This is a genomic window from Geodermatophilus africanus (assembly GCF_900107105.1).
Lineage (GTDB): Bacteria > Actinomycetota > Actinomycetes > Mycobacteriales > Geodermatophilaceae > Geodermatophilus > Geodermatophilus africanus.
This window is the reverse complement of record NZ_FNOT01000003.1, coordinates 342,967-400,166: the sequence shown is the minus strand read 5'-3', so window position 1 is coordinate 400,166 and position 57,200 is coordinate 342,967. Positions and strand designations below refer to the sequence as shown.

Sequence of the window (57,200 nt, the reverse complement as noted above, 5' to 3'; positions counted from 1 at the left end):
TGGACGACCGGGTCGACGTGCACGCCCTGGTCATGGCCACCAACATGGCCGTCGCGATGGCCGCCTGGATGCGCTTCCGCGGCCACTCCTGGCCGGCGATCACCGAGATGTCCGCGGCGATGTACTTGCCCTTCGCCGCGCTGCTGGTCCCCTACTGGGCCGGCGCCGTGTCGGGCTCGTTCGTCTTCACGGCCGGGCACGTGCTCATGCTCCCGGCCATGGCGCTGGCGATGTGGTGGCGCCTCGACGAGTACCGGCACTGACACACCGTCGACCTACCGGCCGACACCGCGGCACAGGTGCCGTCCCCGCGGCGCTGAGCCCCATTCCGAGTCCCGGTCGGGAGGCCTCCGGCCCCCGCGACCGGGACTCGGTTCAGCGGTGGCGGACGGCGTAGGTGAGGGCGTCGACCAGGGCGTGCCAGGAGGCCTCGACGATGTTCGAGTGCACCCCGACGGTGGTCCACTCCCCCACTCCGTCGGTCGTGTCGATCAGCACGCGCGTGGTCGCGCTGGTGCCGCCCTTCCAGCCGAGGATGCGGACCTTGTAGTCGGCCAGCGACACGTCGGCCAGCTGCGGGTGCCGGCTGACGAGCGCCTGCCGCAGCGCATTGTCCAGCGCGTTGACGGGGCCGTTGCCCTCGCCGGTGCTGATGACCCGCTGCCCGTCGACGTGCACCTTGACCGTGGCCTCGCTCATGACCTGGCCGTCGCCCGAGTGCTCGACGGTGGTCCGGTAGCTCTCCAGCTCGAACAGCGGCGGCGGTGCGTCGGGCAGCTCGGCGCGCAGCAGCAGCTCGAAGGAGGCGTCGGCGGCCTCGAACGACCAGCCGTCGGCCTCGAGCACCTTGACCCGGTCGACGACCCGGCCGATCACCTCGCCGTGTCCGTCGAGGTCGACGCCGAGCTCGCGGCCCTTGAGCTCCACCGACGCCCGGCCCGCCATCTCGGTGACCAGGATGCGCATGTCGTTGCCGACGACCTCGGGTTCCAGGTGGTTGTACAGCTCGGGGCTGACCTTGATGGCACTGGCGTGCAGGCCGGCCTTGTGCGCGAACGCCGAGGCGCCGACGTAGGGCTGGTGCTCGTCCGGGGCGATGTTGGCCAGCTCGGCGATGGCGTGGCTGACCCGCTGCAGCTCGGTCAGGCAGCCCGGAGGCACGACCGGCAGGCCCATCTTGGTGACCAGGTTGGCGACCAGCGCGAAGGTGTCGGCGTTGCCGGCGCGCTCGCCGTAGCCGTTCGCCGTCCCCTGCACGTGGGTGACCCCGGCCTCGACCGCGGCCAGGGTGTTGGCCACGGCGCAGCCGGTGTCGTCCTGGCAGTGGATGCCGAGCCTGCCCTCGACCCGCGTCCGGACGTCGGCGACGACCCGCCCGACGCCCATCGGCAGCATCCCGCCGTTGGTGTCGCACATGACCCCGACCTCGGCCCCGGCCGCGAACGCCGTCCGCAGCACCTCGACGCCGTAGTCCCGGTCGGCCGCGTAGCCGTCGAAGAAGTGCTCGCAGTCGAGGAACACCCGCCGGCCGTGCCGGACGAGGAACGCGACGGTGTCGTGCACCATCGCGAGGTTCTCCTCGAGCGTCGTCCGCAGTGCCTCGCGCACGTGCCGGACGTCGGACTTCGCGACCAGGCAGACCACCGGCGTCTCGGCGTCGAGCAGCGCGCGCACCTGCGGGTCGTCCTCGACGCGGACGCCGGCCCTGCGGGTGGAGCCGAACGCCACCAGCTGGGCGTGCCGCAGCTTGAGCTCGGTGCGGGCGCGGGCGAAGAACTCGGTGTCCTTGGGCAGCGCCCCCGGCCAGCCGCCCTCGATGAAGCCGACGCCGATCTCGTCGAGCAGCCGGGCGACGGCCAGCTTGTCGGCGACGGAGTAGCTCACGCCCTCGCGCTGGGCGCCGTCGCGCAGCGTGGTGTCGAAGACGTGGAAGTCGGTGTCGGTGGCCATGACGAGCTCCTGGTCGGCGGGCGGGGCCCCGGCAAACAAAAAGACCCCCCGGGAACGGGAGGTCTGCGCGCAGTCGGGGAGGTGACTGCGCGCTAGGCGATGATGATCGAGCCGGTGCGGGACATCGGGTCGAGTAAACCACGCCGGCCGGGCAGGTCCTACGGTCCGCGGGCCGGACGACGATCGGCGGGCCCGGCCCCGAGGCGCACGCCAGGCCCGCCGCCACCGCGGCCGAGCCGGCCCGGGTCAGCCGGGGCCGGGAGCCAGCCCCTCCACCACCGCGGCCATGTCGACGGCGGCCGGGTCCGGCACCCGCCCGGCGGCCGCCGTCAGCGCCTCGCGGACGGCGCCGGTGACGACGTCGGACACCCCGGCCGAGCGCAGCGCGGCCAGGATCAGCCCGCTGTCCTTGAGCGCCCCGGTCAGCGAGAAGCCGACCGGGTGGTCCCCGGCGATCATCGCCGCACCCTTGACCCGGGCGAACGGGACGTCGAGGTGGCCGCCGTCGATCACCCGGAAGAAGTCCTCCGGGTCCAGCCCCAGCCCGCGGGCCAGCGCCACCGACTGGGCGGTGCCGGCGACCAGCGCGAGCACCCAGGCGTTGCAGACCAGCTTCAGCCGGGTCCCGGCCCCCGCAGCACCGAGCCAGAGGGTCCGGCGGCCCAGCGCCTCGAACACCGGCGCCAGCCGCGGCCGGGCGTCGTCCGGACCGGAGGCTAGCAGCACCAGCTGCCCCTCCTCCGCCGGCTTGCGGGTGCCCTGCACCGGGCAGTCCACCAGCACCAGGCCGAGCTCGCGGGCGACGCCGGCCAGCCGGTCGACGTCCTCGAGGCCGACCGTCGAGGACTGCAGCCAGAGCGTGCCCGGGGCCGGCGCGGCCCGGCGGACCACCTCCTCGACCGCACCGGCGTCGAAGAGCACCGTGAGGACGACGTCGGCACCGGCGGCGGCCTCGGCCGGCGAGCCGCACACGACGGCTCCCGGGCCGCCGAGCGCCCGCGCCTTGGCCGGATCCCGGTTCCACAGCCGCACGGGCAGCCCCGCCCGGACCAGCGACCGGGCCATGCCCGAGCCCATCCCCCCGGTCCCGAGCACGGCGACGACCGGGCCGGACGCCCCGCGATGCCGCCGCGCGGCGTCCGGCTCCGGCTGCGCCGCGGGACGCCCGGGGGTCCCGGGCGCCGGGGAGGACGGCTCCGCCACCCCTGGGCCGGTCACTCGACGAGCGCCACCGCGCGGGTGGGCCCGCCGTGGGCGCCACGGACCTTGAGCGGGAAGCCGACGAAGGTGAACCGGCGGTCGACCACCTGGTCGAGGTTGGCCAGGTTCTCGTAGTGGGTGATGTGCTCCCGGCGGCACATCATGTGCACCGGGTAGGTCCTGCTCGCCGGGTTGTCCGGCGTCGGGCTGTCCACCCCGAAGGTCTTCACCCCGCGCTGCACGATCCACTCCGCCGCCGACTCCCCGAGGCCGGGGAAGTCGGTGAGGTAGCGCTTGTCCCCGACGTACCGGTTCCAGGTCGCGGTGTGGAACAGCACGATGTCCCCGCGCTGCACCTGCACCGGCGACTCGGCCTCGATCCGGTCGAGGTCCTCGGCGGTGATGTCGGTGTTCGGCTGGAAGCCCGTGACGTCGAGGCACACGGCGGGGCCGTAGAACAGGTCCAGCGACATTTGGTCGATGGTCTCCGCGCCCGGCGTCGGGTCGAGGTGGGAGAACGAGTCGACGTGGGTGGGGCCGTTGTCGTTGAGTATGAAGCCGGTCGTCTGGAACGAGAACCCGCCCTCGAAGCGAGGAGCGGTCTCCTCGTGGGTGGCGTGCTCGAACTGCACGGTCTTGAGGTGACCGGGGTAGACCTTCATCCCCTCGTAGATGTCCTGGGACAGGTCGATGATCTGCATGCGCTCTCCTCGGCACGGGGGACGGGCGGTGACGGGTCCTGCAGGGGTGACGACGGTGTGGCCCTCGTCGGGGCGGCCCCCTGCAGGGTCCCGCCGCGAGCGTGCGAGTGGCGGGGGGCAGGGGGTCCTTCACGGGGGGGCGAGGGGGTCCTTTGTTCAGGTCACGCGTTCCACCCTCCCGCTGAGCGCGGACCGCGTGATCGCCTCGAACGCTCTCACGGTGGCGCGCACGTCGGCCGGGGTGACGGGGTACTCGGCCCGGCCCTCCACGGCGTCGGCGAAGCGCTCGAGGTTGTCCCGGACGGCGGGGGCGGGCGGGACGAACCGCGTGCTGGGCTGGCCGTCCCGGTGGCGGGTCGTGACGTCCCAGCCGGCCGGCGCCTCGGGGTGCGCGCGGTCCCGGATCTCCATCCAGCCCTCGGACCCGAGCACGCACATCCGGCCGATGAACGGCGTGGTGAGGATGGCGGTGATGCTCGCCGTCCCGCCGCCGGCGAAGCCGAGGGTCACCGACAGGGTGTCGCCGTTGCCGAACGACGTGGCGCGGGTGGCCAGCCGGGCCCACACCTCGACCGGCTCTCCGAGCACGCTCACGGCGAGGTCCACGAGGTGGATGCCGGTCGCCGACAGCGGGCCGACGGGGGCCTCCACGCTCGACAGCCGCCAGTTGTCCGGGGGCAGCGCCAGGAACTTGTCCTGGCTGAAGTTCCCCTCGAACACCAGGGGCGTGCCCAGGTCGCCCGAGCGGCACCGGTCCTGCAGCTCCACCACCGGCGGCTCGAAGCGCCGTTCGTGCCCGACGCCCAGCTGGACGCCGGCCGCCGCCACGGCCGCGAGGGCCACGTCGGCGTCGGCGACGGTGGTGCTGAAGGGCTTCTCGCAGAAGACGTGCTTGCCGGCCTCGGCGGCCGCGACGATCTGCGCGGAGTGGAACCGGTGCGGGGAGCAGAGGACGACGGCCTCGACCGCGGGGTCGGCCAGCGCCTCCTGCAGGTCGGCCGTCGTCGGCAGCCCCCGGGCCTCGGCGCGCGCCCGCCCGGCCGGCTCGGGGTCCACGGCGAGCACCGGCCGCACCCGCGCGCTGTCGGTCAGCTCGTCGAGGACCTTCTGCCCCCACCAGCCCAGCCCGACCACGGCTACATCCACGGCGTCCACCCCCGCCCGGCGCGGGCCGTCCCGGCGGACACTCAGCCCTCCAGCTTGAGCAGCTTGGCGGCGGTCGCGCTGCGGATCAGGTCCTTGTCGTCCTCGCTCAGGCCGCGGACGCCGTCGATCTGGCCCAGCGGGTCGTAGTGACCCATGTCGAACGGGTAGTCGGTGCCGATGACGACGTGGTCGGGCCCCATCTGCTGCACCAGGAACTCGAGGTGGACCGAGTCGAACACCAGGCAGTCGACGAAGACCTGCTTGAGGTACGTGCTCGGCGGCCGGGTGATGTGGTGGCGGCCCTCGGGGCGCAGCTCGTAGGAGTGGTCGATGCGGGAGGAGTAGAAGGGCAGGAACCCGCCGCCGTGGACCAGGCACAGCTTGAGCGCCGGGTGCTCCTCGAGGACGCCGCCGTGGATGATGCGGTTGATCGCGACCGTGGTGTCCAGCGGGTTTCCGATCACGTTGGTCATGTAGTACTTCTGCAGCCGCTCGCCGTGCGTGAAGCCGTTCGGGTGCAGCATGACGACGACGTCGAGCTCCTCGGCCTTGGCGAAGAACGGCCGGAACCGCGGGTCGTCGAGGTCGAGCCCGAAGACGTTGGTGTTGATCTCGACGCCGCGGAAGTCCAGCTCGCGGACGCAGTGCTCCAGCTCCCGGACCGCCGACGAGACGTCCTGCAGCGGCACGGTGGCGAGGCCGACGAAGCGGTCCGGGTGGTCGTGCACGATCGAGGCCAGGTTCTCGTTCTGCATCCGCGCGAGCGTCCGGCCGAGCTCGACGTCGGTCCAGTAGTAGTACTGCGGCGGGGCCACCGAGATCGCCTGCACGTCGATGCCCATGGCGTCCATGTCGGCCAGGCGCACCTCGACGTCGGTGAGCTTGGGCATGATCTCGGCGGTGTGCCCGGGCTGGTACTCGTTGGTCTCCCGGCCCGCCCAGTAGCTGAACGGCTCGTACTGCGGCTCCATGAGCCCCTGCACGAGCTCCAGGCAGGCGGGGGTGAAGACGTGGGCGTGGATGTCGACGGTGCGGCCGGGCATGGGGTCCTCTCGGGGGTGTGGTCGAGCGGTCGGTCAGACGGTGGGGGCGTACACCTCGGGCGCCCACGGCAGGTCGGCCCCGGCGTACTTGGCGGCCCGGACGTCGCCGGAGCGGGCGTGCCCCTCGAACAGCTCCACCCGCGACGCGCGACCGCACAGCTCGCCGAGGGCGGCGCTGGCCGCCCGGTCGGTGACCTCCTGGTACGTCACCGTCCGGAGGTACTTCCCGACCCACAGCCCGCCGGTGTACCGGGCGGCCCCCCGCGTGGGGAGGACGTGGTTGGTGCCGATCACCTTGTCGCCGTAGGACACGCAGGTGCCCTCACCCAGGAAGAGCGCGCCGTAGTTGCGCATCTGCTCCAGCGCCCGGCGGGGCTCCTCGGTGAGGATCTGCACGTGCTCGCTGGCGAACTCGTCGGCCAGCCGGTAGGCCTCGTCCAGGTCGTCGACGACGAGCACCTGGCCGTGGTCGCGCCAGGCGGGCCCGGCCATGTCGTTGGTCGGCATCCCGGGGAGCAGCCGCTCGACGTGCGCCATGGCGGCGTGCGCGACGTCCTCGGACGTGGTGATCAGCACCGCCGGTGAGTCCGGGCCGTGCTCGGCCTGGCTGAGCAGGTCGACGGCGACGACGAACGGGTCGGCGCTGTCGTCGGCGACCACGAGGATCTCCGTGGGGCCGGCGAACAGGTCGATGCCGACCTCGCCGAACAGCTGCCGCTTGGCCTCGGCGACGTAGGCGTTCCCGGGGCCGGCCAGCAGGTCCACCTTGCCGATGGTCTCGGTGCCGACGGCCATCGCGGCCACGGCCTGCACCCCGCCCAGCAGGAGGACATCGTCGGCCCCGGCCAGGTGCATGGCGGCGACCGTGGCGGCGGGGACCTGGCCGCGGATGGGCGGGGTGCACGCCGTCACCCGCTGCACCCCGGCCACCTTCGCGGTCACCACGGTCATGTGCGCCGACGCCGTCAGCGGGTACCGGCCACCCGGCACGTAGGCGCCCGTCGCCGCGATCGGCAGGTGCTTCTGCCCGAGGAACACCCCCGGCTGGGTCTCCACCTCGAACGCGGCCATCGACTCGAGCTGGCGCTCGGCGAACGAGCGGACGTTGGCCTGCACCGTCCGGATGTCTTCGACCACCTGGGCGGGGACCGCGGCGACGATGCGCTCGACCTCCTCCGGGCCCAGGCGGAAGCTCTCCGGGGACCACCGGTCGAACCGCTCCGAGTACTCCCGCACCGCCTCGTCGCCCCGGGCGCGCACGTCGGCGATGACGCCGGCCACCACCTCGGCCACCTCGGGGGATCCCTGCCGCGGGGCGCCGGGGGCCGCCGCCTTCTTCAACTGCCTGATCATCGGTGTGCTCCAGGTCACGTCGGGGTCTGCATCGTGTTGTGCATACCTAGTCATGTCAAGACACAGCCCGGCGGTAGCGCTTCTGAGACGCGGTCGGCTCATCGCAGACGTGGAGAAGCGCCAGCTCAGGCAGCTAGGAAGCAGACGCGCTCCGCCCCGGGAAGCGACACCGGGCCGAGGCCCGGACGGGCGTCACCCGAGGGGATGACGGCAGGACTGCTTGACGTATGCACACCGGGAGTGCACAGTTCCGGCCCGTATACGTGGTCTCGGTCACAACTCCGGCCCGATCCCCCGGCCCGGTCGTCGTGGCCGGCCGCTGAGTTCGACCGGCCGGCGCAGCCCAGCCGGCAGGCACCAGAAGGCGTCACCCATGCGGACGCACAGGGGCGTCCCCGAGAGAAGGCAGGAACCCATGGGGCACACAGCAGGCGGTACCTGGGCCGGCAGGGCCCGGCTGGTGGCCGGCGTGGCGGCACTGGCGGTCACCGCCACGGCCTGCGCCTCCGGCGGCGGGTCGGGTCAGGCCGCCGGCGAGGCCCAGGACGCCAACGGCGTCGTCAACATGGTCATGGCGCCCGACGCCGTCTGGAAGTGGCTGGAGGACCAGGGCATCAAGCAGGAGATGGAGGAGGAGGCCGGCATCCAGGTCCTCACCTCCTCGTCCTGGGACGAGTTCGGCGTGTTCGCCGGCGGTCACGCCGACGTGGTGTCGGCCGCGACCTACGAGACCCCGGACCTCGCCGACGCCGTCGGGGAGCCCGTCTCCGTGTTCGGCAAGTACAACGCCGACCGCAGCGTCCTGGGGGTCGCCCCGGGATCTCCCTACACCGACATCTGCAGCCTCGAGGGCAAGCGGATCGCCACCTTCACCGCGGTGAGCATCACGCTGATGTGGGGCATGTACGCCAAGGAGCAGTGCGACCTCGACCTGCGGGCCGGCGGCGGTGACTACGAGCTCGTGGTCACCGACATCCAGAACCTGGGTGACCTGGTGGCCCGCGGCGACGCGGACGCCTGCCTCTGCCTGCCGGACTTCGCCCTGCCGCAGCTCGTCGCGGGGACGGTGCAGGCGCTCTACGACGGCAAGTCGGCGGCCCAGATCTGGGCGGAGAGCTACGGCAGCAACCCCTCGGAGGTGACCCACCCCGAGACCAACGTCTTCGTCGCCCGCGAGGCCTGGGTGGAGAAGAACCCCGAGGAGGCTGCCTTCCTGCTGGCCCTGTGGGAGCGCGGCCTGCAGGAGTACCAGCAGCACCGTGACGAGATCATCGCGACCTACCCGGAGGACTTCGGCGTGACCTCGCCTGAGGAGCAGGCCTTCCTCATCGACTGGCTGGACAACCGTTACGACTGGTACGTCGACAGCGTCTACCTCACCGACCAGTGGGTCTCCGAGGAGCAGGAGGTCTTCGAGCTCATGCGCGAGACCGGCTTCATGGAGGAGGACGCCGCGGACCCGGTCTTCACCGTCGTCGAGCCGACCAGCTGAGCCGTACGCGACACGAGGACAGCAGAACGATGTCGAATCCCGTGGTTGAGGCGTCCCCCGCGGCGCCTGCGGTCACCTGGCAGGAGGGCGAGGCGCTGGCCCGCAAGGCGTCGGCGCGCACGCGGCGCAAGCGCCTCGCCCTGCTGACGGCGGGCTGGGCGGCCATGTTCCTCATCTGGCAACTGGCCGCCTACTACCTCCCGTTTGGAGTGCTGCCCGCCCCCCTCGAGGTCGGGGAGGTGATGTGGGACATCGTCGTGAGCGGCGCCTTCGCCGAGAACTTCTTCGCCAGCGTGGGCAAGACGTTCCTCGGCTTCGTCGTGGCCACGGCCGTCGGTGCACCCATCGGCTACCTCATGGGGCGGTACGACTACTGGAAGGCGTTCTTCCACGACGGCGTCACGGTCGCCGGGACGATCCCCGCACTCACCTACGCCGTTCTCTCGCTGATCATCTTCGGTATCTCCGACCTGGGCCCGATCCTCTCGGTCGCCCTGGTGTCCGTGCCGTTCGTGGCGATCAACGTCGCGGAGGGCGTCCGAGGTGTGGACCAGTCGCTGGTCAGGATGAGCCAGGCGTTCGGACGCTCCTCGCGGCAGATCCGCCGCGAGGTATTCGTCCCGACCCTGGTGCCCTACGTCTTCGCCGCGATCCGCATGTCCTTCGCGGTCGCTTGGAAGGTGGAAGCGCTCACCGAGGTCTTCGGTGGCAAGAACGGCGTCGGCTTCCAGATCCGCTCGGAGTACCAGCTGTTCAACATCGACGGCGTCCTGGCGTGGATGTGCCTGTTCATCATCTTCATGCTGATCGTCGAGCGACTGGTCCTCCGCAAGCTGGAGAACCGGGTCCTCGCCTGGCGGCCGGAAGAGAGGGTCGGCAAGTGACCGCAACCATCCCCACCCGCCGGTCGACGGAGGAACAGGCGAGCGCGATCCCGTCGTGGCGTCGCGTCCTCGGCTCCGAGGTCGCCGCTCGGGTCACCTTCTACGTGACGGCGTTCCTCCTCTGGGTCGCCCTCGCCGCGGCCTTCGAGCGGGTGCCGGGCCCACTGTCGGTGGTCGACTCGCTGGTCACGGAGTTCAGCCGGGGTGAGGTGTTCAGCAACTTCGCTGACACCTTCTACCGGTTCACCATCGGTGTGGCCCTTTCGGTAATCGTCGGCGTCGTCGTCGGCATCGTGATGGGTCTGTCCGGCCTGGCCCGCGCGTTCTTCGAGAGCCCCGTCCTCGTCGGCCTGTCCATCCCGGCGATCATCTGGGCCTTCCTGACGGTGATGTGGTTCGGCTTCGGTGACGCCTCACCGATCGTCACGACGTTCCTGACCGCGGTGCCCTTCGTGATCGTCAACGTGGCGCAGGGGGTCCAGGGGGTCTCCCGCGACCTGCGGGACATGTCCTCGTCCTACGGGGTCCCGCTGGGCCGCCGCGTACGGGACCTGGTCCTGCCGGCCGTCAGCGGCTACGTCCTCGCGGGCGTCCGGTTCGCTGTGATCATCGGCTGGAACGGCGTACTGCTCGCCGAGTGGTTCGGTGGCTCTGGCGGTGCCGGCTTCCGCGCCCGCTACTGGTACGACGCGAACCAGTTCGCCGGGTTCGCGGCGTGGGTCATCCTGTTCGTGGTCGTGATCGTCGTCCTCGACCAACTCGTCTTCGAGCGGATGGCGAGGCGGGCCTTCCGGTGGCGGGACGCCGCGCACAGCTAGTCCGACGACACCTGGGACAGGGCGGCGCCGCGCGGCGTGGCGCCCCCTGTCCAGACCATCCCACCTCCGCCCGGCGTCCCGGGCTCCGCACCTCGAGAGGCAGTGACATGGCCGTCCTGACGGTGAACGACCTGTGCAAGACCTTCGGCGCCGGCACCGCGCGCAGCAACCGCGTCCTCGACCACATCTCCTTCGACGTCCGCGGCCAGACCTTCGTGTCGATCGTCGGCCCGTCCGGCTGCGGCAAGAGCACGCTGCTCAACATCATCTCCGGGGTCGAGACGCACACGTCCGGCGCGATCTCCGTCACGAGCGACGACGGCAGACCGGCCCGGCTCGGGTACGTGTTCCAGGACCCGCGGCTGCTCCCCTGGCGCACGGTGCGGAAGAACATGATGTACGTGCAGGACAAGGACGACGAGGTCACCCGCGGGCGGGTCGACAGGTACCTCGACATGGTGGGTCTGGGCAAGCACGGCGACTTCTGGCCGGGACAGCTCTCGGGCGGCATGCAGCAGCGCGTCGGCATCGCGCGGGCGTTCGCGGTGGAACCCGACCTGCTGATCATGGACGAGCCGTTCAGCCACCTCGACGCGATCACCGCGCGCGGCCTGCGCGCCCAGCTGCAGGACATCTGGGCCCAGTCCAAGAAGACCGTGGTGTTCGTGACCCACGACGTGGTCGAGGCGGTGGAGCTCTCCGACCGCATCATCGTGCTGCAGCCCGGCGGGCGGATCTACGAGGACATCACCATCGACCTGCCGCGCCCGCGCCGGCAGTCCGACCCCGCCGTGGCCACCCTCCAGGCCGAGGTCCTCGCGCGGCTGGAGAAGATGAAGGCGATGACCCCGCAGGTCGCCGCGAGCGTCTGAGGCGGCGTCCATCCGGTCCCGGCGGGGAGCCGGCTCCTCCCGCTCCGGCGGGTCCGGCCGGCTCCCGCGCCCGGTAGGCCACCGTGCCGCACAGGAGGGGGAAGACCATGACCAGCTCCGCCCGGGGCACGCGCCGCGGAGCGGCCCGGTGACCGCGGAGCAATCGGCGCTGGAGCCACAGGAGGACCCCGCTGCGGTCGAGCCGGTGCCACTGGCGCCTCCCACGCAGGCCCGGACCGGCGCCCGTGGCCGCGGAGCCCCCGACCAGCCCCCGACGAGCTGGACCGTCGCCCGGGCGGCGGGGGTCTCGCAGTCGACCGTCTCCCGGGCGCTGCGCGGGGACCCGCGGGTCCGGGAGGAGACCCGCCACCGGGTGGACCAGGCGGCCCGGCGGCTGGGGTACGTGCCGAACTCGCTCGCCGCCGGCCTGGTCTCCCGGTCGACCCGCACCGTCGCGGTGATCGTCTCCGACCTGACCAACCCGTTCTTCCCGGCGCTGCTCACCCCGGTCTACGACGAGCTCCAGCTGATGGGCTACCGCGTCGTCCTGCTCACCGAGCGGACCGACATCCCCACCGGGCAGGAGACGCTGCAGCGGCTGCTGGACCGCTCGATCGACGGGGTCCTCGTCACCACCGCTACCCTCGGGTCCCGGTTCGCCGTGGAGCTGCAGCGGCGGGGGCTGCCGATGGTGCTGCTCAACCGGTACATCGACGGCCTCGACGTCGACCGGGTGGTCAGCGACAACCACGGCGGCGCGGTCATCGGCGGCCGGCACCTCATCGAGCTGGGCCACCGCCGGATCGCGGCGATCTTCGGACCGGCGAACACCTCGACCAGCCGGGACCGCCGCGCCGGACTGGCCGAGGCGCTCGCCGGCGCGGGGCTGGGGCTCGACCCGGCCCTCGTGCGCGAGGGCACGTTCTCCCACCAGAGCGGCTACCAGCACACCCGTGACCTGCTGCGGCTGCCCGACCCGCCGACGGCGATCGTCTGCGGCAACGACGTGGTGGCCTTCGGCGCCCTCGACGCGGCGCTCTCGCTCGGCGTCCGGGTGCCCCAGGACGTCTCGATCCTCGGCTTCGACGACATCCCCATGGCCGCGTGGGAGGTCTTCCAGCTGAGCACGCTGCGGCAGCCGATCGGCGACATGGCCCGCGCGGCGGCGCGGATGCTGGCCGAGCGCATCGAGCACCCCGGCGACATCGGCGCCGGCCGCGAGCAGGTCTTCGCGACCAGCCTCGTCCGGCGCGGGACCGTGGAACGGCCGCCGGCCCGCGGCTGAGCCGCCCGGCCGCTGAACCGCCCGGCCGCGACCGCGGCGCCGCACGGCGGCCTCAGCGTTCTGCGGTCAGTGCCGCCAGCACGTCCTCCGGGCGGATCGGCTGGCGCCAGACCCGCGCGCCCTCCCGGGCGAGGGCGTCGTTGACCGCGCAGTGGATCGCCGCGGGGGCCCCCGCCGTGCCCGCCTCCCCCACGCCCTTCGTGCCCAGGGTCGTCGTCGGCGCGGGGGTCTCGATGTGCTCGATGCGGATGTCGGGCACGTCGACCGCCGTCGGGAGGAGGTAGTCCAGCAGCGTGGAGGTCTGCGGCTGGCCGATCGGGTCGAGGACGACGTGCTCCAGGAGCGCGCCGCCCAAACCCTGGGCCACGCCGCCGCGGATCTGGCCGTCGACGATGTCGGGGTTGACCAGCACGCCGCAGTCCTCGACGACGGCGTAGTCGACGACGCGGACCAGACCCGTCGCCCGCTCCACCTCCACGACGGCCACGTGCGTGCCGTTGTTGAACGTGTACGGCGGGCCGGAGTACGAGCCGACCGCCCCGAGACCGACCTCGACGTCGGCCGGCAGCCGGTGGGTGCCCCAGTAGGCGACCGCGGCGACCTCCGCGACGCCGGTGCGGCTGGCGGGCACGCCGCGGACGCCGACGACCCCGTCGACGAGTTCCACGTCGTCGGGGTCGGCCTCGAACAGGTGCGCGGCGAGCACGAGCAGCCGCCGGCGCACCTCGGTCGCCGCCGCGTGCGCCGCCCCGACCGACACCACCGCCGACCGGCTGGCCCACACGCCGCTGCCGTGCGGCACCACCCGGGTGTCGCCCGAGACCACCCGGACGTCGTCCAGCCGGACCCCCAGCGCGTCGGCAACCACCTGCGCGGCCGTGGTGTGCAGCCCCTGCCCCTGACCCGGCGTCCCCAGCAGGACGGTGACCGAGCCGTCGGGCTGGACGGTCACCTCGACCTGGTCGTGCGCGGTGATCGGCGCGCCCTTGGCGCCGTAGAACATCGCCCCCGGGGCCGACAGCTCCACGAACGAGGAGAACCCCACCCCGAGCAAGCGGCCGCGGCGCTCGGCGTCGCGCCGCCGGTCGCCGACGTCGTCCCCCAGCAGGGCGAGGGCCCGCTCCAGCGACTCCAGGTGCGAGCCGGAGTCGTACACGTTGCCGGTGGGTGAGGTGTACGGCAGGTCCGCCGGTGCCAGCAGGTTGCGCCGCCGGATCTCGTCGGCCGTCAGCCCGAGTGCCCGGGCCGCCTCGTCCATCAGCAGCTCCATCACCAGGATGGCGGGTGGGTGGCCGACGGCCCGGTACACCGCGAGCGGGGTCTTGTTGGTGAAGACCACGCGCAGCGAGGAGGCGTAGGCGGGCACCCGGTAGGGCCCCGGCATGATCGTCGCGACCTGCACCCCCTCGGTGACGCAGCCGCGCGGGTACATCGAGTAGGCGCCGGCGTCGGAGACCACCTCCGAGCGCAACCCGAGGACCCGCCCGCCGGCGTCGACGGCCAGCGCGGCGGTGACTCGCTCGTCGCGGGCCTGGGTGTCCGACTGCAGCGACTCGTAGCGGTCCTGGGTCCACTTCAGCGGGCGGCCGACCAGCAGCGATGCGGTCACCACCGCCACCTCGTCGGGGTAGACGAACGCCTTCATCCCGAAGGCGCCGCCGACGTGCTCGGTCACCACCCGGACGGCGTTCTCCGGCAGGCCCAGCAGCCGGGCGTAGAGGGTCTGCAGCATCTGCGGTGCCTGCGTCGACACCCGCACCGTCAGGGTGTGCTCGTCCCGGTCGTAGGACGCCAGCACGCCGCGCATCTCGAGGGCCACGGCGGTGTGCCGGCCGGTCTGTACCGCCACCTCGACGACCGTGTCGGCGCGGGCGAAGGCGTCGTCGACGTCCCCGCTGCCGAAGGGCGAGGTGAAGCAGAGGTTGGTGCCCAGGTCCTCGTGCACCAGCGGGCTGTCCGGGTCGAGCGCGGCGACCGGGTCGAGCACCGCCGGCAGCTCCTCGTAATCCACGACGACCAGCTCGGCGGCGTCCTCGGCCTCGGCGCGGCTGCCGGCCACCACCAGCACCACCGGCTCCCCCACGTGCCGGACGACGCCGGTGGCCAGCGCGGTCTGCTCACCGGCGACCATGCCCGGCCAGTTCAGCAGACCGCGCCAGCCGGGGCAGTACGGAGCCAGGTCGGCGGCCGTGAACGCCGCCAGCACCCCGGGCAGCGCCGCGGCGGCCGACGTGTCGATGCGCAGGATCCGTCCGGAGGCGATCGGCGACCGGACGAACGCCACCTCGGCCTGCCGGGGCTCGGTGACGTCGTCCACGAATCGGCCCCGTCCGGCCAGCAGCGCGGGGTCCTCGCTGCGGCGGACCCGCTGTCCCACGTACCGGGCCGCGGTCACCGGCGTCCCCCCTCCCCCTCCAGCGCCCGGACCTCCGGCGCGGCCGCGAGGACGGCGTCGACGACGGTCTGGTAGCCGGTGCAGCGGCACAGGTTGCCCCCGAGTCGCTCCCGCAGCGCCGCGCGGTCCCAGTCGTCGCGCTCCCGCAGGGCGACCAGCGCCGTCATCAGGAACCCGGGGGTGCAGAACCCGCACTGCACGGCCGAGGCCTCGCGGAACGCCGTCTGCAGCGGGTGCACCGCCTCCCGCCCCGGTGCCCCCTCCCCGGCGAGGCCCTCCACCGTCTCCACCGCGCACCCGTCGGCCTGCACGGCGAAGACCAGGCAGCTGCGGACCGCGGCGCCGTCGAGGACGACCGTGCACGCCCCGCACACGCCCTGCTCGCAGCCGACGTGGGTCCCGGTCAGCCCGAGCTCCTGGCGGAGGAAGTCGGCCAGCGTGGTCCGCGGCTCGGCCCAGCCGGTCTCGGGCCGGCCGTTGACCCGGAGCGTCACGCGGACGGGGTCCCGCGTCACGACCGGTCCTCCGCCACGGCGGCCAGCGCCCGCCGCACCAGCGCCCGCCCGGCCCGGCGCCGGTAGTCCGCCGACGCGTGCACCTCGTCGCCGACCACCTCGACGCCGTCGAAGGCGGCCGCCGCCGCGGCGTCCAGGACCGCTCCGGTGACCCGCTCACCCAGGAGCAGCTGCTCCGCACCGGCCGCCCGCACCGGTGTCCCCGCCACCCCGAACAGCACCACCCGGGCCGACGAGCACCGCCCCGCCCCGTCGAGCTCGAGCCCGCAGACGACGCCGGCGAGGGCGAAGTCCCCAGGGCGGCGGGAGACCTCGTCCACGGCCCAGCGCGCGGCCGGGGCCGGCAGGGGCAGCCGGGCGGACACCACCAGCTCGCCCTCGCCGAGGGCGGTGCCGAACGGACCGGTGAAGAGATCCGCGGCCGCCACCCGGCGCGGGCCATCCGGCCCGGCGACCTCGACCTCGCCGTCCGTGGCGAGGAGCAGCGCCGGGAGCTCCGCGGCCGGGTCGGCGTGCGCCAGCGAGCCGCACAGCGTGCCCCGGGCCCGGATCTCCGGGTGCGCGACGAGGCGCAGCGTCCGGACCAGCAGCGGGTGGGCGCCGCCGACCGCCGGGTCGAGCTCCAGGGTCCGGACGGGGACCGCGGCGCCCACTGTGAGGACGCCGTCCTCGCGGCGGTACGTGCGCAGCTCCGGGCACCGGGAGATGTCGACCAGCAGCTCGGGGGTGGCCAGGCGCAGGGCCATGACCGGCAGCAGGCTCTGCCCGCCGGCCAGGACGCGGGCGTCGTCGGCCGACCCGAGCGCCGCCAGGGCGTCGGCGACGCTGTCCGCGCGCACGTAGTCGAACGGTGCGGTCTTCACGGGGTCCCGCCGTCCGACGGCAGGGGGTCCGACCGCAGGCCCGTCGCCGCCACCCCGGCCAGGGCGCAGACCTCGTCGACGTCCGAGACGTCGCCGCTGACGCCCACGCCGCCGAGGAGCCGTCCGTCGGCGTCCCGCACGAGCAGGCCGCCCGCGGCGGGGGCGAACCGGCCGTCGGCGACCGACGCCAGCGCGGCGAAGAACACCGGCTGGGCCTCGACGCGGCGGCCGAGCTCGCGCGAACTGAACCCCATGCCCAGGGCACTCCACGCCTTCGCGCGGGCGATCTGGGGGCGCAGGATGCCCGAGCCGTCCTCCCGTTTGAGGACGACCAGGTGTCCCCCGGCGTCGAGCACGGCCACGGTCAGCGGCGCGGCACCGACCGACCGGCCGTGCGCCAGCGTCGCCGCGGCGACCTCCTCGGCCTGCTCCAGCGTGATCACCCGTGCTCCTCCCGGGTCCGGGGCCTGCCGGCCGGGTCACAGCTCCCGCAGCGCCGCGACGACGGCGTCGAGGTCGGGGAGCACGAGCGCGTCCTCGGTGACCCACCGGTACCGGACCGTGCCGCCGCGGTCGACGACGAAGACCGACCGCTGGGCCAGGCCGGCGTGGCCCTTCCAGACGTCGTAGCGCACCCCGTAGTCGGCGCAGACGGTGCGGTCCCAGTCCGACAGCAGCGGGAAATCCACGCCGAGGGAGGCGGCGAAGGCCTGCTGGGAGAAGGTGGCGGTGACGGCCACCGCCAGGACCTCGGCGCCCAGTGCCCGGATCTCCGTGGCTCGGTGTCCCAACTGGGACAGCTCGGACGTCTAGCGGCTCCCGAAGTCGAAGACGTAGAAAACGAGGACGACCGGCCCCCGCTCCAGCGTCTCGGCCAGGCCGACGTCGTGCTCGAAGGTGTGGCGGAGCCGGAAGTCGGGGGCGCGGTCCCCCACGCCGACGGCGGATGCTGCGGACACCGGGGCCTCCTCACCTCAGCGGAGCGGATGCAGGGGCGGCGGCTCGGTGATCCGGGCGGTGATGGCGCCCAGCAGCTCCGCCTCCAGCCGCACCTCGTCACCCGGTCGCAGCCACGGGTACTGCTCCGAGCCGTGCACGGTGGACAGCTCGAGGATGCACCCGGTCCCCACCGTCCCGCTCGCGATGACGTCGCCGGTCCGCGCCTCGGTGCCGCGGGAGGCGTAGGAGATCATCTGGCCGAAGCTCCAGTACAGGTCACCGGCATTGCCCTTGCTGTAGGGCTGCCCGTTCACCGAGGCCCGCATCTCGAGGTCGAAGGCCCGGCCGCTCCGCCGGGGCTCGAGCTCGTCGGGGGTGACCAGCCACGGGCCGAGGCTGGTCGCGGTGTCCTTGCCCTTGACCGGGCCCAGGCTGTGCCGCACCTCGCGCGCCTGGAGGTCCCGCGCGCTCCAGTCGCAGAAGAGCAGGTAGCCCGCGATGTGCCGCTCGGCCTCGTCGGGCGCCAGGTTGGCCCCGGTCCGCCCGACGACCGCGGCGAACTCCAGCTCGAAGTCGTAGGCGACGCAGCCCGGCGGCACGGGGACGTCGGCCCGCGCGGACCGGACGGCCGCCGGGTTCTGGAAGTAGAAGACCGGCAACTCGTACCAGTCCGGGTCCATCTGCTGGCCGTTGGCCTCGCGGTAGGTCCGCACGTGCGTCTCGAACGCGTAGAAGTCGCGGACCGACGGCGGCACGGGGATCGGCGCGAGCAGCTGGGCCTCGGCCTCGGGGACGACGTCGAGCGGGTCGGCCCGGGCCTGCTCGGCCGCGCGGGCCAGCGCCTCCCCGTCGTCACCGAGCAGGTCGAGCAGCCGAGAGGCGGTGCGCAGCCCATGCAACCGGCCGTCGACGAGGACGGCCGGATGCTCCCGGCCGTCCGAGGGCGAGACGTAGGTGGTCCAGCGCATCGGGGTCCTCTCCGTCGGGGGGTCAGCGCAGCGCGGTCCGGGAGCCGGCGAGCAGCTCGGCGGCCGGCCGCGGGTCGGCGGGGTGCAGGTGCGGCGGGCCGTCGGTTGCGGGCGCGTCGTCGACGTGGTCGAGCAGGTGACCCAGCCGCCGCTTCTTGGTCCGCAGGTAGACGAGGTTCTCCGGGTTGGGCACCGTCTCGAGCGGCTCCCGCCCCACGATCTCCAGCCCGTGTCCGGTCAGGCCGCCGTACTTCGCCGGGTTGTTGGTGAGCAGCCGCACCCGGCGCGCGCCGAGGTCGGCGAGGATCTGCGCGCCGGTGCCGTACTCCCGGCCGTCGACGGGGACGCCGAGGTCGAGGTTGGCCTCGACGGTGTCCCGGCCGGCGTCCTGCAGCTCGTAGGCCCGCAGCTTGTGGCCCAGCCCGATGCCGCGGCCCTCGTGCCCGCGCAGGTAGACCACCGCGCCGCGGCCGGCGGCGGCCACCCGGGCCATGGCCGCCTCCAGCTGCGGCCCGCAGTCGCAGCGCAGCGAGCGGAAGACGTCACCGGTGAGGCACTCGCTGTGCACCCGAACGAGGAGCTCCTCGTCGGCGGCGACGTCCCCCAGCGTGAAGGCCACGTGCTCGGTCCCGTCCCGGACCGACCGGTAGCTGGTGCAGCGGAACTCGCCCCACGGCGTCGGCACCCGCGCGTCGCCGGTCCGCTCCACCAGGACGTCGGTCCGCCTCCGGTACGCGACGAGGTCGGCGATCGTGATGATCGGCAGCCCGTGCTCGGCGGCGAAGCGGACCAGGTCGGGACGGCGGGCCATCGAGCCGTCGTCGTTGACGACCTCGCAGATCACCCCGGCCGGTGGGAGCCCCGCCAGCCGGGCCAGGTCGACGGCGGCCTCGGTGTGCCCGGGCCGCTCGAGGACCCCGCCGTCGCGCGCCCGCAGCGGGAACACGTGACCGGGCCGGTTGAAGGCGCCGCCGCCGACGGCCGGGTCGGCCAGGGCCCGGATGGTTGCCGACCGGTCGGCGGCGGAGATGCCCGTGGTGGTGCCGGCCGCCAGGTCGACGGTCACCGTGAACGCCGTGCCCTGCTGCTCGGTGTTGCCCTCGCCGACCATGAGCGGCAGGTCGAGGGCGTCGCAGCGCTCGCCGGGAAGCGCCACGCAGACCACCCCGGAGCCGTAGCGGACCAGGAAGGCCGTGTCCGGCGTGCGGACGTGCGCGGCGGCCATGATCAGGTCGCCCTCGTCCTCGCGGTCCTCGTCGTCGACGACGACCACCATGCCGCCGTCCGCGATCTCCTGGATCGCCAGGTCGACCGGGTCGAACCGCAGGACGCCGTCGCCTCCGGAGCCCTCGGGACCGGTCACGGCAGCCCACCTCCACCCGTCGGGCCGGCGACGGACCGCGGACCGCGGCCAACTCCCGGGCGCGCGTGCACGTCAGCCCTCGTAGGGGGTCATCTCGTCGAGCGCCGGCTTCACGTGCTCCATGAAGAGCTCCAGCTGCCGGACGACGCTCTCGGCCGGCTGCTGCGCCCAGTGGTAGATGAGCACCACGTACTCGGCGGGCAGCTGGCGCCACAGCTCGACGTACTGGTCGCGGACCTGCTCCGGGGTGCCCACGACCCACAGCCCGGACCGGACGACCGAGCCGACCGGGTCGTCCGGGTCGAACCGCATCGGCGTGGTGCCGGCGTAGAGGTCCCGGAAGATGTCGACGTCGTACTCCGCCACCATGCGGCGGGCCTCGTCCTCGGTCTCGGCGATCTGCCCCCACCGCACGAGGGCCTGGTTCTGGCCGAGCGCGTAGCTGCGCCCGGCGCCCGCGGCGGCGTCGACGTAGGCCGCGCCGAACTCGGCGGCCCGCTCGATCTTGGAGAAGTAGGTCGGGATGAAGCCGCGGGGGCCGCAGTACTCGATGGTCTCCTTGCTGGCGTTGCTGGAGACAAAGACGGGCGGGTACGGCTTCTGCAAGGGGCTCGGGACGACGCTGACCCGGCGGATCCGGTTCTGCTCGTCCATCTCCCCCGGCGCCCCGAGCTCGCGGGTCGCCGACATCGTCCACTCGACGCCCTCGTCGTAGGGGTAGGGCACCTGCCAGCGGCCCTTGGCCTCGACGCTGTCCTGCGTCCAGGACTGCAGGACGAGCTCGACGTTCTCCTCGAAGATCTCGCGGTTGACCTGGTCGTCGGAGATCCGGGCGGCCTGCGTGGCCTCGTCCAGCTCCGCCATCTTCTCCTGGTTGCCCGACGGCGAGAGCGTCGCCCGGGTGCCCAGGTGCTGCCCGAGGATGTTGGTCCAGCGCGCCTGGTAGCCGCGGGAGAAGCCGCAGAACGACCGGCCGCCGGCGAGGTGGTCGATGACCGCGACGTCCTCGGCCACCCGGAACGGGTTCTGCGCGCTCATGGTGTACCCGAGCTGGCCGACCCGGATCCGCTTGGTGATCGCCGCCCAGTAGGCGTCGAGCAGGCCGGGGTTGGGCCCGACCTCGTAGCCCTCGCTGTGGAAGTGGTGCTCGATGGAGGAGATGCCCCACAGGCCCAGCTCGTCGGCCGCCCGGACGATCGTCGGCATCTCCCGGATCAGGGCCTGGTACCGCTCCGGGTCACGCCCGAGGGGGCGCTCCCGGATCCGCTCCTCGCGGGTCGCGGCCACCTGGGGGTAGAGCTGCAGGATCACCTTCACCATGGCTACCGGCCTCCGCTGTCGTCCCGCGAGTGTGGGGCACCTCACCGGCGCTCCGAGCAGGGACGCTACGGAGGTCGGCCGGGTCTGACATGCAGTGGACCGACAGTGTGCGGGCGGTTTCCTTGTGGTCGCGCACAAGCCGGCCGGGGTTCGACCCGCGCCCGTGCGCGGCGGTGCCCCCCTCGGGTGACGGGCGGCCGGGAGCCGCGTCCGGGGGTCCCCGGGTCCGTAGAGTGGCGGGACCCGGGATACAGCGCCGGAAGGAGGGCCGTCGTGGTGCACCCGCCGCTCCCCGACGCGCTGGCCGTCGGGGAGCCCGCCGCCGACCTGAGCTCCTGGCTGGACGCCATCGCCGAGCTCACCCGGGCCGCGAACCGGACCGCGCCGCTGGACGAGCTGCTGGACCTGATCGCCGGCACGACGGCCCGGCTGACCGGCTACGACTTCTGTGCCGTCTTCGTCGCCGACCCGGAGCGGCAGGCGCTGATCATCCAGGGCTCCTACGGGCTCTCCCAGCAGTACATCGACGCCATCAACGCGCGGACCCCCATCCTCGTCCGCGCGGGCGACACCGCCGAGGGCCCCTCCAGCCGGGCGTTCCGCGCGCAGCGACCCACCACGGTCCTCGACATCAGCGCCGACACCGCGTCCCGGTCGTGGGAGACCGTCGCGGCCCAGCAGGGCTACTCCTCGCTGCTCGCCGTCCCCCTCGTCGTGGGGCAGGAGCCGTTCGGGCTGGTCAACTGCTACACGGTGGAGCGGCACGACTTCTCCGCGCGGGAGATCATCCTGATGGAGAGCATGGCCAACCAGGCGGGGCTGGCCATCGAGACCACGCGCCGGCTGGCCGAGACCCGGCGGCGGGCGGACCGGCTGGCCGCGGAGGCGGCCGCGGTGGCCGGCGAGCTGGACGTGCAGCGCCAGGCCGACGAGCACCATCGCGAGCTGCTGCGGGTGGTGCTGCGCGGCGGCGGGCTGGCGGCCATCGCGGAGTCCCTGGCCGCGCGGCTGCGGTGCGGCGTCGCCATCGACGACGCCGGCGGGCGGCTGCTGGCCTCGGCGTGCGGCGACGGCCGGCCCGGGTCCGGCACCCGCCGGGTCGCCGCCGCCTACCAGCGGGCCCGGACGCGGGTCGGCGAGGAGATGGACCTCGAGGCGGTCACGGTCCCCGGGGAGGAGGGCGACCCCGCCGGGACGGAGGGCCTGGTCGTCCCCGTCGTCCTCGACGAGGAGGCCGTCGGCCACCTGTGGGCCCTTCACCCGCAGCAGCCCCTCGGGCCGCCGCAGCGGCAGGCGCTGACCCGGGCCGCCGCCGTCGTCGCCCTGGCGCTGCTCAAGGAGCGGACCGCCCAGGAGGTGGAGTGGCGGCTCTCCCGCGACTTCCTCGACGACCTCTTCGACCCCGGCAACCAGACCCCCGAGGCGCTGCACGCCCGGGCCCGCCAGCTCGGCGCGGACCTCTCCCGGCCGCACACCGTGCTGGTGATCCGGCGCGACCCCGCGCCCGGCACGTCCGGCGGCGGCTCCGAGGACCGGGAGGCCCACGCCCAGCGCGCGCTGGTGTCGCTGGTGCAGCGCAGCGGCGCCGCCTGGGGCGGCGCCACCCTCACCGCCACGCGCAGCGACCACGTCGTGGTGCTGTGGCACGACGACGAGCACCACCGCTCGGCCCGGGAGTTCGCCGAGCACGTCCGCCGGGAGATCCAGGCCTACGCCAGCGGCTGGACGGCGACCATCAGCGTGGGCCCGACCTGCGCCGAGGTGCGGGAGTACGGGGACGCCTACCGGCTGACCTGCGGCGTCCTGGACCTGGTGCAGCACTCCGACCGCAGGGACCGGGTGGTGTCGCTGGACACGATCGGCGCCTACCGGCTGCTGCTGCAGGTCAAGCGGCCGCGGGAGCTGCAGTCCTTCGCCGAGTCGATGCTCGGCACCGTCCACGCCTACGACCAGCAGCACCAGACCAGCCTGCGGGCCACGCTGGACTGCTACATGTCCCACCGGTGCAATGTGTCGGTCACCGCCAAGCAGCTGCACGTGCACCCCAACACGGTGGCCTACCGGCTGCGGCGGGTGGAGGAGCTGCTGGACCTCGACCTCGGCGACCCGCAGGCGCTGCTGCACCTGCAACTGGCGCTGATGGTCGAGGCCGTCCTCGGCGAGCACACCGACTGACCCGGGTCAGCGCGGCGCCAGGTCCGCGATGGTGCGGCGCACCCCGGCGACGTACCCCTCCCCCGGCCGCACCGGGTGCGGCACGACCGCGACGGTCGCGACCTCGGTGTCGTCCCAGGCCGCGAGCTGCTCCCGGCACCGGGACGGAGGGCCGACCAGGCAGTACTCGTCGACGAGGCGGTCGGAGATCGCGGCGCGCAGGCCGGCCTGGTCGCCGGCGTCCGCGGCCGCGGTGATCGCCGCCGCCTCGGCCTCGTACCCGGCCCGGGCCAGCGCGCTGGTGTAGCTGGGCAGCCGGACCCAGTACGCCAGCGACGCCCGGGCGGCCTCCCGCGCCGCCGGGAGGTCGTCGCTGACGAAGGCGTGCACGGCCGCCTCGACCGGCGGCGCGCTGCGGCCGGTCCGCCGGCCGGCCCGGGCGGCGGCCTCGGTCAGCGCGCCGATGCCCGAGCGCGGGACGAGCCAGGCCATGACGCCGTCGGACTCGGTGGCCCCCGCCTCGGCCATCCGCGGCCCCACCGCGGCGGTGTAGACGGGGACCGGGTGCTCGGGACGGCGGAAGTCGAGCAGCCGGCCCTGGTACTCCTGCGGCGGCAGGTCGGGATAGCGCTCCCGGCCGCGGCCCTCGAGCACGGCCTTGACGTCCCGCACGTAGGCCGGCAGGTCGGTGCTCGGCCGGCCCACCGGGACGCCGAGCGCCTGCAGGCGGACCTTGTGCCCCAGCCCCACCCCCAGGACGAAGCGGCCACCGGAGAGGTCGGCGGCGGTGACGGCCATCTGGGCGGCGATCACCGGGTGGCGCAGGTAGCTGATCGAGACGTAGCTGCCGACCCGGATCCGGCTGGTGCCCAGCAGGATCGCCAGGTCGATGGAGAGCGTGTCGGTCAGGGACTCCGTCGTGTAGCAGGCGGCGTGGCCGGCGTCCTCTGCCGCCCGCCCCAGCTCCACGAAGTCCGCGGTGCGGGCGGGGGCGAAGGTGAGCAGCGCGATGCCGGTCTCGGGCATGCGGGCGCGGGTCCTCCCTCCCGGTGGGCGCCGGGCCGCCCGCGGGCGGGCCGGCTCGGGCTCACAGCTGCAGGTACCGCTCCATCCAGCCGGGGTCGCGGCGCAGCGCCACGGCGTCGCCGCGGTGGACGACGACCCCCTGGTCGAGCACGTACACCCGGTCGGCCAGCTCCAGGGCCATCTGGCTGTTCTGCTCGACGAGGAGCACGCCGTGCCCCTCGTCGGCGATCCGGCGCAGCGTGGCCCCCATGTCGGCGGCGATGTTGGGCGCCAGCCCCTGGGTCACCTCGTCGACGAGCAGCAGCTTGCGGCCGCAGATGAGCGCGCGGCCGACGGCCACCATCTGCTGCTGCCCCCCGGACAGCCGGGAGGCGTCGCGGTCGAGATGGGCCTCCAGCTGAGGGAAGACCTGCAGGGCCCGCCCGATGGCCGCCTGCTGCTCGGCCTTGGGCAGCCGGGAGCCCAGTCCGGCCAGGCGGAAGTTCTCCCGCACGGTGAGCCCCGGGAACATCCGGCGGTCCTCGGGGACGTAGCCGACGCCGAACTGGGCGACGCTCTCGGCGGGCAGGCCGACGAAGTCCCGGCCCTCGCAGCGGATGTGCCCCCCGCGCACGGTGACCAGGCCCATGATCGACTTCACCGTGGTCGTCTTGCCGGCCCCGTTGCGGCCGAGCAGCGCGACGAGCTCCCCCGGCTGCACCGTGAGGGACACGCCCTGGAGCACGTGCGCGAGGCCGTAGTAGGCCTGCACCTCCTCGACCTGCAGCAGGGCGGGACCGGCGGCGTCCTGCCGCTCGGCGGGGCCCGCGCCCTGGGCGGTGCTCACCGGCTCCCCGTCAGGTAGACCTCTTTGACCTCCGGGTGGTCCCGGACCTCGTCCGGGGTCCCCTCGAAGAGCTTCCGGCCCTGGTGCAGCACGGTGATCCGGTCGGCGATGGTGAGGATCACGTCCATCTTGTGCTCGATCATCAGGATGGTCACGTCCCGGTTCAGCTCCTGCACCAGCTCGACCGTCGCGGCGGTCTCCGGAGGGCTCATCCCGGCGGTGGGCTCGTCGAGGAGCAGCAGCCGCGGGGAGGTGGCCAGCGCGATCGCGAGGTCGAGCCGGCGCTGGTCGCCGTGGGAGAGGTTGCTGGCGACGACGTCCCGGTCGGCGGCCAGGCCGATCCGCTCCAGCACCTCCTCGGTGCGCCGGGTGACCGCCCTGATCCCGTCGGCCGGGCGCCAGAACACGTACGCGTGGCCGGCGGCCTGGGCCGCGATGCGCACGTTCTCGAAGACCGTGAGCAGCGGGAACACCGTGGTGATCTGGTAGGACTTCGCCAGCCCCTTGCGGGCCACCTTCGAGTAGGGCATCCCGGTGATGTCCTCCCCGGCGAACCGCACCCGTCCCGACGTGGGCCGGGTGTGCCCGGTGATCAGGTTGAACAGCGTCGTCTTGCCCGAGCCGTTGGGGCCGATGATGGCGTGCAGGCTGCCCTCGGGGACCTCGAGGGACACGTCGTCGACCGCGTGGATGCCGCCGAAGGAGCGGTCCAGCCCCTGTGCCTCGAGGACCAGGTCGCCCGCCGACCGGCTCATCGCGCCGTCCTCCGTCCCCGGCGGACCAGCGAGGGCAGCGTCTGGGTGACCAGGCCCCACAGCCCCTGGGGGAAGGCCAGGACGCAGACCACGAAGATCGCGCCGACGATCAGCTGCCACGACGCGAAGGACCGGCTCAGCGAGCTCTCCAGCAGCAGGTAGACGACCGCGCCGAGGAAGGGCCCGAACAGCGACGACCGCCCGCCGAGGATCACCATGATCAGGACGACTCCGCTCAGCAGCCAGTACGGCTGCAGGCCGACGAAGTTGTTGAGCATCGCGAACAGCCCACCGGCCAGCCCGGCGACCGTGCCGGCGACGACGAACGTGGCCAGCTGCACCAGCCGGGTGTTGTAGCCGCAGCCGCGGGCCCGCTCCTCGTTCTCCCGGATGGCCTGCAGCACCCGGCCCATCGGCGACTCGGTGTAGAGGACCATGGCCGCGAACACGACCAGCACGACCACCGCGGTGAAGAGGAAGAACGTCAGCGGGTCGCGCAGCGCGTTGAGCTCGATGGTCACGCCGGGCAGCCACAGCGTCGGGACGGGGATGCCCGACAGGCCGTCGTCCCCGCGGGTGACGCTGTCCCACTGCAGCGCGATGAAGAAGCCGAGCTGGGCGAAGGCCAGCGTCAGCATCGAGAAGTAGACCTCGGTGCGGCGCAGGCAGACCGCGCCGACGAGCAGCGAGAGCACCGCCATGCTGCCCGCGGCGACCAGCATGGCCAGCCACGCGCTCGTGCTCACGTGCAGCAGCACCAGCCCGGCCGCGTACCCGCCCCACGCGAACGGCAGGGCGTGACCGAAGGAGACCAGTCCGCCGTAGCCGACGAGCAGGTTCAGCCCGGCCGCCCAGAGCCCGTAGACCAGCATGCCGATCGCCAGGCTGGGGTTGGGCACGGTGAACATGACGACCACCGCGAGCACCACCAGCAGCGCCAGCTGGCCCCAGGTCCACCGGGCCGGGCCGGCGCCGCGCGTGCGCGCGATCGTGACCGCGGCCGCGCCGGTCCCGGCCGGGGTGCCGTCGGAGGCGGGTGGCGTCCTCAGGTCGGTCATGTCGCCCCCAGGAGGCCGCGCGGCCGGAAGGTCATCACCAGGATCATGAGCACGAACGGCACGATCCCGGCGTAGATGCTGGCGTACAGGGTGGTCACCGACACCAGGACGCCGATCAGCAGCCCGGCCACGACCGCGCCCCAGAAGCTGCCCATCCCGCCGACCACGACCACCACGAACGCGAGGATGAGGATGTCGGCGCCCATCTCCGGGTAGACCCCGGTGATCGGCCCGGTGAGGACGCCGGCGATGCCGGCGACCGCCACGCCGATGGCGAAGACCAGCGTCCGGTACCGGTCGAAGCGCACGCCCAGCGCCCGGATCATCACGTGGTCGCGGATGCCGGCCCGGACGATCAGGCCGACGTTGGTGCGCTGCAGGAACAGCCACAGCCCCGCCACGACCAGGCCCACGACGAGGACCACGAACAGCAGGTAGGCCGGCAGCGGCCGGCCGACGCCCAGGTCCACCTGGAAGTCGAGCAGGCCCGGCGAGGGCACCCGGCGGCCGCCCGACCCGGCGACCAGCCGCACACCCTCGATGAGGATGTAGGTCAGGCCGAAGGTGAGCAGCAGGGCGTCGACCTGGTCCCGCCCGTACATCGGCCGGATGATCGTGCGCTCCAGGGCGGCGCCGAGCACCGCCATCGCGATGGGCACCACCAGCAGCGCCAGCCAGAGGTCGCCGGTCATGGTGGCGAGGTAGGAGGTCAGGTACGCGCCCAGCATGTACAGGGCGCCGTGCGAGAAGTTGATGAACTCCAGCAGCCCGAAGATCAGGTTCAGGCCGAGCGCGAGCAGCACGAGCAGCGCGCCGCTGACCAGACCCAGCAACAGCTGGGAGACCAGCTGGTCCATGCGACCCCCTCCCCCTGTCGGTGTCCTCCGGACGGGACGGCGCGGCGCCGGCCGGTCAGCCCGCGCGCTGGAACTCGGTCCGGACCTCGTCGCAGGTCGGGGCGAACTCCTCGGTGCCCGGTGCGGTGGAGACCACCTCGCGGTAGCCGAACTGGGCGTCCCCACCGCGGCTCTCCGCCTCGTCCGCGGCCAGCCCCTCGAGGATGTAGATGGGGATGAGCGCCTGGTGGTCGCAGGCGCGGATGGTCATGTCGCCCTGGCCGAGGGAGACCTCCAGGCCCTCCATCCCCTCACGGAAGGTCTCGGGGGTGTCGTTGCCCTCCTCGACCATCTGCGCGATGAGGTTGACCGCGTTGTAGGTGTAGACGCCGTATCCGCCCGGCGGGCTCCCGTGGGCCTGCCGGTAGGCGTCGACGTACTCCTGCACGCCCTCGTCGTCGACGTTCCAGTAGAAGGCCGCCATCGCCCACGTGCCGTCGATCAGGTCGAAGCCGAGCTCCTGGTCGAAGCTGAGGTCCTCGAGGGTGAAGAAGGTGCGGAACCGGTCGGTGAGCCCGAACTGCGCCGCCTGGCGCAGGAAGCTGACCTGGTCGCGGCCGACGCCGCCGAACACGAGGACCTGGGCGCCGGAGCCCTCGATCGTCGGCACGTAGGGGTTGAAGTCGGTGGTGCCCAGCGGGAAGAACGCGGTGCCGGCGACCGTGCAGCCCGGCTGCTCGGGGATCGCCGTCTTGTACCCGGCCTCCTGCTCGTAGCCGAACGCGTAGTCGGGCAGCAGCAGGAAGACGCTCTGCCCGAGCTCGCTGCAGATGAACGGGGCGGCGGCGTTCGTCGTCTGGGAGGGCACCGGTGCCAGGTGGTAGGTGAGCTCCTCGTCGAAGTTCGGCGGCCGGTTGAGCTGCTCAGTCTGACAGGCCCCGAGGTAGGGGACGCCGGCCTGCGTGGCGATCTGGTTCATCGCCAGCGTCGTGGCCGCCGAGACGCAGCCGGTGAGGAAGTCGACCTGCTCCTCCTGCACGAGCGCCTGCGCCTCGCGGAGGGCGACGTCCGGCTTGAGCTGGTCGTCGCGGACGACGAGCTCGATGGGGCGGTCACCGATCCGGCCCCCGAGCTGCTCGACGGCCAGCTCGGCACCGCTGCGCTGCTCCTCGCCCAGCTGCACGTAGGCGCCGGTGAGGCCGGTGATGACGCCGATCCGGACCGGCTCGGTGGACCCGCCGCCACCGCCACCGCCACCGCCACCGCCACCACCGACGGTCCCGCCGCACGCGGCCACCAGGAGCGCCACAGCCGCCACCAGACCGGCCCTCGTCCGCATCGGACTCCCCTCTCGCCGTCGCACGGTGGGCGAACCCTACGAGGGAGGACGTGACCCGGATCTCATGCCGGCGCACATGATCACCCCGTCCCGGCTTGTGGATCGGCACAACCACACCCGGTTCCCGGTGCGGTTGCATGCCAGGGCGGCCCCACGACCGGGGCGACCCGCGCACAGGAGGACCGCGTGCAGATCGGCCTGTTCCACTCCATCCAGTGGCCCGAGGGCAGCGACCAGCGCGACCGGTACGAGCAGGCCCTCACCCAGGCCTGCCACGCCGACGCGGTCGGCTTCGACTCCATCTGGCTGACCGAGCACCACTTCAGCCGGCACGGGATCGTGTCCGACAGCCTGGCCGTCCTCGGCCACCTGGCCGCCCGCACCAGCTCGGTGCGCCTCGGCACGGCCGTCTCGGTCCTGCCGCTGCACCACCCCCTGCGGTTCGCGGAGGCGGCCGCCACGGTCGACCAGCTCAGCGGGGGCCGACTCGACCTGGGGATCGGCCGCGGCTACCAGCCCGGGGAGTTCCGCGGGTTCGGGGTCGACATCGCCGAGAAGCACGACCGCTTCGCCGAGGCGCTCGACGTGCTGCAGCGGGTGTGGTCGGCCGACGGCCCGGTGTCCCACGCCGGGCGGTACTGGTCGTTCGAGGACGCCTACCCGCAGCCGCGACCGGTGCAGCGGCCGCACCCGCCGCTGTGGGTGGCCACCGACAGCCCGGACGGGCTGGCCCAGTGCGCGGCCAACGGCTGGGGGGTGCTGCTCCCCCAGGGCACCTCGCCGACCGTCACCGCCGGTCAGGTCAAGCGCTACGCCGAGGCGCTCGCCGGGGTCGGCGCGGGTCCCGAGGACGGCCGGGTGTACCTGGCCCGGGCCGCGCACGTGGCGGCCACCGACGAGCAGGCGTGGGCGGAGGCGCGGGGACCGTACGAGGACTTCCTCGGCTACGCCGACAAGCTGCGGCGGGCGCAGGCCGGCAGCGACCCGGGCGGCCGCAGCCCGTTCGACCTGGACGCCGACCTGCGCGACAGCGCGCTGTTCGGCAGCCCGGGCACGGTGCTCTCCCGGCTGCGGGAGATCCGGGAGCTCGGCGTCGAGCGGGTGATGCTCTTCCTGCACATGGGCGGGCTGCCGCACGAGCGGATCATGTCCTCGCTCGACCTGCTGGCGGCCGAGGTCCTCCCCGTGGTCCGGGACTGGTGACCGTGTCCACCCCGGTGGTCGACGCGCAGGTGCACGTGTGGCTGCCCGAGTCCTCCGACCGGCCGTGGCCGCCCGGCGGCGCGGAGCGGGCCAGGTCGATGCACCGGGCCGAGCCGATCAGCGGCCCGACCCTGCTGCGCGAGATGCGCGAGGCCGGGGTCGACCGCGCCGTCCTCGTCCCGCCGTTCTTCGAGGGGTACCGCAACGACTACGCCGTGGCCTGCGCGACCGAGGCCCCCGACGCCTTCCGGGTCATGGCCCGGGTGGACCTGCGCACCGGGGACCCCGGCCCCGTGCGCGAGCTGCTGCGCGACCCGGTCGTCGCCGGGGTCCGGCTGGTGTTCCTGCCGGCCGACGCCGGACGCGTCGACGACCCGGGCGCCGAGTGGCTGTGGGCGTTCGCCGAGGCCGAGGACGTGCCGGTCATGCTGCTGGCCTCCGGCCAGCTCGGTGCCCTCGGCGACCTGGCGCGGCGCCGGCCGGGGCTGCGGCTGGCCGTCGACCACCTCGGGCTGACCGGTCGGGCGACCGACGCGGCGGCCGCACCGGAGATCGAGGAGCTCGCCGGACTCGCCGTCCTGCCCACCGTCTCGGTCAAGGTGACCGCGGTGCCCTGCTACAGCACCGAGTCCGCCCCGTGGCCGGCGATGCACCCGCACCTGCGCCGGCTGTTCGACGCCTACGGGCCCGAGCGGCTGTTCTGGGGGTCGGACCTGTCGCGGCTGCGGGGGGCCTACGCCGACCTGGTCCGGCTGTTCCGCGAGGACCTGGACTTCCTGACCGGACCGGACGTCGACGCGGTCATGGGCGCGAGCGTGCTGCGCTGGCTGGGCTGGCCGGCCTGAGGGCCGCGGCGGGGCGGCCGTGACCGCCGTCCTGCTCGGCCTGCTCACCGCCGTCCTGTTCGGGTCGGCGGCGTACCTCGGCCCGGTGCTCGGCCGCCGGCACTCCCCGGGCGCGGTGCTGGCGGCCGGCCAGGTGTCCGCCGTCGCCGGGGCCGGCCTGCTCGTCGCCCTGCTGGGCGCGCCCGCGCCGCCGGCCGGCGCGCTGGTCCTCGGGCTGCTGGCCGGCATCGCCAACGGGCTGGCCCTGCTGGCCATGTTCGAGTGCGCCCGCCACCTCCGGCTGTCGGTGATGGCCCCGATCGGCGCCTCGGGGGGCGCGGTCCCAGTGGCGGTGGCGCTGGCCTTCGGCGAGCGACCGGCGGTGTGGCAGCTCGCCGGGATCCCGCTCGCGCTGCTCGGTGTCGTCCTGGTCGCGGCGGGCCAGGCCGGTGGCTCGGGCGAGGACCCGCCCGGGGGACGGCAGCGCCTGGGCCTGGGGCTGGCCGCGGCGTGGGCACTGCTGTACGGGGTCTTCCTCAGTCTGTTCTCCGGCGCCGTTGCCACGGGTGGCGCGGACACGTCCGCGGCGTCGTGGGCGGTGCTCACCAGCCGGGCGACGCTGCTCATCACCGTCGTCCTCGTGCCGGTCGTGCGGCGGTCGCCGCTGGGCCTGGAGCGGTCGGCGCTGCCGCTCGTCACCCTCAACGGGCTGCTGATCCTCGGCGGGGTCACCGCCTTCGCCGGGGCGTCCGCGGCCGGCCTGGTGAGCGTCGTGTCGGTGCTGGCGACCCTGTCGCCGCTGGTGACGGTGGCGCTGGCCGTGGTCCTGCTGCGCGAGCGGCTGGGCGCCGGCCAGCAGGCCGGGCTCGCCACGGCGACGGCCGGCGTGGTGCTCCTGGTCGCGGGCTGACCGGCCCGGGACCACCCCGGTCAGCCGGCCAGGATGGCCGCGGCGATCCGCTCCGGGGTCAGGGGCAGGTCGCGGACGCGCACGCCGATGGCGTCGGCGAGGCCGTTGCCCAGGGCGGCGGTCACCGGTCCCCCGGTCACCTCCCCCGCACCGAGCGGCGGTTGCTCCGGCCGGTCGAGGAGCGTGACGTGGACCTGCGGGACGTCCGGGAAGCGGAGGATCGGATAGCCGTCCCAGTCCCGGCTGGTCACCGCCCGGTCGTTGAAGGTCACCTGCTCGCACAGCGCCCAGCTGGTCGCCTGGACCGCGCCGCCCTCGAGCTGGTTGGCCAGCCCGTCTGGGTTGACCACCTGCCCGACGTCCACGGCCACCCACAGGTCGCTCACCCGCAGCTCGGTCACCGCCTCCACCCGCGCGACCACCGCGCAGTAGCCGCAGACGCCCTTGTACCGCGAGTAGCCCAGCCCCCAGCCCACCGACTCCTCCGGCTGGCGGCCGGCCCACCCGGACCGCTCGGCGACCGCCCGGACCACGGCGCGGGCCCGCTCGTCGTGCAGCTGGCGCAACCGGTACTCCAGGGGATCGGCCCCGGCCCGGGTCGCCAGCTCGTCCACGGCCGACTCGATGGCGAAGACGTTGACGGTGGCGCCGAGCCCTCGTAGGGCGGAGGTCCGCAGCGGCGTGTCCAGCACCCGGTGCGCCCGGACGCCGAGCTCGGCGACGGCGTACTCCGGGACGGCGTCGCGGGCGTTGCCCCCGCCGGTCGCCAGCGGGGGGTCCGCGGCCGCGACCGTCGTCGCGCCGGCGGCGTGGGCGGCGCCGAGCAGCCTGGGCCGGCCGCCGGTGTGCGGCCGGCTGAGGTGCCCGTTGCCCCAGGAGTCGTGGGACCAGGTGACCAGGTCGCCGCGCTCGTCGACGCCGATGGCGACCTCCACCGCCATCGCCGGCCCGTAGGGCTCCCAGGCGAACTCGTCGTCCCGCGACCACACGACCTGCACCGGCCGACCCGGCACCGCCCGGGCCAGCAGGGCCGCGTCGCAGGCGACGTCGTCGGCGCTGTTGTGGCCGTAGCAGCCGGCCCCCTCGACGTGCCGCACGACGACGGCCTCCGGGGCCAGGCCGAGCGCCGTCGCCAGTGCCCGGCGGAGCGGGTGGATGCCCTGGCTGGCACACCAGACCTCCAGCCGCCCACCGTCCCAGCGCGCGACCGCGCAGCCGGGGCCGATCGAGGCGTGGGCGACGTAGGGCCGGGTGTAGGTGGCCCGGAACCCGGAGACGACCCGGCCGGCCGCCGCGGGGTCCGGCCGGCGCAGGACCTCCGTCACCTCGGCCGGCCGGCCGACGAGCTGCCCGGGGTGCCAGCCGGCACCCCTCCCGGACCGCTGCTCGCGGTCCTGCCAGCGGGTGCCCGCACGCAGCCGCTCGGCCGCGCGCACGGCCTCCTCCTCGCGGGTGGCGACCACGCCGAGGAAGTCGCCCTGCTGGACGACGGCGACCACTGCGGGCAGGTCGCGCACCGGCCCGTCGTCGCAGGACACCAGCCGTGCCGACGGCGACGGCGGGCGCACCACCCGGCCGGACAGCTGACCGGGCAGCGCCAGGTCGTGCACGAACGCCGGAGCGCCGCTGAGCTTAGGGAGCAGCTCCACGCGCGGCACGGGACGACCCACGACGACGTGCCGGGCGGGGTCCTTGGGCGCCACGGTGCCGGTGACCGGGGTGTCCAGCGCGGCCCGGTCCACGAGGTCCCAGTAGGTCCCGCAGGCCCAGCCCGCGCCGTCGCGGACCGCACCGTCGAAGACGGTCAGCCGGTCGGCCGGGACGCCGGTGCGGACCGATGCCGCCGCGAGCGCGCCAGCACGGACGTCGGCGCAGACGGCGCGGACCGCGGTGCCGGAGTCCATCACCGACCGGCTCCCCGCGGTCAGCCCCTCCTCCGGGCCGCGGTCGGTCGCGGCGGGGACGACGACCACCCGCTGCACGTCGACGTCCAGCTCCTCGGCAGCGATCTGCACGAGGGCGGTCAGGATCCCCTGCCCCAGCTCGACCTTGCCCACATGCAGCAGGACCGTGCCGTCGGGCGCGAACCCCACCCACGAGGACCGGAGGGGGTTGGCGCGCAGGCTTGGGCCGGGCGGGTCCGGGACCGTGGCGACGCCCGGTGCGGCCCCCGACCGCGCGCTGGTCACGGCGTACCGGCCCGGCCCGGACCGGCAACGGCTGCCGGGCCGGTCACCGGTCGTCCCGCCCGTCGGCGGAGTGCAGGGCGTCGGCCGCCTGCAGGACCGCACGGACGATCCGCCCGTGTGCGCCGCAGCGGCACAGGTTGCGCTCCAGCGCCCGTGCCACCTGGGACCGCTCCTGGATCGCCTCGTCCCTGAGGAGGGCGCACGCGGAGATGAGGACGCCGGACGAGCAGTAGCCGCACTGCGCCGCCTGCAGGTCGAGGAAGCTGCGCTGCAGTGTCCGCATGACCGGGTCGCCGGCCAGCCCTTCGACCGTGACGATGTCGTGCCCCTCCACTGCCTGGACCGGCACGTCGCACGACGGGGTCGGGTGTCCGTCGAGCAGGACCATGCAGGCGCCGCACTGGGCCAGTCCGCACCCGAACCGGGAGCCCGTCAGGCCGAGGTCGTTGCGCAGGAGGTACAGCAGTGGTGCGTCCCCGCGGCAGGTCACCTCTGCCGCGAGGCCGTTCACGCGGAAGCGGAAGGTCGCCTCGTGGGGCACCCGCCGGGCCATGCTCCACTCCGGGCGGGTCACCGGCGGACTCCGCCGCCGCCCGGGCCCCCGGACGGCACGGGCGCGCTCACGCCAGTACCGAGTCCAGCCAGGCGGCCACGCGGCCGCCGACCTCGGCCTCGTAGCCGGTGTAGAAGTGGTCGCAGTCCCGGATCACGACCACGTCGACCCGTCCGCCGGCCAGCTCGGCGAACCGCTCGGCCGGGTAGAGCTCGACGTCCTCCCGCTCGCCCCGCACGTAGAGGACCGGGCAGGTGATGCGTGGGGCGTTGTCCAGCAGGGACGGCAGGTTGCGCGCCATGTCGAGGAACGAGCCGGCGGTCGTCACGTAGTACCAGCCGGGCATGAGCAGGAGCTCGTCGGGCCGGCCGGCGGCGACGAGGGCGGCGGCCCGGTCGGTCAGCTCGTCGAGCCGGTCGCCGGCCAGCAACCCCAGCGCGGAGGCCCGGGCGAGCATCTGGGTGCCACCCAGGTGCGCCGACAGGAGCACCAGCGCGGGGGTCTCGGGGTGGCGCGCGACGTGCTCGGACGCCAGCATCCCGCCGTTGCTGTGCCCGATGACGACCGGGGCCGGGTGACCGCGCCCGGCCAGCCACCGGGCAGCGCGCTCGTTGTCGTCGATCGCCTCGGCCACGGTTTGGTAGGCGTTGCCCTCCGCCGTCCGCGTGCGGGCGCTGACGGTGTCGTGGCCGTGCCGGTTGAAGCTGAGAACCGCCAGCCCGATGCCGGCCAGGTGCGGCGGCAGGAACCCCGAGGCGCCGTAGTAGAAGTTCATGCCGTTGCCGTGCATGAGCATCGCCGCGGCCCGCAGCGGCCTCCTCCCGGGCTCGTAGAACAGGCCGTCCAGCGGCGTCCCCGGAGCCGGGACCGCCACCAGCTCGGCCAGGACCGCCGAGCCCTCCGGCCGGGTCCCCGTCACCGGCCGAGCGGGATCGTCCGCCGCTCCTGCGCGGACCGGGCCAGCGCCGTGGTGAGCTCGACGCTGCGCAGGCCGTCCACGCCGGAGGGGCTCGGTTCCTCGCCGCGGAGGACGGAATCGGCGAAAGCGCTCACCGTCGCGACGAAGGCACCCGCCGAGGAGACGCTGCGCTCGCTGGTCCCGTCGCGCCCGAGCACGGTCAACGTGCCGGTCAGGTTCGGCCGGGTCACGTTGCGCCCGAGCACCGTGCCCTCGGTCCCGTAGACCGACAGGTCCTGCTGCGGATTGGGCAGCGACTGGTTGGCATTGACGTAGGCGAGGGCGCCGTTGTCGAAGCGCAGCACGGCGAGGGCCAGCGTGTCGACCTGGAAGCCGGGTTCGACGTCGACCACCGCCGTCGCCTCCACCACCTCGGCGCCCAGCAGGTAGCGCAGCAGGTCGTAGGCGTGCACGCCCATGTTGTTCATCACGCCGGCACCGGCTAGGCCCGGGTCGGTCCGCCAGCTCTTCGGCAGCATCCGGCCGGGCCCGAGCTCGACCTGCACCAGCCGCACGTCGCCGATCCGCTCGGCAGCCAGCAGGTTCCGGACGTCCTGCATGCCCTCGTGCCGGCGGGTCTGGAAGGTGATGCCGAGGCGGACACCGGCCTCGCGGCAGGCGGCGACGGCACGCTCGGCGTCGGGGACCGACGTCGCCAGCGGCTTGTCGCAGAGCACGTGCTTGCCCGCGGCCGCCGCCGCGACCACCTGCTCGGCGTGCAGGCCGTTGGGGGTGGCGATGTAGACGGCGTCGACCGCCGGGTCGGCCAGCAGCGCGGCGTAGTCGTCGTGGGCGGCGGCGGCGCCGTGCCGGGCGGCGAAGTCGCGGGCCCGGCCCGCGTCGCGGCTCACCACGCCGACCAGGGTGCTGTTGTCCGCGGCGCCGATCGCCGGTGCGATCTCGCTGTCGGCGATCCGGCCGAGGCCGACGATCCCCCAGCCGATCCGGTGTGCGTCAGTCATGTGGTGCCTCTCGGTCGTGCGGTGGTCGCTGGGCCGTGCCGTGGCGGCCGGGGGGATCGGCCGCCACGGCACGGGGTCACGTCGACGGGATCACGGGGAGCAGCAGATGGGACTGCCGGTCGGGGCCGGTGTGCACGGTGACGTCGCCGCCGAACACCTCCGCCGGCCGGTCCCGGGGGTCGTCGTGCTTGAAGGGACCCACACCGTTCCAGACGCCGGCGAGCTTCGGCGTCCTGTCCTCGATGTCGCCGGGGTAGACGTAGTCCCTGCCGCGCACCGTCAGGGCGATCCGGTGGCCCGGCGGCACGACGATGCAGGTCGGCCAGATCTCCACGTCCAGCTCGTAGACCTGACCGGGCACGAGCGGCTCGATCTCGTCGTGGGAGTGGTACGGCCGGTACGGCAGCGTCAGCTCCTTGTCGAGCTTGCGGTGCGAGGCCCGTAACCACCCCTGGGCGATCGGCGTGTGCGGGTCCAGAGCGCCGTGGAAGACGACCTCCTTCAGGTCGGGCCCGAAGACCCGGACGACGAGGAAGAGGTCGGCGTCCTCGGTCGCGGACGAGACGAACAGCTTGGCCGCCAGCGGGCCGGTGATCTCCACCTCCTCCTGCACCGGCGGCAGCAGGAAGGTCGCGCCGTCGCCCAGCCCGGCGTAGGTCACCGAGCTCTCGGCCTGCGGCGCCTCCGTGGCGAGGGTCAGGTCCGCGGCGTCGAGGAAGTACTTCCGCCACTCCGTGCGCGCCAGGGGCCACTCGTCCTCGTGCCGCTCCACGAAGCGCTCGCCCGGGTGCCGCACCTGCAGCAGCACCCTCGGCTGCTCGGTCCAGCCGGTGTCCTCACCCTTGAGGAAGTGGCCGAAGAACCTCTTCTGCAGGGCCACCCCGTAGTCGGTGTAGAACTCGGTCCAGTGCTCGAGCCCGTGGACCTCGAGCCACTTCTGGTCGCCCGCCGAACGGACGAAGCCCTCGAAGTTGCCCCGCGGGTGCAGGCCCTGACCGCCCCAGTTCGCCGACGACAGCAACGGGGTGCGGACCTTGCTCCAGTCGGGCATGCGCGACTGCCAGTACTCATGGGTGTCGAGCTTGTGGGCCAGGCAGTCCTCATAGAAGTCCCGCCGGTTGGCACCGAGCTCCTCCGGTGACAGCGTCTCCGGGCCGGACACCCAGTCACCGGTCAGCCGGCTGCGGTAGCCGTTGGTGCCCTTGCCGTGCTGGACGCTCCAGACCTGCGCCTCCGACCACGCCTTGGAGAACCCGTTGCAGAAGATCCCGCCGTGATGGGCCATGTCCCGGTAGAAGTCGGCCGCACCCTCCCACGTGCAGATGGCTGCGAGGTGCTCCGGCTGCAGGGCGGCGGTCTGCCACTGGTTCTCCGCGAAGTAGGAGATCCCGTTGAGCCCCACCTTGCCGTTGGACCACGGTTGCACGCCGGCCCAGTCGACACAGATCGCGAGGTCCTGGGCCTCGCGCAGGGACCAGATGTCGATGACGCCCTCGGAGGTCCCGGCGCCCCGGCTGTCGACGCGGATGACGACGTAGCCGTCCGGCACCCACTTCTCCGGGTCGACGACCTCCCACACCTGGTACTTGTTCGTCGAGCCGGTCGGCACGTCCGGGTGCTCGGCGCACATCAGGTGCCACTGGTGGGCGTAGCCGTCCTCGAAGTGCAGCTGCTTGCCGTACGGGCCCAGCGTCATGATCACGGGGTACCGGCCCTCGGCCGGCGGCCGGTAGACGTCGGCGCGGAGCACGACCCCGTCGTCCATGACGATCGGCGTGTCCCAGTCGATGAGCATGCCGTCGCGCAGTTCGGTCTTCTCCCGGTGGCGCATGGGTCTCCCTCGTCGTCGGATGCGGGCCGCGGGGCGGCGGAAGGGGTGGTGGACCTCAGCCGACCTCACGCTCGGCGGCGATCACGTCCTGCATGAGCAGGTCCCAGACGTGCGCGGTGACCTCCTGGAACCGCGCGCTCTTGAGCGTCGCGCGGGTGCGGGGGTGCGGGATGCCCACGTCGATGACCTCGTGGATGTGGCTGGGCCGGCCCTTGAGCACCACCACGCGGTCCCCCATGAGGACCGCCTCCTCGATCGAGTGGGTCACGAACATCATCGCGATGGGCCGGGTCTCCCAGATGCGCAGCAGCTCGAACTGCAGCACCTCCCGGGTCTGGGCGTCGATGGCGCTGAACGGCTCGTCCATGAGCAGGACCTGGGGTTCGACGGCGAGCGCGCGGGCCAGGCCGGCGCGCTGTTGCATGCCGCCGGACAGCTGGTGCGGATAGGACTTCTCGAAGCCGGCGAGGCCGACCATGTCGATGTACTCCGGGACCACCTCGGCGATGCGTTCCTTGGGCGCCTTCGCCAGCTTCAATCCGTAGGCGACGTTGTTGTAGACGTTCTTCCACGGGAAGAGCCCGAAGTGCTGGAAGACCATGCTCACCCCGGGCGTCGGCCCCTCGACCGGCCTCCCGTCGATGGTCACCGAGCCCGAGTTCAGGCGGGTCAGCCCGTCGACGCTGCGCAGCAGGGTCGTCTTGCCGCACCCGGACGGGCCCACGATCGAGACGATCTCCCGGTCCTGGATGGTCAGGTCGATGCCGTCGAAGACGGTCAGGTCGCCGTAGCGCACCCCCGCCCCCGACACGACGACGCGGGGGCCGGTCGCCGGAGGGGGCGCGGCGCCCTCCGGAGCCGCGCCGGGACCGGTGGTGGATCGGGTCATCGCTGCGCTCCTCGTCCCCGGTGCCCTCAGGCGCCCGGGATGATCGGGAGGAGCAGGTGGGACTGCCGCTCCCCGCCGGTGTGGACGGTGACTGTGCCCTCGAACAGCTCGGCGGGCCGGTCGACGGGGTCGTCGTGCACGAACGGCCCGCACCCGGTCATCGGGTTCTTCATGTTCGACAGGTGCTCGGCCGGGCCGGGGTAGACGTAGTCCCGGCCGCGGACGTCGAGTTGCAAGGTGTAGCCGGCCGGGATCACCAGGCAGGTCGGCCAGATCTCGACGTCGAGCTCGTAGACCGTGCCCGGCTCGAGCGGCTGGATCTCGTCGTGGGTGTGGTAGGGCCGGTACGGCTGCGACAGCTCGGGGTCGAGCTTGCGGTGCGAGGCCCGCAGCCAGCCCTGTGCGACCGGGGTGTGCGGGTCCAGGGCCCCGTGGAACACGACCTCCTCCCCTTCCGGCGAGAAGACCCGCACGACGAGGAACAGGTCGGCGTCGGCGGTGCTGGACTCCACGAAGAGCTTCGCGGCCAGCGGCCCGGTGATCTCGGTCTGCTCGGGGAACGGGCCGAAGGAGAACGTCGCGCCGTCGCCGGTGGTGTCGTAGCCCACCGAGGCGGCGGCGGACGGCGGCTCGGCGCTGAGGGTGCCGGCGTCGGCGTCCAGGTACAGGCGCGTCCACTCGGTCCGCTCCAGCGGCCAGGACTGCTCCTGGCGCACCACGAAGGTGCTGTCGACGTGCCGGATGTTCAGCTGCACCGGCGGCTGGTCGGCCCAGCCGTTGTCCTCGCCCTTGAGGAAGTGGTCGAAGAAGCGAAGCTGCAGCTCACGCCCGTAGTCGGTGTAGAAGTGGCTCCAGTGCTCGAGGCCGTGCATTTCCAGCCACTTCTGCGACGACGCCGACCGCCCGTACCCCTCGACGTTGCCGCGCAGGTGCAGCCCCTGACCGCCCCAGTTGCCGGTGGACAGCAGCGGCACGGTGATCTTCGAGAAGTCCGGCGTCCGCTCGCGGTACACCTCGTCGTCGAGCGGGTGCTGCTGGTACTGCTCGTCGAGGTCGGTCAGGTTCTCGGCGAGCTCCTCCTTGCTGAGCTTCTCGTCACCGCAGACGAGCAGCCCGGAGTTCGGGTCCCGGGGGCCGTCCTCGCCGCGGCCGTACTGCACGGTCGTGACCTGCATGGGGATCCAGTTGGCGATGAACGTGCACAGGATCCCGCCGTGGTGGCTCATGTCCCGGTACCAGTCGGAGCCGCCCTCCCACACGCAGATCGCCGCCAGGTGCGGAGGCTGCAGCGCGGCCACCTGCCACTGGTTCATGGCGTAGTAGGAGATGCCGTCCAGCCCGACCTTGCCGTTGCTGTAGGGCAGCGTGCCCGCCCACTCGATGCAGTCGTGGAAGTCGCGGGTCTCGCGAGCCGACCAGAGGTCCATCTTCCCCGGTGAACGGCCGGCGCCCCGCGAGTCGACGCGGATGCACACGTAGTCCCGGGGCACCCACTTCTCCGGGTCGACGACCTCCCAGTTCTGGAAACGGTTGGTCGAGCCCGCCGTGACGTCGGGGTGGTTCCTCGCCATGATCTCCCAGGATGTCGTGTAGCCCTGCTGGAACGGCAGCCCCTTCCCGTACGGGCCGTAGGTGATGAGGACCGGGAAGCGGCCTTCCTTGGCCGGCCGGTAGACGTCGGCGCGCAGGAGCAGGCCGTCGTCCATCTCGATGGGCACGTCCCACTCGATGAAGATGTCCTCGGGCGTGGTCTCGCGGTGGTGGGCGCCGGGGGTCTCGGTCAGGGCCACTCCGGTTCTCCTTTTCGACGGGGCCGTCGCGTGGCGACGGGGCGGACGGTGGCGCACCGCGGGACGGAACGGGCGTCAGCGGCCGTACCAGGGCAGGAACCGCCGCCGGGCCACCGTCAGGAGGGCCCGCGCGGCGACGACGAAGAGGGTCAGCACGATGACCCCGACGAAGGCCTCGTTCTGCTGGAAGCTGCGCGTCTGCTGGAGGATCGAGTAGCCCAGGCCCGGCACGCCGGCGAGGAACTCGACGGCGACGGCGGTGACCAGCGCGCGGGCGATGGCCAACTGCAGACCGGCGATGAGGTATGGGATCGCGTTGCGCAGGGCGATCCCGAACCAGATGTTGTGCACCCGCGCCCGGAAGGTGCGGGCCACGTCCAGGTACTCCTTGGGGATGGCCCGCGACCCGTCCGCCGTCGTCACGACGATGGGCAGGAACGCCGACAGCGCGACGGCGACCAGCCGGGTCTCGGGGGTGTAGCCGAGCCAGATGGTCATGAGCGGGACCACCGCGACCATCGGCAGGGTGTAGAGCGCGCTCACGTAGGACGTGAAGAACCAGCGCACGAGCTTGATCCGGCCCATGGCCAGCCCCAGGACCAGCCCCGCGGCCGCGCCGATGAGGACGCCGTACACGACCGACCCGATGGTGGCCCAGGCGTCCTGCCAGAACCGCTCGCTGGCGAACACCTCCGGGACCGCCTGCGCCACGCCCAGCGGGCGGGCGATGAACGGCGACTCCAGCATCCGCGCACCCAGGTCCCAGAGGACCAGGATCAGCACTCCGGTGAGGAGCCGCAGCAACCAGTTGGGTGGCCGTCTGCGCTCGCGCCGCGCCCGTCCGGACGGGACCGCCTGGGGCGCGCTTGAGGGCTCGCCGGGCAGCGGGACCGCCTCGGTGGCCGTCGAGCCCTGACCCGCAGGGGCGCTCACCGGCCGACCGCCGGCCGCCGATTCCCCGGTGCCGGTTCGCCTCGTCGTCATCCGGACAGCCCCTCCCGCCAGCCGGCGAAGCGCCGCTCGACGACCCCGCTCACCCCCATCAGGCTCACCGCGATGACGGAGATCACCAGCGTCACCGCCAGCGCACCGGCGGAGTCGAAGTTGGTCGACGCGCGGATGAGCAGGTCCCCGACGCCGGTGGCGTTGAGGAAGAGCTCGGCGATGATCGTGCCGACCAGCGCCCCGGCGATGCCCTGCTTGATGCCGGTCACCGCGTACGGGACGGTGTAGGGGATCACCACGTCGGCCCACAGCTGGCGCTCGGTCGACCCGTAGGAGTGGGCGACGTCGAGCAGCCGGCCGGGGACGCTCCGAGCACCCTCCATCGCGCTGATCAGGATGGGGAAGATCGCCGTCAGGACGACGACCAGGACCTTCGCCCGGAAGTCGAACCCGATGCCGGCCAGGATGAACGGCACCAGGGTGATCACCGGGATGGCGTAGAGCCCGTACACGTACGTCTCCACCGCAGCGGTGACCAGCGGGAACCGCGCGAAGACCAGCCCGAGCGGCAGCCCCAGCAGGATGGACAGCACCAGCCCGGTGAGGAAGATCCTGCCGGAGGAGAGCAGCGCCTCCGGGAGCTCGCCGTTGCTGATGAGCTCACCGAGGCGGGCCATCGTCTCGGTGAAGCTCGCCAGCAGCAGCCCGCTCCCCGCGGCCGCGATCTGCCACACCACCGCGAGCACGACCAGGCTGAGCGCGTAGACGCCCCAGCGCGCCCATCTCTCCGTCGCCATTCCGATCGCTCCCCCTCGGCGGAGTGCCGGTCAGTTGGTCGACTCGACCAGCTGCTGGGCCTCGTCGTAGATGCTGGGGTCGATCAGGTCCTCGTAGGTCGGCGCGTTGGCCTCGGTGATGGCGCCGGCGTCGATCTGCTCCTGGATGACGCCCTCGACCTTCTCCTGGACCAGCCCGGAGCCCTCCGGCCAGAATTCGAACTCGAGGAACAGGTCGACCGCCTCCTGGGCCACCTCGATCGGCTGCTGGTTGTACTTCGAGGCGATCTCGGCGAAGCGCTCGGAGTTGGCCGGGTCGCGGACGAACTCGTTGGCCTCGATGTAGGCCGCGGTCAGCCGGACGACGGCGTCCCGGTTCTGCTCGATGTAGTCGGTGGTCGCCACCTGCAGCACGTAGTGCGTGTTCGGGTTGACGTCCTTGACGAGGCTGATGATCTCCTCGACGTTGGTGTCGGTGGTCGCCTCGATGAACGCCTCCTCGTCGTAGTGGAGGTTGGCGATGGTCACCTGGCCCTGCACCAGGGCCTGGATCACCGGCGGGCCGGCGAAGTTGACGAACTCGACGTCGTCCACGGTCAGGCCGCAGGAGGCGAGCATCGTGACCGTGGAGTTGTACCGGGCCCCGCCGGTCTGGTCGACCGCGATGGTCTGGCCCCGGAGGTCCTCGCAGCTGGTGATGGCCGGGTCGGTGGTCGCGATGTAGTAGTCGGGCTTGTCCATGCCGATCATGCCCTTGACCGGGGCACCCTCGGCGACGACGTTCACCAGGCTCGACGTGGACGTCAGCGCGGCGTCGATCTGCCCGCCGATCACGGCCCGTACGGAGTCGGCACCGTTGGCGAAGTTCTGGAAGGTGACGTCCAACCCGTACTCGTCGAGGATCCCCTCCTCGTCGGCCACGTGCATCATCAGGCTGCCGTAGACGACGGGCGTCCCGGCGGTGCCGAAGGTCATGGCGGTGGTGTCCCCACCGCCTCCGCCGCCGCCTCCCCCGCCGCCCGAGCCCCCTCCCGAGGTCGAGTCGTCACCACCGCAGGCGGTGGCGGCCAGCAGCACGGCGAGGCCTGCGCCCGCCAACCGCATACGTCGAGTGGTCCGTCGAGGAGCGGTCACGGGCTTGCCTCCGAGCTGGGAGGGACAGCGGACAGGGATCCGGCGGGCGCCGGCAACCCGCGGTTGCCGAGCTCGGGCGACGAAGTTAGCGGGGATGTGATCGGCGGCACCCCAGGATCCCGACAGATCGGGAACCACCTTTTTGGGCCTCCGCACAACCCGTTCCGCGGCGGCCGGAACACAATGCAGAGGGCCTGACAACGGGCCCTCCGTGCCGCGCGCGCCGCGCACACGGGCACGTGCCCAGCCGACGGCAGCCGACGGGGAGAGCGCCCATGGAGGACCTGGACGGACGGATCGCCGTCGTGACCGGCGGAGGGACGGGCATCGGTCAGGCCACGGCCGTGCCCTCGCCGTCCGGGGGTGCCACGTGGTCGTCGCCGGACGCCGACCCGGGCCGCTGGAGGAGACGGTCGCGGCGGTGACGACCGCGGGCGGGACGGCGACCGCCGCGACGCTCGACGTCACCGACGCCGACGCGGTGCGGCGGCTCGTCGGCGAGGTGACCGATCGGCACGGCCGCCTGGACCTGATGGTGAACAACGCCGGGGTCAACGTCGCCCGGCGCAGCATGGCGACCCTCTCGGTGGCCGACTGGCACGCGATCGCGCAGATCAACCTGACCGGCACGTTCCTCATGACCCACGCCGCGCTGCCGGCGATGCGGGCGCAGCGGTCGGGGACCGTCGTCAACATCTCCTCGATGGCCGGGTACCGCGCGAGCCCGCTCACCGGCCCGGTCTACAACGCCGCCAAGGCGGGGGTGAACTCCTTCACCGAGTCGGTCAACCTCGCCGAGCGGGCCAACGGAATCCGGGCGTGCGCCATCTGCCCCGGCGAGGTCGCCACGCCGATCCTGGAGCAGCGGCCGGTGCCGCCGTCGCCCGAGGCGCGGGCGACCATGCTCCAGCCCGAGGACCTCGCCGACACGGTCGTCTTCGTCGCGACGCTGCCGCAGCGCGCCAACGTCAAGCTGCTCACGATCTACCCGACCGAGCAACGCGACTGGACGACGGAGCTGGGGTAGCCCGGTGGCCGCCGAGCACGACCAGCGCTACCCCGCGCTGCGCCGGCCGCTGACGCTCGGCGGCCTGCGGCTGGCCAACCGCCTGGTCATGTCGCCGTTGACGACCTACGGGCTGCCCGATGCCGACGGCTCCTCCAACGACCGCCACCGGGCCTTCTACGAGCGCCGCGCGCGCAGCGGGCTCGGTCTGGTGCACGTGGAGTCCGCCCTGGTGCACCCCTCCGGTCAGTGCTGGCCCAACCACCTGGCCATCCACGACGATCGCTTCGTGCCGCGGCTGGCCGAGCTGTCCCGCGCGATCACCCGGCACGGCCCAGTGGCGATCCTGCAGCTGCACCACGGCGGGCGCGTCGCGGTGGAGGCGCTCAGCGGCTGGCCGGTGCTCGCCCCCTCCCCGCTCCCGGCGCCGGGGCGCCCGGTGCCCAAGGAGATGACCGTCGAGGAGATCGACACGATGGTCGAGGCCTTCGCGCAGGGGGCGCGGCGTGCCCGGGAGGCCGGCTTCGACGGGGTCGAGCTGCACATGGGCACCGCCTACCTGCTGCTGAGCTTCCTCTCCCCCGCACAGAACGTGCGCGAGGACGAGTACGGCCGCGACCTCGCCGGCCGGATGCGCTTCCCGCTGCGGGTCCTCGACCGGATCCGCGAGGTGGTCGGCGACGACTACCCCGTCGGCGCCCGGATCGTCGGCTCGGACCACCACGACGGCGGTGTGGACCTCGACTACTGCCTGCGGGTGGCGACGCGGCTGGAGCGGGCGGGGGTGGCCTACCTCGACGTGTCCGCGGGGGCGGGGCCCAACACGGTGCGGGACTCGCCGCTGGTGATGGGCGGCGGGTCCGCGGTGTTGGCCGGGTTCGCCGCGGCGGTGAGGTCGGCCGTGTCCGTCCCGGTGGTCTCGGTCGGCCGCTACTACTCGCTGGCCGCGGCGGAGCGGGCCGTCGCGGAGGGCAGCGCCGACCTGGTCGCGCTGGGCCGTGCGCTCATCGCCGACCCGGACGTCGTCGTCAAGTCGCTGGCCGGCCGGGAGGACGAGGTCGTCCCCTGCATCGCCTGCCAGGCCTGCCACGGCGGCATCACCACGGCCCTGGGGGTCTCCTGCCTGCTGCACCCCGAGACCGGCCACGAGCTGGACCTCCCCGTCGTGCCGGCCGAGCGGCCGCGCCGGGTCCTGGTGTCCGGCAGCGGCGTCGCGGGCCTGGAACTGGCCCGGGTCGCCGCGCTGCGGGGCCACGAGGTCACCGTCGCGACCGGCGACCTGCCGTTCGGTGGGCTGCTCGCGCTGCGCGCTCGGGTCCCCGGGGCCGCCGAGGTCGGCGACGGCGTCGAGTACTTCCGGCGCGCACTGCACCGCCTCGGGGTCCGGGTCGTGCCGGACGCCGCACCGGAGGGGTACGACGTGACGGTCGACGCCGCACCCGGTGTCCCGGTCGTGGCCGACCTGCCCGGTACCGGGACCCTCGCGGCCGTCCCGGCGGACGACGTCCTCACCGGCCGGGTGGAGCTCGACGCCGCCGGGGACCGGGTCGCGGTCGTCGGCCCGGGGCTGCTGGCCGGCGAGACCGCTCTCCTCGTCGCCGCAGCCGGGAAGCAGGTGACCCTCGTCGTACCCGGCGACCGCGCCATGGCCGACGCCCACCCGCTGATCGCCGGCACCACGACCCACCGCCTGGCCGAGCACGGGGCGCGGACGGTGACCGGCGCCCAGCCGCGTCGCGTCATGGACACCTTCCTCGAGGTCCACGGCCCGAAGGGGCCGCGCACGCTCGGCCCCGTCGACCTACTCGTCTGGGCGATCGGCTGGACGCCGGCAGCGACGGCGCCCCGGGCCGTGGGTGACACGTGGGACGCCTTCGCGCAGCGCCTGCTGGTGCACGACGCCGCCCGGCTGGCCCGGCAGCTGTGACCCCAGCCCGGCGGCGGGACCGTCCGCCGCCGGGCGGCCCCCTCCCAGGTCCCGCCCCGAGCCTGCGAGGGGTGGGGAGGAGGGTGGCCCTCCTGCAGGGTCCCGCCGCGAGCCTGCGAGCGGTGGGGGGCAGGGGGGTCCTTTCTCAGTACATGACCAGCCCGGCGGACACGTTGAGGTCCTCCCCGGTGATCGCCGCGGCGCGCGGTGAGGCCAGGAAGGCCACGGCGTCGGCGACGTCCTGCGGGCTGGTCAGCCGCTGCAGGGCCGCTCCCCCGGCGAACTCGGCCCGCGCCTGCTCCACGGTGATGCCCCGCGAGACGGCCTGCTGCTCGAGGACCCAGTCGATCCGGGCCCCCTCCACCCCGCCCGGCGAGACCAGGTTGACCCGCACCCCCGAGGAGCCGACCTCCCAGGCCAGCGTGCGCACCAGGCCGATGAGCGCGGTCTTCGACGCGGCGTAGGGCGTGCGGTTGACCAGGGGTCGCTTGCCGGTCACCGAGCCGATGACCACCACCGACCCCGACCGGCGGGCGAGCATGCCGGGGAGGAACGCCTTGCAGGCCAGCATCGTCCCGGTCACGTTGACCCGGAAGGTGTCCTCCCACTCGTCGAGCGGCATGTCGACCAGCGGCGCGCTCGGCCCGCCCACCCCGCTGTTGTTGACCAGCACGTCGACCCGCCCGAACTCCGCCTCCGCCGCCTTCGCGGCCGCGGCGATCGAGTCCGGGTCCCGCAGGTCCATGGCGAGCGGCAGCGCCCGCCGCCCCGCGGCGCGGACCAGCCCGGCGACCTCCTCCATGGCCTCGGTCGAGCGGCCGGTCAGCACGACGTCGGCCCCCTCGGCGGCCAGCCGCAGCGAGATCTCCCGGCCGATGCCGGTGCCCGCACCGGTCACCGCCGCCACCTGCCCGTCCAGCAGCACGCCTGCTCCTCCCGTCGTCGCCCCGGTCACTTGACCGCGATCGCGTTCATCGGCGAGCCGGCCGCGCCGGTGATGGGCAGCGGCGCCGCGGACAGCAGGAACTCGTAGACGCCGTCCGCGGCGCAGTCCTCGCCGAGGGCCTGCAGGTCCCAGATCTCGCCGAACGGGATGCCCATGTGCACCAGCGCGACGATGTGCAGCGGCTGGAACAGGTCGACCTCGTTGGGCCGCACCTCGCAGCCCCACGTGTCGGTGGCGATGGCCGCGACATCGTGCTCGTACAGCCACGGCGCGGTGTGCAGCGACAGGCCGGGCGCGTCCCCGCCGTTGTAGTCCCCCCACGCGCCGCGCCGGGTCTCGGTCATGCCGGTGCGCACGACGACCGCGTCGCCGGTGCGCACCTCCACGCCCTGCGCGGCGGCGGTGGCGTCGAGGTCCTCGACGGTGATCGCGTAACCCGGCTCCAGGCACTCGACGCCCTTGTGCCGGGCAACGTCCAGCAGCACGCCGCGCATCACGAACCGGTCCTTCGCGACCTGGATGCCGCAGGTCGCGGCACCCTTGGCGGTGACGTTGCCGGCGTCGAAGCCGTTGTACATCCGCCCCTTCCAGAAGATGTGCGCGAGGCCGTCCCACTGGCTGCCGGACTGGTTGGGGGTGACCAGGACGTCGTCGGAGAAGCCGAAGCCCTTGGACGGGCCGAACCCACCCGGGAGCGGGTCCTGCTTGCCGGCGAGGTAGTCGGTGCCGGTCGCGGTCATCATGTTCAGCGGGTTGGCGCGGAAGCCCCCCGACTGCGGGCCGTTGAGGTCCAGCGGCAGGCCCATCGAGACGACCTTGCCCTGGCGGACCGTGCGGGCGGCGGCGAGCACCTGCTCCGGGCCCACGTGGTTGAGCGCCCCGAGCTGGTCGTCCTCCCCCCAGCGCCCCCAGTTCGAGAACCTCCCGATGTAGTCCCGGATGACGTCGTCACCGCGGAAGGGCACGTCGTCGGCCGGTGAGCTGGCCATGGTTCCTCCTGCTGGGGTGGATGGGTCCGCGACCGGGCCGGTCCGCGGGTCGACCGGGAACCCGGTCACTGCACGGGCATGTCCGCCGAGTCGCCGGGGACCCGCAGCCCGAAGGTGAGCGACGGGTCGCCGGGCACCCAGTCGCTGCGGAACTGGGCGCCCTCGCCGAGGTGGCGGGTGCGGGCGAGCAGGGCGCGGCCGAGGTCGAGCTGGGCCGGCTCCCACAGCCGCAGCGCCTCCGGGACGTCGCCCCCGGACCGCACCAGGGCCGCGGCCAGCGCCCACACGTCCTCGGCGCCCTTGGCGGTGGCCGCCGCCGCGTGCGGCCGGACGGCGAACGCCGCGTCGCCGACGAGGGCCACCCGGCCGAACGCCATCCGGGGGACGTCGACGTCGACCATGACCTGGAGGAAGGGCGCCTGGCTCCTCGCGGCGACCTCGGCCAGCGGCGGCGGCAGCTGCTCGCGCGCGGTGGCCCGGAACTCGGCCAGGTGCTCGTCCCGCACCGCTCCGGGCGGCAGGGACACGTCCCGGCGCCGCCCGGAGCGGTCGGTCAGCAGGTCGTCCAGCGGCGCGCCCTCGGGCACGTTGCGGTACCAGACCAGGTTCATGAGCCGGCGCCCCGGCTCCACCGCGCCGTCGTAGTTGGGGATCGGGTACGTGAGCGCGTGCGTGCCCGGGCGGACGTAGTAGGTCAGCGAGTCGTCGAGCGCCGCGAACGTCGCCGGGCTCAGCTCGCGCTCGTCGACGACCCCGCGCCAGGCCACGTAGCCGCCGTACCGCTGCCGGACGTCGGGCAGCACGGCGCGGCGGGTGAACGAGGAGACGCCGTCGGCCCCCACCAGCAGGTCGCAGTCGACGGTGCGGCCGTCGGCGAAGGTGACCCGCACCTCGTCGGCCGTCTGCGCGATGCCCGTCGCCTCGGAGTCGAGGTGGTAGCGGTCGCGGCCGAAGGCGCGCAGCAGCGTGCCGTAGAGGGTGTTGTAGCCGGTGAAGTGGTGCCGGCGGGCGTCCTCGGTCAGCACCGAGCCGTCGTCGGCGAGGTAGCGGTGGTAGGTGGCCGACGTGCTGACCGCGGCGAGGTCGAGCAGCCGGTTCTCCAGCAGGTAGCGCGCCGTCGCGGGGTGCAGCACGATCCCCACGCCCCGGCCCTCCAGCGGTGAGCGGGACCGCTCGTAGACGTCGACGTCGCAGCCGAGGTCGCGGAACACCAGCGCCGTGGTCAGCCCGATGAGCGAGCCGCCGAGGACGGCGACCCGCAGCGGCCGGCGCCCGGGCAGCCGGCCGGTCCCCCCGGCGGTCACGGCGCGACCCCCCGGGCCGGGGCGGGGACCGCGGCAGGGGCCGGCTCACCCCGGGGGGTCAGCACCGGCGCCCGTCCTGGAACGTGCCCCCGGTCCCGTGTAGCGTTCCCGCGGCCGTCGGCGGAGGGAGGGTCCCGGTGCTCGACGCGGCCGACCCCGCGCTCACCGGCCGCGAGCCGCTGCCCGGCTGGGTCCGGGAGATGGCCGCGGGCGTCGACCTGCCCGCGCTCTGTGAACGGGTGGTGGCCCGGGACATCGCCGTCGCCTTCCCCGACCTGGCGGAGGACGCCGGCTTCGCCGAGCACCTGCGCGCCAGCGTCCGGGAGAACCTGCGGCTGCTGCAGGACGTCCTCTGCGGCCGGCTGCCCCTGGACGCGGTGCGCCTGGAACGGCCGCTCGTCTTCGCCCGCGTGCAGGCGGAGCTGCGGATCCCGCAGACCGCGCTGCAGCGCTCCTACCGCGTGGGGTTCGCCGAGATGTGGCGGGCGTGGGCCGACCGGCTGCAGGAGGTCGCCCAGGCCGCCGACGTCCCCCGCGCGGAGGCGCTGCGGGGCCTCGCGCAGCTCACGACCGCGATCTTCGACTACCAGGACCACGTGGCCTCGCTGGTCGCGGAGAACCACGCGCGCGTGGACGAGGCGCTCAGCCGCACCCGGGCGCACGTCCGGCAGGGGCTGGTGCGGGAGATCCTGCGCGGGGACCGGACCTCGCTGGCGCCCTCGGACCTGATCACGCTCGACCACGACCTCGGCGGCGAGCACGTCGTCGTCCTGCTGCCGGAGGTGGCCGAGGGCGCCGCGGGCAGCCTGATGACCGGCGTGCGGGCGCGCACCGGCGTCCGGCAGACCCTCGTTCACCCGCTGGACCTGAGCCGGACGGCGGTGTGGCTGACCGTCCCGGGCTGGACGCGCGAGGCGCGCCGGCAGCTGCGGGCCGCGCTCGCCGACGCCGGCGTGGAGGCCTCGGTGTCCGAGCCGCTGGGCGGCCTGGCCGGGTTCCGCGAGGCGCACGAGCAGGCCCAGGACGTCGAGCGGGTGCGGGCCGCGTGGGGCCGTGCCACCGCGCCGCGGGTGCTCGAGCACGCCGACGTCGCCCTGGAGATCATGCTGCTGCGCGACCCGGAGCGGGGCCGCCGCTTCGTGCGCGCCGAGCTCGGCCGGCTGGCCGAGGACACCGCCGAGGCCGCCCGGCTGCGGGAGACGCTGCAGGCGTCCTTCCGCCTGGGCAGCCACGTCTCCGCCGCCGAGCACCTCCAGCTCCACGAGCACACCGTGCGCAACCGGCTGCACCGGGCCGAGGAGCACCTGGGCCATCCGCTCACCGAGCGCCGCACCGAGCTGCAGGTGGCCCTGCGCCTGCAGCGGCTGCTCGCCGGTCCGGCCTGACCGGGCGCCCCGCCCGGTCGGCGTTCCCCGTTCGCTCCCGCGGGGCGCTCCGCTCCTCGCTCGTTCCTCGCTGCGATGCTCACGCCCCTGTCCGCTCACTGCCCTCCGTTCGCTCCCGCGGGGCGCTCCGCTCCTCGCTCCCCCGCCCAGGCCGCCTCCGCGGTCGGTCCGCTCCTCGCTCGTTCCTCGCTGCGATGCTCCCTCCCTGTCGGCGGCCGCCTCGCTGGCGGGCTTCCGCCCCTGTCCGCTCACTGCCCGGCCAGCCGCTGCAGGACGCCGAAGACGCATGCGGTGTCCTCGGTGAGCCGGTCCTGGGCGACCGCGGCCTCGTAGAGGACGGTGGTGGCCGAGAACAGCGGCGTGGGGCTGGCCACGCCGTGCGCGAACTGCGCGATGAGGCCGTTGTCCTTCTGCATCGTGGCGACCGTGGCCGTGGCCGGTGAGTACCGGCCGGCCGCCATGAGCGGGCCGCGGACCTGCAGCATGCGCGAGCCGCCGGCCCCGTCGCCCACCGCGGCCAGCACCTGGTCCAGGTCCAGCCCGGCGCGCTGGGCGAGCAGCAGCGCCTCCGCCGCGGCGGCGTTGTGCACCGCCACCAGCAGGTTGGCCACGAGCTTCATCGCGGTGCCCTGGCCGAAGGCGCCCAGGTCGTACTGCGCACGGGTGAAGGCCGCGAGCACCGGCCGCGCCCGCTCCTTGGCCGCCTCGTCCCCGCTGAGGTAGGCGACCAGGTCGCCGTCGCGGGCCTGCTGGCCGGTGCCGCTCATCGGGCAGTCGAGCAGGGTGGCGCCGAAGGCGGCGGCCCGCTCGGCCCCCTCGCGCTTGGTCTCCGGCGAGAGGGTGCTGGTCTCCACGACCACCAGGCCCGGCCGCGCCGCATCCCGGAGCCCGGCCGTGCCGTCGAGGACCTCCATCAGGGCCGCGGCGCTGGGCAGCGACGTCACGACGACGTCGGCGACCCGGGCCACCTCGGCCGGGCTGGCGCACACCGAGCCCCCGCGCTGCTCGTGGTCGGCGCGGCGGCCGGCGTCGGGGTCGAAGCCGGGCACCGGGTGGCCGGCCGCGAGCAGGTGCCCGCTCATCGCCGAGCCCATCACCCCGAGGCCGAGGAAGCCGACCGGCTCGCGCGTCACCGGGCCGCTCCGTCCGCGAGGAAGCCGGTCAGCGCCTGCACGAACTGCTCGGGCTGCTCCAGCACGCCCGCGTGCCGCGCCGGGGACAGCCACACCAGCCGCGCGTCCGGCAGCGCGGCGGCGAGCTCGCGGGCGGCGGCGGTGAACGGCGGGGCGTCGTCCTCCCCGCAGACGACCAGGGTGGGCGCGATGATCCGGCCGACGACGCCGGTCAGGTCCACCTCCTCGAGCGCGGCGCAGGCGTGCGCGTAGCCCTGCGCGTCCCCGGCGAGGAAGGTGCGGTGGGCCCGCTCGACCATCGGCCCGCCGGCCGCCAGCGCGTCGGCGGTGAACCACAGCGCGAGGGTCGGCCCGACCAGCGGCTCGAGCCCCTGGGCGGGCGTGGCCGCGGCCCGGTCGCGCCACTGCTGCTTCAGCGGCGGCGGATAGACCGCGACGGCGTCGACGACCACCAGCCGGCGCACCAGCTCCGGGTGGCAGGCGGCCAGCCGCTGCGCGATCAGCCCGCCGAGCGAGACGCCGACGACGTCCGCCGGGACCGCACCGGCCTCGGCGAGGAGTTCGGCGGCCTGCTCGGTGAGGTCCTCGATCGTGTACGGCTGCTCGGGCACCGGGGTCTCCCCGTGGCCGGGGAGGTCGTAGGTCAGCACCTCGACCCCGGCCAGCCGGGCGGCCACGTCGTCCCAGAAGGTCCGGTCGACGCCCAGCGGGTGGAGCAGCAGGACCGGCGGCCCCTCGCCGGTCCGGTGCAGCACCGGTGTGGGCAGGGGGCGGCTCACCGGCGGCCTCCGTCCGGGACGCGGGTCGCGGGCAGGGTGGACCCGCCCGGCACCGGGGTGCGGGCGACGTTCATGACCATGGCCAGGGTCGTGTAGTAGCCGGCGGCGCCGACCACCTCCACGACGCCGGCGTCCCCCAGCTCGGCCAGCGCCCGGGCGTAGGTGTCGTCGCCGACCTGCCGGGTCCGGTGCAGCTCGTCGAGCAGGTCCCAGACCGCGGCGGCGGCCGCGTCCATCCCCTCCGGGCGCCGGCCCGCGCCGATCGCGTCGGCGACCGCCGGGTCCAGCCCCGCCTCGAGGGCCAGGGGGTGGTGGTAGCTCCACTCGAAGTCCTGGTCCCACCAGCGGGAGACGTACAGGATCGTCAGCTCGAACAGCCGGCGGTCCAGCCCGCTGGAGAAGCGCAGGTGCTCCCCCACCTTCTGCAGCCGGGTCATCAGCTGGGGGCTGCGCAGCAGCGGGGCAAACGGGCCGATGACCCCGCCGCGCGGTCCCGCGCTGATCTCCGCGACCGCCACCCGCTGCTCGGTGGTCAGCTCGTCGTCCGGCGGCAGGGGCAGCCGGTCCTCGACCGGGGACGCCGTCACGGCCGGCTCTCCCCGCCCTCGGGCACGGGCCCGTCGTCCTCGCCCAGCGCCTCGTTGACCTGCGGCATGACCTTCGTCGCCATCAGCTCCATCGAGCGCCGGGCCAGCTCGGGGTCGACCCAGTCGAGGCCGGCGTAGACCAGTTCGCCGAAGTCCCCGGTCTGCTCGCGCAGCGCCAGGACCTGCTCGGCGACGGAGTCCGGCGTCCCGCAGATCACCAGGTCCCGGAGCACGCCGTCGAGGGTGATCTCGTCGTCGGGCTGCTCCCGCGAGGTCTTGAACAGCCCGAGGCGGCCGAGCGTCCGCATCTTGCCGAGCATCTTCCCGTAGTAGTAGCGGTACGGGCTGCTGGCCTCGGCCCGGCCGTAGGCCTCGGCGACCCTGGCGTCGTCGGCGACGAACACCGTGCGGGCGACGCGCCAGTCGGCGGGCGACGCGGTCTGCCCGGCGGACTGCTTGCCCTCCACGTAGTTCGGCCAGTGCGTGGCCACCCACTGCGGCAGCAGGAAGTTGGCCGACAGCGGGTGGAAGTCGCGGGCGCCCATGGCGACGACGCCCTTGGAGAAGGGCGCGACCACGGTGCCGACGATTTCCGGCCGGGGCGTCTGCAGCGGCTTGCCGATGATCCCGACGCCGACGTCGTCGTTGTAGGTCGACGCCGTGGTGACCGTGAACCGGTTGCCCGGCAGGTCGATGTCGTAGGGCGGCTCCCGCTCCCACAGCCCGGTGATGACGTCGATGGCCTCGGCGAAGATCTGGTTGCGGTCCTCGCCGAGGATGCCCAGCAGCTCGGCGTCCGAGGGCAGCGCCCCGGGGCTGACGCCGAGGATGAACCGGCCGCCGGAGAGGTGGTCGAACATCGCGCTGTTGACGGCGACGAGCGCCGGGTGCATGTGCGAGAGGTTCGTCGTCCCGGTGGCCAGCCGGATCCGCGAGGTCTCCGGGACGAGCGTCGCGAGGAACACCAGGCTGTTGGTGATGTTCTCGTGGCGGTCGGTGAGGTGCTCGCCGATGAACGCGTCGTGGAAGCCGAGCCGGTCGGTCAGGATCACCGCCTCGCGGTCCTCCCGCAGGGTCTCGGCCCACGGGCGCCCCTGGGGGTGCATCGGCATGGCGAAGTAGCCCAGTCTCACGACGGTCTCCTCGGGGTCGGGGTGGACGGCCCCAGTCAAGGGCTCCGACCGCCGGCCGGGCAGTGTCGGCGGCGGACAAGTTGACCGCCGCGCGATGACGGACGCCGTGAGTCGCGCGGCCGGGCTGACGGTCCCCGGCAGCCGCGTCCTGCCGGGGTGACGTGCTCCGCCATCCCCCCGCGCCGGTCGCGCCGGTCTACTCGGGACAGGTCCGCGCCCGCACGGGGCGCGGCACGCCACAGCGAGGACGGTCCGCGTGACGACTCCCGAGCCGGCAGCTGCCCCCGCGCCCGACGCCACGACCTTCCGGCACGTCGTGGGGCACCTCGCCAGCGGGGTGACCCTGGTGACGACCCGCACGCCGGAGGGGCCCTTCGGCATGACGGCGAGCTCGGTGACGTCGCTGTCCCTGGATCCGCCGATGATGCTGGCCTGCCTGAACACCTCGTCGGTCACCTGCGCCGCGGTCTCGGCGAGCGGCGCCTACGGGGTCAACGTGCTCGGGGAGGGCCAGGGGCACCTGGCGCACCAGTTCGCCACGCCCGCGTCGGACAAGTTCGCCGGGGTGCAGGTCAGCGAGGGCGTCCTGGGTGTGCCGCTGCTGAGCGAGGCGCTGGCGCGCATCGAGTGCGAGGTGGTCGAGGAGGTCCGGGCCGCGACCCACACCGTCTTCCTCGGCCGGGTGCGCCGGGCCGAGGCCGCGGAGGGCGCCCCGCTGACCTACTTCCGCGGCGGCTTCGGGCGCTTCGAGTTCGCCCGCGACGACGCCGTCTACCAGCGGGCCCGCCAGCAGGTGCTGGAGCGCCGGTACGCCGCCGACACCGTGCTGCTGCTCGACGACCTCGCGTACTCCCTGGACGTCGACAAGCCCGCGGCGTTCTACGCCCTCACCCGGCTGGCCGCCGAGGGCCTGGTCCGCCGGGACCCGGAGCGCGGCTACGTCGTCGTCCCGTTCACCGTCCGGACCTCGGACGAGACGTTCGACGCCCGCTGCGCCATCGAGCTCGGGGTCATCGACATGGTGTGCGGGCGGGTGCCGGAGCCGGAGCTGGCCGGGCTGCGTGCCCGCTTCGAGGCGATGGCGGCCCTCCTGGTCGGCGACCGGTTCGTCGACTTCGACGGCTACCTCGACGCCAACTACGCGTACCACGAGGGGCTGGTCTCGCTGGCCCACAGCGCGGCGCTGACCACTGCGTTCGCGCAGCTGCACATCAAGTCCGTGATGACCCGCAGCTTCGGTGCGACGCCGGTGACGTCGCAGAGCTTCATCGAGGCCCAGCGCGGCATCACCGAGGGCATGGAGCGGGGCGACGCGGCGGCGGCCCGGGCCGCGGTGTACCGCTACACCGACCTGGCCAAGCAGCGCGTCCGGGAGATCCTGCAGCAGACCGGCGGCCGGCTCTGAGCGGCGCCGGCTCAGGCCGGCCCGCCGGGAGCCGCGCCCCGGGCGGTCACCGTCGCCCGCAGGGTGCCGGCATCCGCGCCGCCGGCCAGCAGCGCCCAGAGCAGCAGGCGCGCCTTGCGCGGGTCGAGCCAGCCGGCGGGCAGCACGCCCCGGGCCAGGAGGTCCTCCTCCGAGCCGACGAACCCGTAGGTGCCCGCGAGCACCGGGCCCCCGCCGGTGCGGCTGGCCAGCACGACCGGACACCGCCGCACCGCGGCGCCGACGACCTCCGCCGCCGCCGCGGAGAGGTGCCCGGCGCCGAAGCCGGCGAGGACCACGCCGTCCCAGCCGGCGCCGGTGACCAGCTCCAGCAGCTCCCCCCGGTCGCCGAGGTGCGTCTCGAGGAGGGCGACCCGCGGCGGGTCGTTCCCCTCCCGGGGCCGGGGCAGCGCCGGCCAGCGCGCCGCCCGTCCGGCGAAGGTCACCGTGCCCTCGTGCACCCGGCCCACCGGGCCGAACGACCCCGAGGTGAAGGCGTGCAGCGCGATGCTGTCGGTCTTGC

53 protein-coding genes (2 of these 53 only partly in view) are annotated in these 57,200 nt (G+C 73.8%); 14 read left to right on the top strand and 39 right to left on the bottom strand.

All coding sequences use genetic code 11. The annotated features are described in order from the left end of the window. Positions 1–263: the 3' portion of a hypothetical protein gene (locus tag BLW63_RS07160; RefSeq protein ID WP_091153222.1), read on the top strand. It extends 133 nt beyond the left edge of the window; only the last 263 of its 396 coding nucleotides appear in the window; its start codon lies off the left edge, out of view; it ends in the stop codon at positions 261–263. A 112-nt stretch (positions 264–375) separates the two neighbouring features. Here BLW63_RS07160 and cimA read toward each other — a convergent pair whose 3' ends face one another. From cimA to hisD, 6 genes are all read right to left on the bottom strand, one after another. After that, positions 376–1,950 carry a citramalate synthase gene (gene cimA, locus BLW63_RS07155; protein WP_091152930.1) on the bottom strand — a complete coding sequence of 525 codons (1,575 nt, stop codon included), beginning with the start codon at positions 1,948–1,950 and terminating at the stop codon, positions 376–378. Between the two features lie 246 nt (positions 1,951–2,196). Then, entirely contained in the window at positions 2,197–3,045 is an 849-nt protein-coding gene (locus BLW63_RS07150; protein WP_244522412.1) for an NAD(P)-dependent oxidoreductase, read from the bottom strand. Between the two features lie 119 nt (positions 3,046–3,164). Next, positions 3,165–3,851 (bottom strand): cyclase family protein, encoded by a 687-nt coding sequence (locus BLW63_RS07145; RefSeq protein WP_091152928.1) that lies wholly within the window; start codon positions 3,849–3,851, stop codon positions 3,165–3,167. 156 nt (positions 3,852–4,007) lie between these two features. Further along, complete coding sequence (locus BLW63_RS07140) at positions 4,008–4,997, bottom strand: Gfo/Idh/MocA family protein (protein ID WP_091153219.1); 990 nt, start codon at positions 4,995–4,997, stop codon at positions 4,008–4,010. A gap of 41 nt (positions 4,998–5,038) precedes the next feature. Then, entirely contained in the window at positions 5,039–6,040 is a 1,002-nt protein-coding gene (locus tag BLW63_RS07135; RefSeq protein WP_091152926.1) for an amidohydrolase family protein, read from the bottom strand. A gap of 33 nt (positions 6,041–6,073) precedes the next feature. Continuing rightward, the gene (gene hisD / locus BLW63_RS07130; protein ID WP_091152925.1) at positions 6,074–7,393 is read right to left on the bottom strand and encodes a histidinol dehydrogenase; all 1,320 of its coding nucleotides are present in this window, start codon (positions 7,391–7,393) and stop codon (positions 6,074–6,076) included. A gap of 415 nt (positions 7,394–7,808) precedes the next feature. Between hisD and BLW63_RS07125 the strand changes: the two genes are divergently transcribed. From BLW63_RS07125 to BLW63_RS07105, 5 genes are all read left to right on the top strand, one after another. Then, positions 7,809–8,885 carry an ABC transporter substrate-binding protein gene (locus tag BLW63_RS07125; RefSeq protein WP_170856685.1) on the top strand — a complete coding sequence of 359 codons (1,077 nt, stop codon included), beginning with the start codon at positions 7,809–7,811 and terminating at the stop codon, positions 8,883–8,885. Positions 8,886–8,914: 29 nt separating this feature from the next. Then, positions 8,915–9,769, top strand: a complete 855-nt coding sequence (locus tag BLW63_RS07120) for an ABC transporter permease (protein WP_091152920.1) — start codon at positions 8,915–8,917, stop codon at positions 9,767–9,769. Beyond that, on the top strand, positions 9,766–10,587 hold the full coding sequence (locus BLW63_RS07115) for an ABC transporter permease (protein WP_091152919.1): 822 nt from the start codon (positions 9,766–9,768) through the stop codon (positions 10,585–10,587). The genes BLW63_RS07120 and BLW63_RS07115 overlap by 4 nt, the downstream gene beginning before the upstream one ends. Positions 10,588–10,694: 107 nt before the next feature. Then, on the top strand, positions 10,695–11,459 hold the full coding sequence (locus tag BLW63_RS07110; RefSeq protein WP_091152917.1) for an ABC transporter ATP-binding protein: 765 nt from the start codon (positions 10,695–10,697) through the stop codon (positions 11,457–11,459). A gap of 148 nt (positions 11,460–11,607) precedes the next feature. Further along, a complete protein-coding gene (locus BLW63_RS07105) occupies positions 11,608–12,744 on the top strand; it encodes a LacI family DNA-binding transcriptional regulator (protein WP_211517042.1) in 1,137 nt (378 codons plus the stop codon). A gap of 52 nt (positions 12,745–12,796) precedes the next feature. Here BLW63_RS07105 and BLW63_RS07100 read toward each other — a convergent pair whose 3' ends face one another. The 9 genes from BLW63_RS07100 to BLW63_RS07065 form a co-directional block, all read right to left on the bottom strand. Then, entirely contained in the window at positions 12,797–15,139 is a 2,343-nt protein-coding gene (locus BLW63_RS07100; RefSeq protein WP_170856684.1) for a xanthine dehydrogenase family protein molybdopterin-binding subunit, read from the bottom strand. Beyond that, the gene (locus BLW63_RS07095) at positions 15,136–15,654 is read right to left on the bottom strand and encodes a (2Fe-2S)-binding protein (protein WP_091152912.1); all 519 of its coding nucleotides are present in this window, start codon (positions 15,652–15,654) and stop codon (positions 15,136–15,138) included. Before BLW63_RS07095 ends, BLW63_RS07100 begins: the two co-directional genes overlap by 4 nt. Then, positions 15,651–16,517, bottom strand: a complete 867-nt coding sequence (locus BLW63_RS07090; RefSeq protein ID WP_170856683.1) for an FAD binding domain-containing protein — start codon at positions 16,515–16,517, stop codon at positions 15,651–15,653. The genes BLW63_RS07095 and BLW63_RS07090 overlap by 4 nt, the downstream gene beginning before the upstream one ends. Continuing rightward, complete coding sequence (locus tag BLW63_RS07085; RefSeq protein ID WP_091152908.1) at positions 16,514–16,960, bottom strand: GlcG/HbpS family heme-binding protein; 447 nt, start codon at positions 16,958–16,960, stop codon at positions 16,514–16,516. The genes BLW63_RS07090 and BLW63_RS07085 overlap by 4 nt, the downstream gene beginning before the upstream one ends. 36 nt (positions 16,961–16,996) lie before the next feature. Then, positions 16,997–17,317, bottom strand: coding sequence for a redoxin domain-containing protein (locus tag BLW63_RS07080; protein ID WP_091152906.1), 321 nt, complete (start codon positions 17,315–17,317; stop codon positions 16,997–16,999). A gap of 9 nt (positions 17,318–17,326) precedes the next feature. Beyond that, positions 17,327–17,476, bottom strand: coding sequence for a thioredoxin domain-containing protein (locus BLW63_RS26720; RefSeq protein WP_170856681.1), 150 nt, complete (start codon positions 17,474–17,476; stop codon positions 17,327–17,329). 15 nt (positions 17,477–17,491) lie between these two features. Then, entirely contained in the window at positions 17,492–18,424 is a 933-nt protein-coding gene (locus BLW63_RS07075; protein ID WP_091152905.1) for a fumarylacetoacetate hydrolase family protein, read from the bottom strand. A gap of 22 nt (positions 18,425–18,446) precedes the next feature. Further along, complete coding sequence (locus BLW63_RS07070; RefSeq protein WP_280140496.1) at positions 18,447–19,787, bottom strand: bifunctional 3,4-dihydroxy-2-butanone-4-phosphate synthase/GTP cyclohydrolase II; 1,341 nt, start codon at positions 19,785–19,787, stop codon at positions 18,447–18,449. Between the two features lie 72 nt (positions 19,788–19,859). Further along, on the bottom strand, positions 19,860–21,107 hold the full coding sequence (locus tag BLW63_RS07065; RefSeq protein ID WP_091153212.1) for an LLM class flavin-dependent oxidoreductase: 1,248 nt from the start codon (positions 21,105–21,107) through the stop codon (positions 19,860–19,862). 273 nt (positions 21,108–21,380) lie between these two features. Here BLW63_RS07065 and BLW63_RS07060 point away from each other — a divergent pair, with 273 nt between their 5' ends. Further along, complete coding sequence (locus BLW63_RS07060; RefSeq protein WP_170856680.1) at positions 21,381–23,282, top strand: helix-turn-helix domain-containing protein; 1,902 nt, start codon at positions 21,381–21,383, stop codon at positions 23,280–23,282. A 6-nt stretch (positions 23,283–23,288) separates the two neighbouring features. On the opposite strand, the gene BLW63_RS07055 is transcribed toward BLW63_RS07060, so the two are convergent. From BLW63_RS07055 to BLW63_RS07030, 6 genes are all read right to left on the bottom strand, one after another. Continuing rightward, entirely contained in the window at positions 23,289–24,287 is a 999-nt protein-coding gene (locus BLW63_RS07055; RefSeq protein ID WP_091152901.1) for an LLM class flavin-dependent oxidoreductase, read from the bottom strand. Positions 24,288–24,348: 61 nt separating this feature from the next. Continuing rightward, positions 24,349–25,113: an ABC transporter ATP-binding protein gene (locus tag BLW63_RS07050; RefSeq protein ID WP_091152898.1), complete on the bottom strand. Its 765-nt coding sequence runs from the start codon at positions 25,111–25,113 to the stop codon at positions 24,349–24,351. Further along, the gene (locus tag BLW63_RS07045; RefSeq protein ID WP_091152895.1) at positions 25,110–25,868 is read right to left on the bottom strand and encodes an ABC transporter ATP-binding protein; all 759 of its coding nucleotides are present in this window, start codon (positions 25,866–25,868) and stop codon (positions 25,110–25,112) included. The genes BLW63_RS07050 and BLW63_RS07045 overlap by 4 nt, the downstream gene beginning before the upstream one ends. Then, positions 25,865–26,926, bottom strand: coding sequence for a branched-chain amino acid ABC transporter permease (locus BLW63_RS07040; protein WP_091152892.1), 1,062 nt, complete (start codon positions 26,924–26,926; stop codon positions 25,865–25,867). Before BLW63_RS07040 ends, BLW63_RS07045 begins: the two co-directional genes overlap by 4 nt. After that, complete coding sequence (locus BLW63_RS07035) at positions 26,923–27,783, bottom strand: branched-chain amino acid ABC transporter permease (protein WP_091152890.1); 861 nt, start codon at positions 27,781–27,783, stop codon at positions 26,923–26,925. Before BLW63_RS07035 ends, BLW63_RS07040 begins: the two co-directional genes overlap by 4 nt. A gap of 55 nt (positions 27,784–27,838) precedes the next feature. Beyond that, entirely contained in the window at positions 27,839–29,101 is a 1,263-nt protein-coding gene (locus BLW63_RS07030) for an ABC transporter substrate-binding protein (protein ID WP_091152888.1), read from the bottom strand. A 186-nt stretch (positions 29,102–29,287) separates the two neighbouring features. Between BLW63_RS07030 and BLW63_RS07025 the strand changes: the two genes are divergently transcribed. From BLW63_RS07025 to BLW63_RS07015, 3 genes are read left to right on the top strand one after another with little or no spacing between them, the layout of a single operon-like run. Next, positions 29,288–30,304 carry an LLM class flavin-dependent oxidoreductase gene (locus BLW63_RS07025; protein ID WP_091152886.1) on the top strand — a complete coding sequence of 339 codons (1,017 nt, stop codon included), beginning with the start codon at positions 29,288–29,290 and terminating at the stop codon, positions 30,302–30,304. After that, positions 30,301–31,149: an amidohydrolase family protein gene (locus BLW63_RS07020; protein WP_170856679.1), complete on the top strand. Its 849-nt coding sequence runs from the start codon at positions 30,301–30,303 to the stop codon at positions 31,147–31,149. Before BLW63_RS07025 ends, BLW63_RS07020 begins: the two co-directional genes overlap by 4 nt. Positions 31,150–31,168: 19 nt before the next feature. Continuing rightward, positions 31,169–32,038, top strand: coding sequence for a hypothetical protein (locus tag BLW63_RS07015; RefSeq protein WP_091152882.1), 870 nt, complete (start codon positions 31,169–31,171; stop codon positions 32,036–32,038). A gap of 20 nt (positions 32,039–32,058) precedes the next feature. On the opposite strand, the gene BLW63_RS07010 is transcribed toward BLW63_RS07015, so the two are convergent. From BLW63_RS07010 to BLW63_RS06965, 10 genes are all read right to left on the bottom strand, one after another. After that, positions 32,059–34,227: a xanthine dehydrogenase family protein molybdopterin-binding subunit gene (locus tag BLW63_RS07010; RefSeq protein ID WP_091152880.1), complete on the bottom strand. Its 2,169-nt coding sequence runs from the start codon at positions 34,225–34,227 to the stop codon at positions 32,059–32,061. A gap of 43 nt (positions 34,228–34,270) precedes the next feature. Next, complete coding sequence (locus tag BLW63_RS07005; protein WP_211517040.1) at positions 34,271–34,801, bottom strand: (2Fe-2S)-binding protein; 531 nt, start codon at positions 34,799–34,801, stop codon at positions 34,271–34,273. 46 nt (positions 34,802–34,847) lie between these two features. Next, positions 34,848–35,699 (bottom strand): alpha/beta hydrolase, encoded by an 852-nt coding sequence (locus BLW63_RS07000; RefSeq protein ID WP_091152878.1) that lies wholly within the window; start codon positions 35,697–35,699, stop codon positions 34,848–34,850. After that, positions 35,696–36,700, bottom strand: a complete 1,005-nt coding sequence (locus tag BLW63_RS06995) for a Gfo/Idh/MocA family protein (RefSeq protein WP_139263498.1) — start codon at positions 36,698–36,700, stop codon at positions 35,696–35,698. The genes BLW63_RS07000 and BLW63_RS06995 overlap by 4 nt, the downstream gene beginning before the upstream one ends. Before the next feature lie 76 nt (positions 36,701–36,776). Further along, entirely contained in the window at positions 36,777–38,531 is a 1,755-nt protein-coding gene (locus BLW63_RS06990) for a CocE/NonD family hydrolase (protein ID WP_211517039.1), read from the bottom strand. A 55-nt stretch (positions 38,532–38,586) separates the two neighbouring features. Continuing rightward, positions 38,587–39,420 (bottom strand): ABC transporter ATP-binding protein, encoded by an 834-nt coding sequence (locus BLW63_RS06985; protein WP_091152874.1) that lies wholly within the window; start codon positions 39,418–39,420, stop codon positions 38,587–38,589. A 26-nt stretch (positions 39,421–39,446) separates the two neighbouring features. After that, positions 39,447–41,210 carry a CocE/NonD family hydrolase gene (locus tag BLW63_RS06980; RefSeq protein ID WP_211517038.1) on the bottom strand — a complete coding sequence of 588 codons (1,764 nt, stop codon included), beginning with the start codon at positions 41,208–41,210 and terminating at the stop codon, positions 39,447–39,449. Between the two features lie 75 nt (positions 41,211–41,285). Next, positions 41,286–42,143 carry an ABC transporter permease gene (locus tag BLW63_RS06975; protein ID WP_170856678.1) on the bottom strand — a complete coding sequence of 286 codons (858 nt, stop codon included), beginning with the start codon at positions 42,141–42,143 and terminating at the stop codon, positions 41,286–41,288. A gap of 47 nt (positions 42,144–42,190) precedes the next feature. Next, positions 42,191–42,952 (bottom strand): ABC transporter permease, encoded by a 762-nt coding sequence (locus BLW63_RS06970; RefSeq protein ID WP_091152870.1) that lies wholly within the window; start codon positions 42,950–42,952, stop codon positions 42,191–42,193. A 30-nt stretch (positions 42,953–42,982) separates the two neighbouring features. After that, entirely contained in the window at positions 42,983–43,906 is a 924-nt protein-coding gene (locus BLW63_RS06965; protein WP_170856677.1) for an ABC transporter substrate-binding protein, read from the bottom strand. Positions 43,907–44,276: 370 nt separating this feature from the next. Between BLW63_RS06965 and BLW63_RS06960 the strand changes: the two genes are divergently transcribed. Both BLW63_RS06960 and BLW63_RS06955 read left to right on the top strand, forming a co-directional pair. Beyond that, entirely contained in the window at positions 44,277–45,092 is an 816-nt protein-coding gene (locus BLW63_RS06960) for an SDR family oxidoreductase (protein ID WP_280140495.1), read from the top strand. Positions 45,093–45,096: 4 nt separating this feature from the next. Next, entirely contained in the window at positions 45,097–46,998 is a 1,902-nt protein-coding gene (locus BLW63_RS06955) for an oxidoreductase (RefSeq protein ID WP_091152864.1), read from the top strand. A 145-nt stretch (positions 46,999–47,143) separates the two neighbouring features. Here BLW63_RS06955 and BLW63_RS06950 read toward each other — a convergent pair whose 3' ends face one another. The 3 genes from BLW63_RS06950 to BLW63_RS06940 form a co-directional block, all read right to left on the bottom strand. Then, positions 47,144–47,923: an SDR family NAD(P)-dependent oxidoreductase gene (locus BLW63_RS06950; protein WP_091152863.1), complete on the bottom strand. Its 780-nt coding sequence runs from the start codon at positions 47,921–47,923 to the stop codon at positions 47,144–47,146. A gap of 26 nt (positions 47,924–47,949) precedes the next feature. Continuing rightward, positions 47,950–48,933, bottom strand: a complete 984-nt coding sequence (locus tag BLW63_RS06945) for a cyclase family protein (RefSeq protein WP_091152860.1) — start codon at positions 48,931–48,933, stop codon at positions 47,950–47,952. 65 nt (positions 48,934–48,998) lie between these two features. Next, positions 48,999–50,237, bottom strand: coding sequence for an FAD binding domain-containing protein (locus BLW63_RS06940; RefSeq protein WP_244522411.1), 1,239 nt, complete (start codon positions 50,235–50,237; stop codon positions 48,999–49,001). 137 nt (positions 50,238–50,374) lie between these two features. Between BLW63_RS06940 and BLW63_RS06935 the strand changes: the two genes are divergently transcribed. Then, complete coding sequence (locus tag BLW63_RS06935; RefSeq protein ID WP_091152858.1) at positions 50,375–51,622, top strand: PucR family transcriptional regulator; 1,248 nt, start codon at positions 50,375–50,377, stop codon at positions 51,620–51,622. A gap of 248 nt (positions 51,623–51,870) precedes the next feature. On the opposite strand, the gene BLW63_RS06930 is transcribed toward BLW63_RS06935, so the two are convergent. From BLW63_RS06930 to BLW63_RS06915, 4 genes are read right to left on the bottom strand one after another with little or no spacing between them, the layout of a single operon-like run. After that, on the bottom strand, positions 51,871–52,755 hold the full coding sequence (locus BLW63_RS06930) for an NAD(P)-dependent oxidoreductase (RefSeq protein ID WP_091152856.1): 885 nt from the start codon (positions 52,753–52,755) through the stop codon (positions 51,871–51,873). Next, positions 52,752–53,534 (bottom strand): alpha/beta fold hydrolase, encoded by a 783-nt coding sequence (locus tag BLW63_RS06925; RefSeq protein WP_091152853.1) that lies wholly within the window; start codon positions 53,532–53,534, stop codon positions 52,752–52,754. The genes BLW63_RS06930 and BLW63_RS06925 overlap by 4 nt, the downstream gene beginning before the upstream one ends. Then, the gene (locus BLW63_RS06920) at positions 53,531–54,121 is read right to left on the bottom strand and encodes a carboxymuconolactone decarboxylase family protein (RefSeq protein WP_091152851.1); all 591 of its coding nucleotides are present in this window, start codon (positions 54,119–54,121) and stop codon (positions 53,531–53,533) included. Before BLW63_RS06920 ends, BLW63_RS06925 begins: the two co-directional genes overlap by 4 nt. Then, positions 54,118–55,254, bottom strand: a complete 1,137-nt coding sequence (locus BLW63_RS06915) for an LLM class flavin-dependent oxidoreductase (RefSeq protein ID WP_091152850.1) — start codon at positions 55,252–55,254, stop codon at positions 54,118–54,120. Before BLW63_RS06915 ends, BLW63_RS06920 begins: the two co-directional genes overlap by 4 nt. 256 nt (positions 55,255–55,510) lie before the next feature. Here BLW63_RS06915 and BLW63_RS06910 point away from each other — a divergent pair, with 256 nt between their 5' ends. Continuing rightward, positions 55,511–56,659: a flavin reductase gene (locus tag BLW63_RS06910; RefSeq protein WP_091152848.1), complete on the top strand. Its 1,149-nt coding sequence runs from the start codon at positions 55,511–55,513 to the stop codon at positions 56,657–56,659. An 11-nt stretch (positions 56,660–56,670) separates the two neighbouring features. On the opposite strand, the gene BLW63_RS06905 is transcribed toward BLW63_RS06910, so the two are convergent. Further along, positions 56,671–57,200, bottom strand: the 3' portion of a protein-coding gene (locus BLW63_RS06905; protein ID WP_211517037.1) for an asparaginase. 487 nt of this gene lie beyond the right edge of the window; the window shows 530 of its 1,017 coding nt (coding positions 488–1,017); its start codon lies off the right edge, out of view; it ends in the stop codon at positions 56,671–56,673.

Excerpts from the sequence above, each read along its gene's own strand:
- cimA (WP_091152930.1), bottom strand. The coding sequence starts at position 1,950 with ATGGCCACCGACACCGACTTCCACGTCTTCGACACCACGCTGCGCGAC.
- BLW63_RS07145 (WP_091152928.1), bottom strand. The coding sequence starts at position 3,851 with ATGCAGATCATCGACCTGTCCCAGGACATCTACGAGGGGATGAAGGTC.
- BLW63_RS07135 (WP_091152926.1), bottom strand. The coding sequence starts at position 6,040 with ATGCCCGGCCGCACCGTCGACATCCACGCCCACGTCTTCACCCCCGCC.
- hisD (WP_091152925.1), bottom strand. The coding sequence starts at position 7,393 with ATGATCAGGCAGTTGAAGAAGGCGGCGGCCCCCGGCGCCCCGCGGCAG.
- BLW63_RS07125 (WP_170856685.1), top strand. The coding sequence starts at position 7,809 with ATGGGGCACACAGCAGGCGGTACCTGGGCCGGCAGGGCCCGGCTGGTG.
- BLW63_RS07120 (WP_091152920.1), top strand. The coding sequence starts at position 8,915 with ATGTCGAATCCCGTGGTTGAGGCGTCCCCCGCGGCGCCTGCGGTCACC.
- BLW63_RS07110 (WP_091152917.1), top strand. The coding sequence starts at position 10,695 with ATGGCCGTCCTGACGGTGAACGACCTGTGCAAGACCTTCGGCGCCGGC.
- BLW63_RS07075 (WP_091152905.1), bottom strand. The coding sequence starts at position 18,424 with ATGCGCTGGACCACCTACGTCTCGCCCTCGGACGGCCGGGAGCATCCG.
- BLW63_RS07065 (WP_091153212.1), bottom strand. The coding sequence starts at position 21,107 with ATGGTGAAGGTGATCCTGCAGCTCTACCCCCAGGTGGCCGCGACCCGC.
- BLW63_RS07055 (WP_091152901.1), bottom strand. The coding sequence starts at position 24,287 with ATGCCCGAGACCGGCATCGCGCTGCTCACCTTCGCCCCCGCCCGCACC.
- BLW63_RS07045 (WP_091152895.1), bottom strand. The coding sequence starts at position 25,868 with ATGAGCCGGTCGGCGGGCGACCTGGTCCTCGAGGCACAGGGGCTGGAC.
- BLW63_RS07040 (WP_091152892.1), bottom strand. The coding sequence starts at position 26,926 with ATGACCGACCTGAGGACGCCACCCGCCTCCGACGGCACCCCGGCCGGG.
- BLW63_RS07035 (WP_091152890.1), bottom strand. The coding sequence starts at position 27,783 with ATGGACCAGCTGGTCTCCCAGCTGTTGCTGGGTCTGGTCAGCGGCGCG.
- BLW63_RS07030 (WP_091152888.1), bottom strand. The coding sequence starts at position 29,101 with ATGCGGACGAGGGCCGGTCTGGTGGCGGCTGTGGCGCTCCTGGTGGCC.
- BLW63_RS06995 (WP_139263498.1), bottom strand. The coding sequence starts at position 36,700 with ATGACTGACGCACACCGGATCGGCTGGGGGATCGTCGGCCTCGGCCGG.
- BLW63_RS06990 (WP_211517039.1), bottom strand. The coding sequence starts at position 38,531 with ATGCGCCACCGGGAGAAGACCGAACTGCGCGACGGCATGCTCATCGAC.
- BLW63_RS06985 (WP_091152874.1), bottom strand. The coding sequence starts at position 39,420 with ATGACCCGATCCACCACCGGTCCCGGCGCGGCTCCGGAGGGCGCCGCG.
- BLW63_RS06970 (WP_091152870.1), bottom strand. The coding sequence starts at position 42,952 with ATGGCGACGGAGAGATGGGCGCGCTGGGGCGTCTACGCGCTCAGCCTG.
- BLW63_RS06965 (WP_170856677.1), bottom strand. The coding sequence starts at position 43,906 with ATGACCTTCGGCACCGCCGGGACGCCCGTCGTCTACGGCAGCCTGATG.
- BLW63_RS06945 (WP_091152860.1), bottom strand. The coding sequence starts at position 48,933 with ATGGCCAGCTCACCGGCCGACGACGTGCCCTTCCGCGGTGACGACGTC.